This window comes from Parabacteroides sp. KHUB-03 (genome assembly GCF_056640975.1).
In genome coordinates this window covers 2,908,187-2,965,857 of record NZ_CM153257.1, presented here as the reverse complement: position 1 = coordinate 2,965,857, position 57,671 = coordinate 2,908,187, and the positions used below count along the sequence as shown (strand labels likewise).

Annotated in this window: 47 protein-coding genes, 2 tRNA genes and 1 pseudogene (2 of these 50 running past the window's edge); 34 read left to right on the top strand and 16 right to left on the bottom strand. The window is 40.4% G+C overall.

The window, feature by feature from the left end:
• Positions 1-479 carry the 5' portion of a thymidylate synthase gene (locus ACYIB7_RS12790; RefSeq protein WP_103982572.1) on the bottom strand. It extends 316 nt beyond the left edge of the window, so the window shows 479 of its 795 coding nt (coding positions 1-479); its start codon is at positions 477-479; its stop codon lies beyond the left edge, outside the window.
• 212 nt (positions 480-691) lie between these two features.
• Between ACYIB7_RS12790 and ACYIB7_RS12785 the strand changes: the two genes are divergently transcribed.
• Positions 692-1,822, top strand: coding sequence for an aldose epimerase family protein (locus tag ACYIB7_RS12785; protein WP_099464284.1), 1,131 nt, complete (start codon positions 692-694; stop codon positions 1,820-1,822).
• 526 nt (positions 1,823-2,348) lie between these two features.
• Complete coding sequence (locus ACYIB7_RS12780) at positions 2,349-2,699, top strand: hypothetical protein (protein WP_103982574.1); 351 nt, start codon at positions 2,349-2,351, stop codon at positions 2,697-2,699.
• Between the two features lie 16 nt (positions 2,700-2,715).
• Here ACYIB7_RS12780 and porE read toward each other — a convergent pair whose 3' ends face one another.
• Positions 2,716-4,692 carry a PorE family type IX secretion system protein gene (porE, locus tag ACYIB7_RS12775; RefSeq protein ID WP_103982575.1) on the bottom strand — a complete coding sequence of 659 codons (1,977 nt, stop codon included), beginning with the start codon at positions 4,690-4,692 and terminating at the stop codon, positions 2,716-2,718.
• Positions 4,693-4,757: 65 nt separating this feature from the next.
• Positions 4,758-5,981, bottom strand: coding sequence for an S-adenosylmethionine:tRNA ribosyltransferase-isomerase (locus tag ACYIB7_RS12770; RefSeq protein ID WP_103982576.1), 1,224 nt, complete (start codon positions 5,979-5,981; stop codon positions 4,758-4,760).
• 62 nt (positions 5,982-6,043) lie between these two features.
• Between ACYIB7_RS12770 and ACYIB7_RS12765 the strand changes: the two genes are divergently transcribed.
• Genes ACYIB7_RS12765 through ACYIB7_RS12755 form a run of 3 tightly spaced genes read left to right on the top strand, consistent with a single transcriptional unit; the run spans position 6,044 to position 9,753 of the window.
• Positions 6,044-7,102, top strand: coding sequence for a DUF2027 domain-containing protein (locus ACYIB7_RS12765; RefSeq protein WP_480337331.1), 1,059 nt, complete (start codon positions 6,044-6,046; stop codon positions 7,100-7,102).
• Entirely contained in the window at positions 7,102-7,578 is a 477-nt protein-coding gene (locus ACYIB7_RS12760) for a CYTH domain-containing protein (RefSeq protein ID WP_103982578.1), read from the top strand. Before ACYIB7_RS12765 ends, ACYIB7_RS12760 begins: the two co-directional genes overlap by 1 nt.
• A 15-nt stretch (positions 7,579-7,593) precedes the next feature.
• Positions 7,594-9,753: a S46 family peptidase gene (locus ACYIB7_RS12755; protein ID WP_480337329.1), complete on the top strand. Its 2,160-nt coding sequence runs from the start codon at positions 7,594-7,596 to the stop codon at positions 9,751-9,753.
• Between the two features lie 1,402 nt (positions 9,754-11,155).
• Here the strand turns inward: ACYIB7_RS12755 and ACYIB7_RS12750 are convergent.
• The 3 genes from ACYIB7_RS12750 to hemW form a co-directional block, all read right to left on the bottom strand.
• On the bottom strand, positions 11,156-11,323 hold the full coding sequence (locus ACYIB7_RS12750; RefSeq protein WP_199163412.1) for a hypothetical protein: 168 nt from the start codon (positions 11,321-11,323) through the stop codon (positions 11,156-11,158).
• On the bottom strand, positions 11,316-11,891 hold the full coding sequence (locus ACYIB7_RS12745; RefSeq protein WP_099464275.1) for an ATPase: 576 nt from the start codon (positions 11,889-11,891) through the stop codon (positions 11,316-11,318). Before ACYIB7_RS12745 ends, ACYIB7_RS12750 begins: the two co-directional genes overlap by 8 nt.
• A 141-nt stretch (positions 11,892-12,032) precedes the next feature.
• Entirely contained in the window at positions 12,033-13,160 is a 1,128-nt protein-coding gene (gene hemW / locus ACYIB7_RS12740) for a radical SAM family heme chaperone HemW (RefSeq protein ID WP_103982580.1), read from the bottom strand.
• Positions 13,161-13,389: 229 nt separating this feature from the next.
• On the opposite strand from hemW, the gene ACYIB7_RS12735 reads away from it, so the two are divergent.
• The 3 genes from ACYIB7_RS12735 (at position 13,390) to ACYIB7_RS12725 (ending at position 17,644) form a co-directional block, all read left to right on the top strand.
• Positions 13,390-15,546, top strand: a complete 2,157-nt coding sequence (locus ACYIB7_RS12735) for an elongation factor G (RefSeq protein WP_099464273.1) — start codon at positions 13,390-13,392, stop codon at positions 15,544-15,546.
• A 143-nt stretch (positions 15,547-15,689) separates the two neighbouring features.
• Positions 15,690-16,490 carry a UDP-2,3-diacylglucosamine diphosphatase gene (locus tag ACYIB7_RS12730; RefSeq protein ID WP_099464272.1) on the top strand — a complete coding sequence of 267 codons (801 nt, stop codon included), beginning with the start codon at positions 15,690-15,692 and terminating at the stop codon, positions 16,488-16,490.
• Complete coding sequence (locus ACYIB7_RS12725; RefSeq protein WP_480337326.1) at positions 16,487-17,644, top strand: glycosyltransferase family protein; 1,158 nt, start codon at positions 16,487-16,489, stop codon at positions 17,642-17,644. Before ACYIB7_RS12730 ends, ACYIB7_RS12725 begins: the two co-directional genes overlap by 4 nt.
• A gap of 3 nt (positions 17,645-17,647) precedes the next feature.
• Here the strand turns inward: ACYIB7_RS12725 and ACYIB7_RS12720 are convergent, their stop codons facing one another.
• Positions 17,648-18,928 carry an O-acetylhomoserine aminocarboxypropyltransferase/cysteine synthase family protein gene (locus ACYIB7_RS12720; RefSeq protein ID WP_480337324.1) on the bottom strand — a complete coding sequence of 427 codons (1,281 nt, stop codon included), beginning with the start codon at positions 18,926-18,928 and terminating at the stop codon, positions 17,648-17,650.
• Positions 18,929-18,995: 67 nt separating this feature from the next.
• Entirely contained in the window at positions 18,996-20,324 is a 1,329-nt protein-coding gene (locus tag ACYIB7_RS12715; protein ID WP_480337323.1) for an MATE family efflux transporter, read from the bottom strand.
• Between the two features lie 82 nt (positions 20,325-20,406).
• Between ACYIB7_RS12715 and ACYIB7_RS12710 the strand changes: the two genes are divergently transcribed.
• Positions 20,407-21,291 (top strand): TIM barrel protein, encoded by an 885-nt coding sequence (locus ACYIB7_RS12710; RefSeq protein ID WP_099464268.1) that lies wholly within the window; start codon positions 20,407-20,409, stop codon positions 21,289-21,291.
• A gap of 90 nt (positions 21,292-21,381) precedes the next feature.
• Here the strand turns inward: ACYIB7_RS12710 and ACYIB7_RS12705 are convergent, their stop codons facing one another.
• The gene (locus tag ACYIB7_RS12705; protein ID WP_099464267.1) at positions 21,382-23,571 is read right to left on the bottom strand and encodes a glutamine synthetase III family protein; all 2,190 of its coding nucleotides are present in this window, start codon (positions 23,569-23,571) and stop codon (positions 21,382-21,384) included.
• Positions 23,572-23,853: 282 nt separating this feature from the next.
• Here ACYIB7_RS12705 and ACYIB7_RS12700 point away from each other — a divergent pair, with 282 nt between their 5' ends.
• Positions 23,854-24,402, top strand: coding sequence for an eCIS core domain-containing protein (locus ACYIB7_RS12700; protein ID WP_480337320.1), 549 nt, complete (start codon positions 23,854-23,856; stop codon positions 24,400-24,402).
• Positions 24,403-24,532: 130 nt separating this feature from the next.
• Here ACYIB7_RS12700 and ACYIB7_RS12695 read toward each other — a convergent pair whose 3' ends face one another.
• Positions 24,533-26,737, bottom strand: a complete 2,205-nt coding sequence (locus ACYIB7_RS12695; protein WP_103982585.1) for a sodium-translocating pyrophosphatase — start codon at positions 26,735-26,737, stop codon at positions 24,533-24,535.
• Between the two features lie 166 nt (positions 26,738-26,903).
• On the opposite strand from ACYIB7_RS12695, the gene ACYIB7_RS12690 reads away from it, so the two are divergent.
• The 3 genes from ACYIB7_RS12690 to ACYIB7_RS12680 all read left to right on the top strand — a co-directional run bounded on the left by ACYIB7_RS12690 (position 26,904) and on the right by ACYIB7_RS12680 (position 30,505).
• Positions 26,904-27,743, top strand: coding sequence for a patatin-like phospholipase family protein (locus ACYIB7_RS12690; protein ID WP_099464849.1), 840 nt, complete (start codon positions 26,904-26,906; stop codon positions 27,741-27,743).
• A 54-nt stretch (positions 27,744-27,797) separates the two neighbouring features.
• Positions 27,798-29,498 carry an alpha-amylase family glycosyl hydrolase gene (locus ACYIB7_RS12685; protein WP_103982651.1) on the top strand — a complete coding sequence of 567 codons (1,701 nt, stop codon included), beginning with the start codon at positions 27,798-27,800 and terminating at the stop codon, positions 29,496-29,498.
• A 62-nt stretch (positions 29,499-29,560) separates the two neighbouring features.
• Positions 29,561-30,505 (top strand): ribose-phosphate pyrophosphokinase, encoded by a 945-nt coding sequence (locus ACYIB7_RS12680; protein ID WP_103982586.1) that lies wholly within the window; start codon positions 29,561-29,563, stop codon positions 30,503-30,505.
• Positions 30,506-30,600: 95 nt separating this feature from the next.
• Here ACYIB7_RS12680 and ACYIB7_RS12675 read toward each other — a convergent pair.
• The 3 genes and pseudogenes from ACYIB7_RS12675 to mnmA all read right to left on the bottom strand — a co-directional run.
• Positions 30,601-30,810, bottom strand: a pseudogene (locus ACYIB7_RS12675) (winged helix-turn-helix domain-containing protein); the annotation flags it as partial.
• Positions 30,803-31,270 carry a hypothetical protein gene (locus ACYIB7_RS12670; RefSeq protein WP_480337317.1) on the bottom strand — a complete coding sequence of 156 codons (468 nt, stop codon included), beginning with the start codon at positions 31,268-31,270 and terminating at the stop codon, positions 30,803-30,805. The gene ACYIB7_RS12670 and the pseudogene ACYIB7_RS12675, both read right to left, overlap by 8 nt.
• A 74-nt stretch (positions 31,271-31,344) precedes the next feature.
• The gene (mnmA, locus tag ACYIB7_RS12665; protein ID WP_480337315.1) at positions 31,345-32,421 is read right to left on the bottom strand and encodes a tRNA 2-thiouridine(34) synthase MnmA; all 1,077 of its coding nucleotides are present in this window, start codon (positions 32,419-32,421) and stop codon (positions 31,345-31,347) included.
• Between the two features lie 290 nt (positions 32,422-32,711).
• Between mnmA and ACYIB7_RS12660 the strand changes: the two genes are divergently transcribed.
• From ACYIB7_RS12660 to ACYIB7_RS12600, 13 genes are all read left to right on the top strand, one after another.
• Positions 32,712-34,763 (top strand): dipeptidyl-peptidase 3 family protein, encoded by a 2,052-nt coding sequence (locus ACYIB7_RS12660; RefSeq protein ID WP_480337314.1) that lies wholly within the window; start codon positions 32,712-32,714, stop codon positions 34,761-34,763.
• 29 nt (positions 34,764-34,792) lie between these two features.
• Complete coding sequence (locus ACYIB7_RS12655; RefSeq protein WP_103982589.1) at positions 34,793-35,479, top strand: DNA alkylation repair protein; 687 nt, start codon at positions 34,793-34,795, stop codon at positions 35,477-35,479.
• Positions 35,480-35,534: 55 nt separating this feature from the next.
• Positions 35,535-36,002, top strand: coding sequence for a Fur family transcriptional regulator (locus ACYIB7_RS12650; RefSeq protein ID WP_099464256.1), 468 nt, complete (start codon positions 35,535-35,537; stop codon positions 36,000-36,002).
• Positions 36,003-36,031: 29 nt separating this feature from the next.
• Positions 36,032-37,303 carry an adenylosuccinate synthase gene (locus ACYIB7_RS12645; protein ID WP_103982590.1) on the top strand — a complete coding sequence of 424 codons (1,272 nt, stop codon included), beginning with the start codon at positions 36,032-36,034 and terminating at the stop codon, positions 37,301-37,303.
• Positions 37,304-37,424: 121 nt separating this feature from the next.
• Complete coding sequence (locus ACYIB7_RS12640) at positions 37,425-38,111, top strand: zinc metallopeptidase (RefSeq protein ID WP_099464254.1); 687 nt, start codon at positions 37,425-37,427, stop codon at positions 38,109-38,111.
• 315 nt (positions 38,112-38,426) lie between these two features.
• Entirely contained in the window at positions 38,427-39,785 is a 1,359-nt protein-coding gene (hisS, locus tag ACYIB7_RS12635) for a histidine--tRNA ligase (protein ID WP_480338479.1), read from the top strand.
• Between the two features lie 14 nt (positions 39,786-39,799).
• Entirely contained in the window at positions 39,800-40,513 is a 714-nt protein-coding gene (locus ACYIB7_RS12630) for a glycoside hydrolase (RefSeq protein WP_480337311.1), read from the top strand.
• A gap of 413 nt (positions 40,514-40,926) precedes the next feature.
• Positions 40,927-41,196 carry a co-chaperone GroES gene (locus ACYIB7_RS12625; RefSeq protein ID WP_103982591.1) on the top strand — a complete coding sequence of 90 codons (270 nt, stop codon included), beginning with the start codon at positions 40,927-40,929 and terminating at the stop codon, positions 41,194-41,196.
• A 42-nt stretch (positions 41,197-41,238) separates the two neighbouring features.
• Complete coding sequence (gene groL, locus ACYIB7_RS12620; protein WP_103982592.1) at positions 41,239-42,879, top strand: chaperonin GroEL; 1,641 nt, start codon at positions 41,239-41,241, stop codon at positions 42,877-42,879.
• A 208-nt stretch (positions 42,880-43,087) separates the two neighbouring features.
• Positions 43,088-43,174: transfer RNA gene (locus tag ACYIB7_RS12615), tRNA-Leu, on the top strand.
• 112 nt (positions 43,175-43,286) lie between these two features.
• Positions 43,287-43,838, top strand: a complete 552-nt coding sequence (locus ACYIB7_RS12610; protein WP_480337310.1) for an RNA polymerase sigma factor — start codon at positions 43,287-43,289, stop codon at positions 43,836-43,838.
• A gap of 49 nt (positions 43,839-43,887) precedes the next feature.
• Positions 43,888-44,283: a hypothetical protein gene (locus ACYIB7_RS12605; protein WP_103982594.1), complete on the top strand. Its 396-nt coding sequence runs from the start codon at positions 43,888-43,890 to the stop codon at positions 44,281-44,283.
• Between the two features lie 43 nt (positions 44,284-44,326).
• Complete coding sequence (locus ACYIB7_RS12600; RefSeq protein WP_099464249.1) at positions 44,327-44,794, top strand: hypothetical protein; 468 nt, start codon at positions 44,327-44,329, stop codon at positions 44,792-44,794.
• 94 nt (positions 44,795-44,888) lie between these two features.
• On the opposite strand, the gene mazG is transcribed toward ACYIB7_RS12600, so the two are convergent.
• The 3 genes from mazG to ACYIB7_RS12585 form a co-directional block, all read right to left on the bottom strand.
• Positions 44,889-45,674, bottom strand: coding sequence for a nucleoside triphosphate pyrophosphohydrolase (gene mazG / locus ACYIB7_RS12595; RefSeq protein WP_103982595.1), 786 nt, complete (start codon positions 45,672-45,674; stop codon positions 44,889-44,891).
• A gap of 109 nt (positions 45,675-45,783) precedes the next feature.
• A complete protein-coding gene (locus ACYIB7_RS12590) occupies positions 45,784-47,856 on the bottom strand; it encodes a protein-disulfide reductase DsbD family protein (protein WP_103982596.1) in 2,073 nt (690 codons plus the stop codon).
• A gap of 16 nt (positions 47,857-47,872) precedes the next feature.
• Entirely contained in the window at positions 47,873-48,790 is a 918-nt protein-coding gene (locus tag ACYIB7_RS12585; protein ID WP_480337307.1) for an RluA family pseudouridine synthase, read from the bottom strand.
• 559 nt (positions 48,791-49,349) lie between these two features.
• Here ACYIB7_RS12585 and ACYIB7_RS12580 point away from each other — a divergent pair.
• From ACYIB7_RS12580 to ACYIB7_RS12545, 8 genes are all read left to right on the top strand, one after another.
• A complete protein-coding gene (locus tag ACYIB7_RS12580; RefSeq protein WP_480337305.1) occupies positions 49,350-50,003 on the top strand; it encodes a hypothetical protein in 654 nt (217 codons plus the stop codon).
• Entirely contained in the window at positions 49,987-52,608 is a 2,622-nt protein-coding gene (locus ACYIB7_RS12575) for a valine--tRNA ligase (RefSeq protein ID WP_480337304.1), read from the top strand. Before ACYIB7_RS12580 ends, ACYIB7_RS12575 begins: the two co-directional genes overlap by 17 nt.
• Positions 52,609-52,638: 30 nt before the next feature.
• Positions 52,639-54,642 carry a sensor histidine kinase gene (locus ACYIB7_RS12570; protein WP_200817940.1) on the top strand — a complete coding sequence of 668 codons (2,004 nt, stop codon included), beginning with the start codon at positions 52,639-52,641 and terminating at the stop codon, positions 54,640-54,642.
• 100 nt (positions 54,643-54,742) lie between these two features.
• The gene (locus ACYIB7_RS12565) at positions 54,743-55,594 is read left to right on the top strand and encodes a sugar phosphate isomerase/epimerase family protein (RefSeq protein WP_103982602.1); all 852 of its coding nucleotides are present in this window, start codon (positions 54,743-54,745) and stop codon (positions 55,592-55,594) included.
• Between the two features lie 74 nt (positions 55,595-55,668).
• On the top strand, positions 55,669-56,640 hold the full coding sequence (locus tag ACYIB7_RS12560; protein WP_234999282.1) for a DUF6340 family protein: 972 nt from the start codon (positions 55,669-55,671) through the stop codon (positions 56,638-56,640).
• Between the two features lie 66 nt (positions 56,641-56,706).
• Entirely contained in the window at positions 56,707-57,168 is a 462-nt protein-coding gene (locus ACYIB7_RS12555) for a hypothetical protein (RefSeq protein WP_099464241.1), read from the top strand.
• Between the two features lie 39 nt (positions 57,169-57,207).
• Positions 57,208-57,280 (top strand) — tRNA-Thr (locus ACYIB7_RS12550).
• A 143-nt stretch (positions 57,281-57,423) separates the two neighbouring features.
• Positions 57,424-57,671: the 5' end (the start) of a tyrosine-type recombinase/integrase gene (locus ACYIB7_RS12545; RefSeq protein ID WP_480337302.1), read on the top strand. It continues 958 nt past the right edge of the window; only the first 248 of its 1,206 coding nucleotides appear in the window; the start codon lies at positions 57,424-57,426; its stop codon lies off the right edge, out of view.

The window sequence follows — 57,671 nt, the reverse complement described above, 5'->3', positions numbered from 1 at the left end:
CTTAATTTTCCGTTAGCCACATAAAACTGGAAAAAAGCATGGCATGGAGGCAGATTCATATTATCCAGGTCGGCTACGTTCCATGCACTTACAATAATCCGGCGGGAATCCGGATTGTGTTTGATTGTTTCAACAGCCTCCGTTATTTGATCGATAGCCCCTCCTTTGTAATCTGGCCATGAACGCCATTGATAACCGTAGATATGTCCCAGGTCTCCATCTTTATCCGCCCATTCGTTCCAGATGCGTACACCGTGTTCTTGCAAATATTTTACATTGGTATCGCCTTTTAGAAACCATAGCAATTCATATATGATGGATTTCAAATGCAACTTTTTCGTTGTAAGTAACGGAAAACCTTCTTCCAGATTGAAACGCATCTGATGACCGAACACGCTGATTGTTCCGGTTCCGGTGCGGTCTTCTTTTCTTGTCCCTTCGGCTAGAACTCGTTCTAGCAATGCCAAATATTGTTTCATCCTTACTGTTTATAGTGATTGGCAAAGTTACAAAATGTATTGTATAAAACAAGATAATTCTATGCACACATGAAAACTGTTTGTGCATAAAACTGAGATGATAAATATCGGGAGTTGCAACTATGAATTTCTGTGTGCCTGTAGCAGTTAGTTTTAGATATAAAGTCTATCTTTGCCAAATAAATAGAAGAACACTTTTAATTCCTATTCAAATGAAAAGACTATGTATGGCTGTTATGGCAATGTGCATGTTGTTGTCGTGCGGCGAAAAGAAGGAAGAGGCTACTCTTTCTGGGTTAATGAAATCCGATTTCGTATCGGAAGTAGATGGCAAACCGACCGCATTGTATGTTCTAAAGAATAAGAACGGAGCCGAAGCGTGTGTAACGAATTATGGCGGACGTTTGGTTTCTGTAATGGTTCCCGACAAAAACGGTAAGATGACAGATGTTGTATTGGGTTATGGCAATATAGCAGATTATGTAGCTTCCAGTGGCAATTTCGGAGCATTGATCGGACGTTATGGCAACCGTATTGCCCAGGGTAAGTTTACGTTGGACGGCACTGAATATGAATTGCCCCATAACGATAATGGCCATTGTTTGCATGGTGGTGATAAAGGTTTTCATGCCGTAATGTGGGATGCTAAGCAAATTAATGATCAGTCGGTAGAGTTATCCCGTGTTTTTCCGGATGGTGATGCCGGTTTCCCGGGTAATCTGGATGTAAAAGTCATTTATACATTGACAGATGATAATGCAGTTGATATTAAATATGAAGCAACTACCGATAAACCTACTGTGGTGAACCTTACAAATCACAGTTATTTCAATTTGTCCGGTGTACCCGGTTCTGATATCCTGGATGAAGAAATCATGATTAATGCAGACAACTATACTCCGGTAGATAGTTTATTAATTCCGGTTTCTGAGATAGCCCCGGTTGAAAACACTCCTCTCGACCTTCGTCAGCCAGTGGCTATCGGTGCTCATATTGATGAATCGTTCGATCAATTGGTAAAAGGACGTGGTTATGATTTAAACTGGGTTTTGAATACGAATGGAGATATAAATGTATTGGCAGCTAAGGCTTATAGCCCAACCAGCGGCATTGCTTTGGAAGTTTATACCAACGAGCCCGGAATCCAGTTTTATACTGGCAATTTTATGGATGGCAAGGATAAAGGCAAACAGGGTACCGTATATCCTCACCGCGGAGCTTTTTGCCTGGAAACGCAGCATTATCCGGATAGTCCTAATCAACCTTCATTCCCAAGTGTTGTTCTTCGCCCGGGCGAAAAATATACGAGCCACTGCATCTATAAATTTGTAGTAAATAAATAAAAGGAAAAAGGATGCTTTTTGACTAAAAAAAACATCCCGGTCATTTTCTGAAACCATCCCGATGATTTGTACAAATCATCGGGATGGTTTTGTTTTTAACCTTGCCTTTTAGGGGAGAGATGGACACGGTTTTAATGACGTTATTTGTTCCATGAATCTCTTCCTTGATATTTCTTATGAATAAATATGTTTCGTTATTTTTTGCTATATTTGCCCCATCATATAAAGGTCGAGGCTTTGATTTCCCTCCCTTTGTACGTAGAGTACGATAAAGCGTTTAAGATATTATCTTTGAAACTGGAAATCGCCAACTTTCAATTTTGGACGAAGGTAATAGCAATAAGCGCTCACCCCTTGTTATATACATTTATCATGTATGATAATATAGGGCGTGGGGCTTTTGTTTATTATTTGTCCGAAAGGTGTTTGGCGATGCCTCAGTTTCGAATAATAGATTAACAGTTCCCACGCTTTTTAATTTATTTATTTGCCAAACAAGGGAGAACTGTGAGGCATCTACCATATTATGAAGTTAACGAATGAACAACGGATGGCAATATGCCGTATCTTATTGGATGTCGTGAATGAAGTGGGAGAAGATGTTTCTCTTATCCGGTCTCGCCACTATCCGGCTTTACAGGAAAAAGCCCAATTGACGGACGGAGATTTTTATGCTGCTTCGCAAGTGACTGTATTGGCAAGTATAACACTTGTCAAAGATATTCATTACAAACTGAAGATGCTGATGGGACTTACCGTATTCGAACTTTATTCTCAATGCAAACAAGTGACGCTCCAGCAACGTGTAACGTTTGGCATTCTGATGAATGCGATTGACTGGCCCATTTCTTTTTCAGAAATCAGCACGCTGTCATGATGGGGGTACCCCCATATTAGAACAAATTATAATTTGTTCTTAATACCTTAAACTCGGTTCTTCGGTTTATCTGGTCTGCAGTTTCCTGTTGTTCGGGGGGAAGGTTTAAGATAAACTCTTCTGTTAACACATCTCCTTCTGTTAGAAAATCGTATAATTTGGCCATCTTTTTGTTGATAACTTTGGGTACACTTTTCCCATATCCTTTTGCTTCCAGGCGATCTTTAGAAATTCCTCCGGCTATCAGATAGTCTACCACAGATTGGGCGCGGCGTTGTGCCAGGCGTTCGTTGTACTGCTCCGATCCTTTACGGTCTGTATGTGCTCCGAGTTCGATAGTTACATTCGGATTGTCGTTTAGCATCTTAATCATTTCATCCAATGCTTTCTTTGATTCGGGACGCAGGGTTGCTTTGTCGAAGTCGTAAAAAATATTTTCTATGACGACGGGCTTGCTGATGGGGGAAAGGAAGAAATCCACGATATAAGTCTCATTTTTTTCTTCCGGGCTTGTTTTTAATTCATAATTCTGATTTAAATATCCGCGTGCACTGGCCATCATAACATAACGTATATCACGCTCCAGTTCAACCCTGTATGTGCCGTCTTTTTTGGCCGGTACTTTTACATTAAGGCCATCCTTTCCTACAATGCGGATTGTTGCATTTTCTATAGGATATTCGTCTACATCGTTTACAATGCCTTCAATAAAGATTGTGATGGTAGGTAGTTCAAATGAATAAATATGGTCGTAACCACGTGCATCGTTACGGTTTGAACTAAAAAAACCTTTTTCTGCTTTACCGGCGAAAGTGATGCCAAAATCATCTCCCATGGAATTGATAGGACTACCTGCGTTTACTACATTCCATTTACCGGTGCTGTCCAGTGTTGCTTTGAAAATGTCTAACCCTCCCATACCGGGGTGTCCGTTAGATGAGAAATAAAGAGTCACAGAATCCCGGACATAAGGAAACATTTCATCTCCGGGAGTATTTATTTCCGGACCTAAGTTTTCCATTGGTCCGAAGTCGTTCCCTATAATACGCGCACGAAACAAATCCTTTCCTCCAAAGCCTCCGACAGCATCGGAAACAAAATATAGATATTTTCCGTCCGGAGAAACAGCCGGGTGCCCAAGAGCCGTAACCGAATCTTTTACGATAGTAGCGCGTGTGCCTTTACCCCATTTGGCACTGCTACGGGCTGATACATAAATCTCAGAAGTGCGTGGCCCTTCCGGATCTTGCGAACAATAAGTATAGTACATTGTGTTTCCGTCGGGCGAGAAGGAAGGGGTTCCTTCGTCAAATTCGGTATTTACCTCATCTTCCAGTTCTATGGGTGTTAGCCATGCTCCTTTTTCATCCTGTTTGACCAGAAACAGGTTGTTGTTGTTTTGGCCGGTTATTGCGCTTATTTTAGCGTCTTTATCTTTTGTGCGTGAAGAGGCAAAATATAATTGATCATATTTGTCTCCTGCCAGCATCGGGCTGAACTCTCCTCTCCTGGAGTTAAATTTCTCCATTCGTTTTACTACATAGCGGGTCGGATTATTGCGCCAGTCGGGAGCCATTTCGCATCCCTTTACGCCATTTAATGCAAGGATATTATCGGATGACGTTGCCAGAAAATCATTGTAATACTTGATGGCGTCTGCATATTTACCGCTTTTTTGAAGCATTTGTCCCATACGTAAATTAACCGTACTGTCCGGGTAATCATATCGGAGCGCATTCATATAGGCACTGGTTGCTCTCGGTGTATTGTTGATCAGACGGTTGCATTCGGCCATGCGATAAGCAATATAACCGCGCAAATCTCTTTTTTTAGGAGGGGTTTTTGTATATATTTTACGATATAGCCCGGCAGCTTCAAAGTATTCCCCAATGCGTTGTTTTTCTTCTGCATCACTTAATTTGACCGATTTGCAGGAATAAAGGAACGAAGCTGCCAGCAGCAAAAGTAGATAAGTTGCGAAATATCGTTTCATCTTATTAGTTGTATATCCATACAAATATAACGAATAGCAGATAATGTTATTGCATCCCTTTTTCCTTATCTTATAAGTAGTGAGCTGTCTCCGTAACTTAAGAAACGAAATTCATGCGTCAGCGCATAATCGTAGATCGCTTTCCAGTTTCCTTGCACAAAGGCTGATATAAGCAAAAGTAGGGTGCTTTTGGGTTGATGGAAATTTGTTACGATCCCTCTTACAATCTTAAATTCATATCCCGGAGCAATAATTATCTGAGTAGCCGTAACAAGTTTGTCTGTATGATGGCTGTCGAGATAGTCCAGTATGTTTTGCAGGGCTTCTGTTGGTGTCAGGCGATTGTTCCCTTCTTTATAAGGCATCCACTGCCTGACAACAAGATCGTCGGAACTGGCATCCGGATTGTTTGCTAATGCGACGCCTATATAGTAAAGGCTTTCTAATGTCCTGACAGAAGTGGTTCCAACGGCAATGATTTTACCCAGATTGCTTTTTACCCGTTCAATGGAGCTACGGCGTACGGATATAAACTCCGTATGCATTTCATGTCCTTCTATCGTATCGCTTTTGACAGGTTTGAAAGTACCGGCACCTACATGTAACGTTACTTCTTCCCTTCCGATATTATGGGCATCTATATCTGCCAATACTTCCGGAGTGAAATGCAATCCTGCGGTTGGGGCAGCGACTGATCCTTTTATTTTAGAGTAAACCGTTTGATAGGTTTGTAAGTCACTTTTTTCAGTTTCCCGGTGGAGATAAGGAGGAATAGGCAATATTCCGGCGGCATCTAATAAGTCTGCAAATGTGTAAGATGGATTATCCCAGGTAAACTCGATATGATGGCTATCGCCACATGTATGTTTTTTTTCTGCATTTAAAGTCACCGGAGTATCGTTGATAAGAATGGTTTTGCTTAATAGCCCTTCTTTCCATTTTTTCAGGTTCCCTACCAGGCATGTCCAGCTGCAACGTTCCGTTTGCTGGAATACCAATGCATAATCGTGTGGTTCTATAGGCTCCAGGCAAAAGACCTCTATTTGGGCACCGGTCTCTTTTTTAAAGAGTAACCGGGCTTGTATTACCCGTGTATTGTTGAATACCATCAAAGAGCCTGCCGGTAAATATTCTGTGATGTGCTTGAATATACTTTCGCTTATTTTACCGTTACGGTAAAGAAGAAGTTTAGACTCGTCACGTTGTGGTAACGGAAATTTTGCGATTCGTTCGTCGGGCAGCGAATAATTATAATCTTCGATGCGTATCTGCTGAGTTTTTGTTGCCATTGCTTTAATATCTGCGCAAAATTAGTGAACTTTGTCCACATAATAAACAATAGATAAAAGATATGAGCATTAAAATAGGAGACAAAGTAAGATTCCTTAATAGTACGGGAGGCGGTATTGTCCGTAGCTTTAAAGGAAAAGACCAGGTTCTGGTAGAAGATGAAGATGGTTTTGAAGTTCCTGCGTTTATACGCGAAGTTGTTGTCGTGGGCGAAGGGGATATGCAGGTTCATAGCTCTAATAAACCGCAGGTACAAGCACCTGTAGAAACCCATGTATCAAAACCCGAACCGAAAGTTGAAGACGTGCAGGAGGAAACCATTGAAGGTGAAAGGCTGAATATTTATCTGGCTTATTTACCTTTAGATCCCAAATCCATCCAGCAGACCGGCTATGAGGCCTATTTTGTAAACGATAGTAATTACTATCTGTTTTTTAATTATATGAATAGGTTGAATAATAGCTGGATCAGCCGTTATAACGGACTGGTGGAACCAAATACGAAAATATTTATAGAGGAATTCGGGAAACAGGAATTAAACGACCTGGAGCGTGTTTGTGTTCAACTTATTGCGTTTAAAAAGGATAAGCCCTATTCTTTAAAAAACACAGTATCTGTAGAATTACGTTTGGATACGGTTAAATTCTATAAACTGCATTGTTTTATGGAAAATGACTATTTTGAAGATGATGCCCTTTTATATCCGATAGTACGTGGTGATTTACCCGAAAAGGAACTCCTTGTTTCTGCAACTGATCTGCAGGAGGCTATGCAGCAGAAAGCAAGGGATGACAGACGCATTCCGCAAAACATTGTAAAGAAAAAGGATGTAAACAGTGCCGTGTTGGAAATTGATTTACATATTAATAAGTTACTGGACAATACGAATGGGCTGAGTAATGCAGATATGTTGAATTATCAGCTGGACAAGTTTCATGAAGTACTGGCTCAATATGCTAATCATAAAGGACAGAAGATCGTCTTTATACATGGTAAAGGAGACGGAGTTCTCCGTAAAGCTTTAGAAAAAGAGTTAAAGACAAGATATAAACAGCATTATTACCAGGATGCGTCTTTCCGCGAATATGGTTTTGGCGCCACAATGGTAACTATAAAATAATGGCGACAGAGATAGAACGAAAATTCCTTGTTTCCGGTGATTTTAGCAAGGAAGTGTATAGTAGCCAACGTATTGTACAAGGATATATTTGTTCTCAACCTGGACGTACGGTGCGGATACGTATTCGGGGAGAAGAAGGTTATCTCACTATAAAGGGGCCTTCTGACGAAAAAGGGTTGAGCCGTTATGAGTTTGAACAACAAATCTCCCTTACAGATGCAGAGCAGTTGCTCTGTTTATGCGAACCGGGAGCAATAGATAAAATTCGTCATTTGGTACATGTGGGCAAGCATGTATGGGAGGTAGATGTCTTTTATGGAGCAAATGAAGGTCTAATCGTTGCCGAAGTAGAATTGGTTTCGGAAGATGAATCTTTTGAGAAGCCCGCTTGGTTAGGAGAAGAAGTAACAGGAGATCGTCGTTATTATAATTCTATGCTAACTAAAAATCCTTATACACAGTGGGATAATGACTAAACAACAATAAACACCATGATCAGGAAATTTATTTTTTTTATTGCAACAGCTGTACTATCGTTGCCGGCAATGGCAGATGAGGGAATGTGGTTGTTGCCATTATTGCAACAACAGAAGCTCCCGGAGATGAAAGCACTGGGCTTGAAGTTGGAAGATTATGATATTTATAGTCCTGATTCGGCTTCGTTGAAGGATGCTGTCGTTATATTCGGCGGCGGATGTACCGGCGAAGTTGTTTCACCTGATGGGCTTATCCTTACAAACCATCATTGCGGCTATGGAAGTATCCAGCAGCATAGTACATTGGAGCATGATTATCTGACGGATGGATTCTGGGCTGCAACCCGTGATCAGGAATTGTCAAATCCCGGACTTACCGTTACTTTTATTGATCAAATAGATGATGTGACGGAATATGTCAGGGCTGAATTGGAGAAAGATACAGATAACAGACAGAACTTTCTTTCTTCCAGGTATTTGAATGGGCTGGCAAAAAAGAAAGCAGGAGAAAAATTTTTGCAGGATAATCCGGGGGCAGAGGTAGAGATCAAAGCTTTTTACGGAGGCAACAAGTATTATATGTTTACGAAAAAGGTTTATTCGGATGTTCGTTTGGTCGGAGCTCCGCCATCTTCGATAGGAAAGTTTGGCGCTGATACAGATAACTGGATGTGGCCGCGGCATACAGGCGATTTTTCTGTGTTTCGTGTGTATGCCGATGCTGATGGCAATCCTGCCCCTTATTCGGAAACAAATGTCCCGCTTCGTCCCAAACGATGGTTTAAAATCTCTTTGAAAGGGGTAGCGGAAAATGACTATGCTATGATAATGGGCTTTCCCGGGCGTACCAATAAGTATTATACATCCTGGGAAGTGGCTGAAAGGCGGGATATAGATAATGCCGTTCGAATTAATATTCGTGAACTTCGTCAGCAGGCCATGCTGGAAGAAATGCTGAAAGACCCCCAGGTGCGTATACAATATGCCAGTAAGTATGCCGGTTCGACAAACGCCTATAAAAATGCTATTGGCTGTAATTGGGCTATCAATAATCGCAATTTTGAGCAAGTGAAACAAAAAGAGCAGGATCGTTTGATTGCTTGGTCCGGTAAAATGTCGGAACCTTCATATCCTGAAGCATTGGAGACATTGGCACAAATTGTATCAGACCGGAAAGATATGCGTTTCCGTAACTGGATGCTTGACGAAGCTTTGGTGCGTGGTATCGAGTTTGCGAATATAACTACCGATATCCAATCTATGTGTGATGCTCTGGGTGGAAAAGACCGCGCAGAACAACAAAATCAATTATTATTGCTGGAAAGAGCTTATTTGCGTTTTGCCGATAAAAACTATTCTCCGAAAGTAGATAAAAAGATAGCGAAGATAATGTTGAAGGAATATTGCCGTTTGGTACCAAAACAATCACAGCCGGAGTATTTTGCCATTATAGATAAAAAATTTAAAGGAGATGTTGATAAGTTTGTAGATTATATTTTTAAAGAATCTATATTCGGTAGTGAGGCCAACTTCAATAATTTTAAAGCCCGTCCCTCGGTTAAGGCTCTTCAGGAAGATCCGATGATCTTATTTGCAAAATCGGTGCAGGCGGAAAAGAAGATTCTGACTGAGGCATTGAAGGGTTTTGACGATAGTTATAATTTGGCGCATAAAGAATATGTAAAGGGGCTGTTGGCTATGCATGGAGATTTTGCTGATTTTCCGGATGCTAACTCAACTTTGCGCCTTACTTATGGCCAAGTGAAAGGATATAGCCCGCGTGATTGCGATTATTATGGTTGCCAGACTACGCTGGATGGAGTAATGGAAAAGGAAGATTCTACTAATTGGGAATTTGTTGTTCCTGCCCGTTTGAAAGAATTATATCAGGCCAAAGACTTTGGGTGTTATGCTATGCCGGATGGCAGAATGCCTGTTGCTTTCAGTGCTACGACCCATACTACAGGAGGTAATTCGGGTAGTCCGGTATTGAATGCAAATGGAGAGATGATCGGTATTAATTTTGACCGTAACTGGGAAGGTGTAGGTGGCGATATCCAATATTTACCCGATTATCAGCGTAGTATTATTGTCGATATCCGTTATGTCCTTTTTATAATAGACAAATATGCAAATGCCGGTTATCTGTTGAAAGAAATGGATATTGTAAAGTGATATAGTCTTTGGACATATCACTCACTTTGTCACCTTCTGTCACCATCTTCGGGGCTTATCCCCAAATTGTAAAAGATCTGATGTCTGGTATAAATTGCTGATAAATATATTATTATTCTATTATTGCGAGGTTATGCTTGCTGCATTTTAGTGCTTCCCGCGAACATTTTTGCTTACTTTTTCTTCTGACAGAAAAGTAGACAAAAGATACAAGGTTGTTTTTGTCACTTTTGGCTTGACCCAAAAGTAACCAAAAGGTCAAGGCTACACCGTCCGGGCTACTTCGGCAAAAGACTTCGCTGAACCAGCGGAACTCGCTTCGCTCAGACAGCCGCTGGTTTCGTCGCTGCGTCTTTTACCTGCGTTTAACGCCCAGCCGCTGATGCCGCTAACAAGAAAGCTAAGCTAAGCGCAGCTTTCTTTTGGGATGGCCGATACGGTCTGTTCTTTTATGGCTTTAGCCTGGTTTCAATTGCCGTCTGCTTCAGCTGACGGACTAAAGAGGGATTTATCTGTATTGGCTTCAGCCAAATTTCTTCTTGGAAAGTTCTTTTTGATTATCTCATTCTTATTGGGCTGAAGCCCTTGAAAGATGAAGGCTTTACTATCCGTCGGTTAAAACCGACGGCAATTGAACTTAGGCTAAAGCCATATTAAAGAAGCGCCCTTATTAACTAAATCTAATGCTATTATAAACTAAATCTAATTCTATCATTAACAACAACCGGATGATAATGCCATTGTTTTAGGGAAGCTTTGTATGTTTTGTGAAGAAGTTAAGTAAGAAAGAGTAACTGTTTTTTTTATGGCTTTAGCCTGGTTTCAATTGCCGTCTGCTTCAGCTGACGGACTAAAGAGGGATTTATCTGTATTGGCTTCAGCCAAATTTCTTCTTGGAAAGTTCTTTTTGATTATCTCATTCTTATTGGGCTGAAGTCCTTGAAAGAAGAAGACTCTACTATCCGTCGGTTAAAACCGACGGCAATTGAACTTAGGCTAAAGCCATATTAAATAAGCAATAAACAGCTTATTCAAGCATCAGGGAAAGTGTTCGCGGAAGTGTTAAAATGAAATCCGTATTGACTGTTTTAAAGGTTTAAAAACCGCGTTAGTATCATGTAATATTATCTATAATAGCAGATTGTATGATTGTATAGAATGTTTGTAGATAATTTTTCAGATTTTGAAATACCCCCCCCCGAGGACAGTGGCAGAAGGTGACAAAGTGAACCCTTAAACGACCTTTTATTGGGGCCCATATATGACAATATTGGGGTAAGCAACTAAATTGAACAGGGTAGGCAACCTGTAAAAAAGAATAGGCAATTGAAAGGGGCTGCCTAACGAGTTTCATTCGTTAAACAGCCCCTTTGGTAATTCTATTTAGAATGGAATTTATAGTTTAGATAAACTTTTCGATGTCTGCTGCTTTTACTCGGAATACGTGTCCGTTACGGGAAAAAACAAGTTCGCCATCTTCTTTCTTTTTTTCAGTTACTAAACGCTGGAAAGCAATATTTGCACCTCTAACTATATTTTCCTCGAATTCTCTTACTTCTTGCTCACTCATGATGTTCAAGTTTTGTGTAAATACTCGGTTTATATATCTCCTTTTTATCATTCTTAAAGCCTTTGGCAATAACTTCCATAGGCGACATTGAATTGTCTGTTATCATCCAGTAGTCACTGATAGGTATGTAAAGTTCGAATAGATTGTGGATACCCGCTTCGTAACGGCGACGAATCGTGCTTTCCGGAATATTGTGTCCTCCGGCCGCAACCCGCATCTTTACACGCTCAACTGCTAAATCCGGGGTATTAAGCCAGAAGTATAACAATGTAACGTAGTAACCCATCTTTTGTGCTTCCCGTATCAGGTTTGCAACCGAACGGGTAGCCAGTGTAGTTTCCATTGCAAAAGTCTCACCGGCTCCGATGAGTTCCTTTATACGTTTATACATAATACGGCTTGCTTCAACGGCTACGGCGATGTTGTCTGCATTGAAAGGGGAAAGCCCCTTGGCTATCTCGTCCGAGTTGACAAACTCTTTACATTTCAACATTTCTGGCAGAATTGTAAAAGAAGCTGTTGTCTTCCCTGCGCCGTTGCATCCTGATATAATGTATAAATATGGCACTACTTGCTGTATTTTGACGGGACAAATATATGTAATAGTTTTTAATGTTGGTTGATTTTCTTCTCAAAAATAACAAAAATGTGCAACAAATGTCCTTTTAACATGCCTGTTCGTTGTCTAAACCAGCGTTTTTGTGTAAAATTAAACCCAAAGGAGGTCACTCATTATTCCGTCAGAAATGAAAATTCCCCGGCGGGAAAAAGTTAAAGTTTCGTTTTCCTGAATCAGTAAGCCCTGTTTTTTATGGATTGCAGCTTGTTGTTCACAATAAGTTCTGAGTTTGTTTCCGAATTGCTCCTGAATTTTGTGAAGGTTGATGCCCCACATGGTTCGGAGTCCGGTTATGATATAGTCGTTGTAGCGGGTGTATAGATCCAGTTTTTCTTTTTCAATGGAAGGAATACCGGTATTGATGCTTTTGATATATGCGGGTAGGGATGAAATACCCCATTCTCGTTCTGTTCCATTGTAGGAATGGGCGGACGGGCCAAGGCCTAAATACTTTTTTCCTGTCCAGTATGAACTATTATGTTGGGATATGAATCCGGGCTTGGCAAAGTTGGAAATTTCATAATGCTGATAACCGGCTTCGGTCAGTTTATCTATCAGTGACGAAAACAGGCTGACGCTTAAATCTTCCGCTATAGGTTGTATTTTTCCGGCTTCTTTTAATTTGTATAGCGCAGTTCCTTCTTCATATATAAGATGATAGGATGAGAGATGGGGTACGTTTAATTCTATTGCCTCGTCCAGATTATGTATCCAATCGGCCAAAGTCTGGTTAGGAAGACCGTAGATAAGATCAATGCTGATATTGTATATGCCGTTGTCTTTACAAAGATTGACTGCTTCAATAGCTTGCTTGCGGTTGTGCCTGCGATTAAGAAAATGAAGGTCTGTTTCCTTAAAACTCTGCACTCCCATACTAACCCTGTTAAATGGAAAGTTGCAGAGCATGGCTACATATTCGGGAGTCATATCGTCCGGGTTTGCCTCTAGTGTAACTTCCTGGCAGTTTGAGCAGTTGAATGAGCGATAGATTGCGTCAAATATTCTTTCAAAATCAAAAGCTTCTAACTGGGAGGGTGTACCACCTCCGAAATAAATAGTATTCAAAGGTTCGTTGGCTAAATATTCTTTTCTGAGGTCTATTTCCCTGATGATGGCGGCTACATACGATTCTTTGTATTTCATCTTCGTATTGGAAAAAAAATCGCAGTACAAGCATCGCTTGGCACAAAATGGAACGTGTATATAAAGCCCTGCCATATTGTTTGGTTTGATTGTTTAACGTAGCAAACTTAAATAAAAATAGCCATTGCTTTGGTTTATGACGCGACTTTTTGAGACTTTTAAAGTCTAGCCTGCTTAATAACATAGTTCTCAAACAGGGGTGTATGCGTTGCTTTTCTCCTTAACAATCTCTAATTTGCGGCCTCATGACGCGATATTCATGAAAAAGAAACTTTATTGTTAAACTCATTAAATACCTGAAATCATGAAAGTATACCAAACAAACGAAATTAAGAACATTTCTATCTTGGGAAGTTCGGGCTCTGGGAAAACCACTCTCGCTGAAGCTATGCTTTACGAGGGTGGAGTTATAAAACGTCGTGGCACAGTGGACGGTGGTAATACGGTGTGCGACTATTTCCCGGTTGAGAAGGAGTATGGTTACTCAGTGTTCTCAACCGTTTTCAGTGTTGAATGGCAGGATCGTAAACTGAATTTTATAGATTGTCCCGGTTCGGATGACTTTATAGGCGGTGCGGTTTCGGCTTTGAACGTGACAGATACGGCGTTGATGGTATTGAATGCCCAATATGGAGTTGAGGTGGGAACTATTAATCAGTTCCGGTATACAGAACAATTTCATAAACCGGTTATCTTTGTGGTAAACCAGTTGGATAATGATAAAGCGGATTTTGACGGGACTGTTGCCCAACTGCAAGACCGTTGGGGAGGGAAAGTGGTTTTAATCCAGTATCCGGTGAATGTAGGTGCTGCTTTTAATGCAGTCGTTGATGTGTTGAAGATGAAGATGTATCGTTGGAAACCGGAAGGAGGAGTTCCTGAAGTATTGGAAATACCGGAGGATGAAATGGAAAAAGCCATGGATTTGCACAAAACACTGGTTGAAGCTGCAGCCGAACATGATGACATGCTGATGGAAAAATTCTTTGAAGAAGGAACTTTGAGCGAAGATGATATGCGTGCAGGCATTCGTGCAGGTTTGGTAAGACGCGATATGTTTCCTGTATTTTGCGTGTGCGCAGGTCGTGATATGTGCGTGCGCCGTACCTTGGAATTCTTAGGGAACGTGGTTCCTTGTACAGATAAAATGCCTCGCCTGATAACAACAGAAGGCGTGGAAGTTACTCCGGATTCAAATGGCCCTACCAGTTTGTTTTTCTTTAAAACTACAGTAGAACCTCATATCGGTCAGGTTTCTTATTTTAAAGTGATATCAGGTAAAGTAAAGGAAGGTGATGATTTAATGAATGCCGACCGTGGTTCGAAAGAACGTATTGCCCAGCTATTCTCTGTTGCGGGTCAGAACCGTAACGAGGTAACGGAAATGGTTGCCGGAGATATTGGTGCAACTGTGAAGTTGAAAGACGTTCGCCGTGGTAATACGTTGAATGGAAAGGGATGCGATTATCGTTTTGACTTTATAAAATATCCTGACCCTAAATACCGTCGTGCTGTTAAACCTGTGAATGAAGCGGATGCAGAAAAGATGATGGAGATATTGATTCGTATGCGTGAGGAAGATCCGACATGGGTAATAGAACAATCAAAGGAATTGAAGCAAACTATTGTTTCCGGCCAGGGTGAATTCCATCTTCGTACATTAAAATGGAGAATCGAAAACAATGATAAAGTAGCAATCGAATATATTGAACCCAAAATACCATATCGTGAAACGATTACTAAAGCCGCACGTGCGGATTATCGTCACAAGAAACAATCCGGTGGTGCAGGTCAGTTTGGCGAAGTTCATTTGATTATAGAACCGTATTACGAAGGTATGCCGGCTCCGGATATGTATCGTTTTGGCGGACAGGAATACAAAATCAGTGTGCGCGATACGCAGATAATTGATCTCGATTGGGGTGGTAAGCTTGTGTTTGTAAATAGTATTGTTGGCGGAGCTATTGATGCCCGTTTCTTACCGGCTATTCTGAAAGGTATTATGGGACGTATGGAACAAGGTCCATTAACCGGTTCGTATGCCCGTGATGTACGTATAATTGTTTATGATGGAAAGATGCACCCGGTAGATAGTAATGAAATATCTTTCATGCTTGCAGGCCGTAATGCTTTCAGCACTGCATTTAAGGAAGCCGGGCCAAAGATTTTGGAGCCGGTTTATGATGTGGAGGTTTCTGTTCCAGCCGACTATTTGGGAGATGTAATGAGTGATCTGCAAGGACGTCGTGCTATCATTATGGGTATGAATAGTGAAAAGGGATTTGAGAAATTATCGGCAAAAGTTCCTTTGAAAGAAATGTCTTCTTATTCTACTTCTTTGAGTTCTATAACTGGTGGCCGTGCTTCATTTACAATGAAATTTGCTAATTATGAGCTTGTTCCGTCTGATGTACAAGATAAATTATTGAAGGCTTATGAAGCTACTCAGTCGGAAGAGTGATTTATAAATAATAATTAATACATTTGAATTGGAGGGCTGTTCCTGTGAGGGAATAGCCCTTTGTCATTTTATCTTCATTGTCTTGTTTTATAGTTGTAATATAGATATCGTTCATTTGTTCTGTATTAAATTAGAGAAACAACATGGAATTAAGAACATATTACCCGACAATAGTCTTATCCGATATTCATTTAGGTTCCGAGCATTCACGAACGGAAGAAGTAACCAACTTCCTGAAACATGTAGATTGCAAACATCTTATTTTAAATGGTGATATTATTGACGGCTGGCAACTTAAAAAAACTGGTAAACGGTGGAAGCAAAAACATACGGACTTCTTTAAAGTATTAATGAAAATGATGGAGAAGAGAGGAACACAGATTATTTATGTTCGTGGAAACCATGATGACTTTCTGGATAACTTAATACCTTTTCAAATATCGAATGTCTCTATTGTAAAAGATTATTTGTTGGAAAGCCACGGCAAACGCTATCTGGTAACGCATGGTGACATTTTTGATACAGTTACTTCCAATATGCGTTGGCTGGCAATGCTGGGAGATGCCGGATATACATTTCTCCTGTGGGTGAATAAGATATATAACCGTTATCGTGAAAAAAAAGGTAAAACTTATTATTCTTTATCTCAAAAAGTAAAACATAAAGTTAAAAGCGCTGTTTCATATATATCGAAGTTTGAAAGTGAACTGGTAAGATTGGCCGAGGCCAAAAGACTGGATGGCATTATATGTGGCCACATCCATCAGGCTGCCAATGTGTATTATGGGAATATTCATTATCTGAACTCGGGTGATTGGGTCGAAAGTATGACTGCCCTTGTAGAAAATGAAGATGGAGAATGGAATGTTATCTCTTACAGTAATCTGGAAAACAATACGGAAAAAGATATACAAAAAGAACATTATTATTCAGCTGTTATATGAAGATACTTTTTATTGTGCAGGGTGAGGGTAGAGGACATTTAACCCAGGCATTGTCTTTAAAACAGAAACTCGTTGCCGAAGGACATGAAGTAGTAGGCGTGCTTGTTGGTAAGAGTCCCGCACGCAGGTTGCCTTTGTTCTTTACGGAGAAAATAGCAACGCCTGTTTTTTCTTTTGAAAGTCCTAACTTTTTGCCGACAGCTAAAAATAAACAAGCTAATTTATTGAAGAGTGTTGTTTATAATTTGGCCCGCCTGCATAAATATGTAGCAAGTATATTATATATAAACCGGATTATAAAGGAGACAAAAGCGGATGTGGTTGTGAATTTTTATGAGTTGCTGACCGGATTGACCTATTTATTCTTCCGCCCCCGGGCAAAAATGATATGCATCGCCCATCAATACCTTTTTCTACACCCGGACTTTAGTTTCCCTAGGTTAAACTCTTTGTCTCTGGCTTCTCTCAAATTCTTTACCCTGATGACAGCAATTGGTTCGGTGAAGAAACTGGCTTTATCTTTTAGGAAGATGCGTGAAGTTCCATCAAAGAGGATAATTGTGGTACCTCCTTTGCTAAGGCAAGAGGTGCTTGAAGCAACACCCCGTAATGGCAATTATTTACATGGTTATCTTTTAAATAGCGGTTTTAGTGAAGAAATTGGGACTTGGCATAAAAAGCATCCGCAGGTAAGTATGCATTTCTTTTGGGATAAAAAGAACGTTTCTGCGGAATTGCAGGTGGATACGAATCTGACATTCCACCAATTAAATGACACACTTTTTATTGAATATATGGCTGGAGCAAAGGCATATGCAACAACAGCCGGTTTTGAATCTGTTTGCGAGGCGATGTATTTGAATAAGCCTGTCCTTATGGTTCCTACTCATATAGAACAAGCTTGCAACGCTTTCGACGCCTCTTTGGAGGGAGCTGGTATCATAAGTAACCAATTCGATTTGGATACCTTACTCGATTTATCAGAAACACACAAACCTAATACCCGCTTCTCTCATTGGGTAAAACAAGCCGACTGGCTCATTTTGCGTGAATTCCGCTCCGACTTACTGGTAGATGAAGAGCCGGTCCCAACTTTTTTCCAGCGCTTTATAACAAACTGGACTTGTCGGTTGGGACGGTTTCTTCCTATTTAATCTTTACTTATCCAATGCCTGTTCTATATCTGCAATGATATCATCTGCATTTTCGATACCTACGGAGAAACGGATCAGATCGGGTGCAACTCCTGCTTCTATCAATTGTTCGTCGGTAAGTTGACGGTGTGTATGGCTGGCAGGATGAAGAACACAGGTACGGGCATCTGCTACGTGGGTTACGATAGCTGCCAGTTGCAGGCTGTCCATAAACTTGATTGCTACATCGCGTCCGCCTTTTAATCCGAATGACAAAACTCCGCAAGAACCGTTTGGCAAATATTTCTTGGCTAATGTATGATGTTTGTTGTCTTCCAGGTCCGGATAGTTAACCCAGGCTACTTTGTCGCATTTTTGTAACCATTTGGCTACAGCCAAAGCATTTTTACAATGTTGAGGTACACGTAAATGCAGTGTCTCAAGTCCTAAATTCAACAAGAATGCATTCTGTGGAGCTTGTATGGCTCCCAGGTCGCGCATCAACTGGCTGGTAGCTTTGGTGATAAAAGCCCCTTTACCGAAGGCTTTACTATAAGTAAGTCCGTGATATGACGGATCGGGTTGGCAAAGGCCTGGGAATTTATCGGCATGCGCATCCCAGTCAAAGTTGCCACTGTCAACAATGCAGCCTCCTACAGCAGTTGCGTGGCCGTCCATATATTTTGTTGTGGAATGAGTAACAATGTCTGCCCCCCATTCAAACGGACGGCAGTTAATAGGTGTTGCAAACGTATTGTCAACGATCAGAGGAACGCCGTGCTTATGGGCTATACGGGCAAATTTCTCTATATCCAATACCATTACTCCGGGATTGGAAAGTGTCTCTCCAAACATTAGTTTTGTATTTGGACGGAACGCTTTGCTTATTTCTTCCTCGCTGGCATCCTGGTCAACGAATGTACATTCAATTCCTAACTTCTTAAGCGTAACAGCCAACAGGTTATATGTTCCGCCATAAATGCTGGTTGCGCTTACAATATGATCGCCTGCCTCGCAGATATTGAAGAAGGCATAAAAACTGGCTGCCTGTCCGGATGAAGTAAGCATAGCAGCAACGCCTCCTTCAAGGGCGGCAATTTTGGCGGCTACGGCTTCGTTTGTCGGATTTTGCAAGCGGGTATAGAAGAATCCGCTCTCTTCCAGGTCGAAAAGTTTCGCCATCTGTTCGCTGGTTTCATACTTGAATGTCGTACTCTGATAAATAGGTAGTACTCGTGGTTCTCCTTTTTGGGGTTGCCAGCCGGCCTGTACACACAGGGTTTCCGGTTTCAATTTGTTTGCCATATTGATTCTGTTTTTTACTTGAGTTGCAAATGTAAGGATTATTACTTTTCTGTCAGGAGAAAAGTAATTACAATATTCTTTTTTGTAAAATACGGAACCAGATAAAAGCAACAATCCCCTTAAGCATACTTGAAATACTGATGGCCCACCATACGCCTGCTACACCGAATCCTATCGCTGTGAGCCCGATGGCTATCGGAACACGAAGCGTGTTAAACGTGATACTGATAATCGCAGGAGGCATAGTGCGTCCTGTTCCATAAAATATTCCCTGGGTTGTGATTTCAAGCATCATAAATATCATGGAATAGCCGTCTATGCGGAGGAAGATCCCACCTGCTTCATAGGCTGCTTGTTCCGGTACGATCAATGAAAATATTTCACTTCCGTAGAAAACAAATAGAAAAGTACAAAGAATACCGAGCGTTGTTGTCATCTTCATTGTCGTGTAGTAAGCACTCATAACCCTCTCTTTACATTTGGCAGCATAATTTTGTGCTACGAATGCGCTGAGCGACATGCTGAATCCCTGAGATGTATTCCAGGCAATTGCTTCTAATTGTCCGCCGGCTGTAAGCGTCATTAACCCGATATGTCCTCCGTAAGTAGAGGCTGTACGTGCCATGAATAGGTTAATAATAGCGAAGAATGTATTAAGTGCCGCAACAGGAAGTCCTAGTTGGAAGATACGTTTTGCATATTTGCTCTTCAATTTGGTGAAGAAAGGGAATCCGCCAAGCAGTTTACCTCTCTTTTTTAATTGATAGATAAAGAGGACAACTACAATTCCTTCTGATAGCCATGTAGCCCATGCCGCGCCAACTGTTCCCCATCCTAATCCGAAGATAAATAAGGGGTCCAGAATCATATTCATCACAAGTCCTGTCCCACTTATATAAAATGGAACTTTGCTTAGTCCGGCTGCATAATAGATGCCTGTGAAAGCATACGTAAGGAATATAAATGGAAATGCTGTAGAAATGATCTGCAGATATTCCACGGCTTTTGTGGCAATCGGTGTTTCCAGTTTATAAATGTCGACAATAGGATTTGCAAAAACGAATAGCAATAGCCCCCAACAGATGGAAAGTATCAGGGCAATGGTCAGGTTATGAGATGCATAAAGTCTGGCATCTTTCTGGTTCTGGGCTCCGATGCTTTGCCCTACGCTGACTTCTGCTCCTATTTTATTTAATAAGGCGATCGAATTGGTCATCCAGGTAAGAATACCCACTGCTCCAACGGCAGCTACCGATTCGCTTCCCAGTCGTCCAACCCAGGCCATATCTGTTATGCTGTATGCCATTTGGATGAAGGAGGTTCCCATTATGGGGATTGCCAGATTGAATAATTGGCGGGTGATAGGGCCTTTTGTTAGATTTTTTGTACCGTGCATGACTGACCGTCTGAATTTTGTGCGAAAGTAAAAATATTTTTTTATCTTTAGCGCTGCTAATCTTAAAGAAAATAATAAAGATATGATTACAAGAAGAAATTTTTTAAAAGCAGGAGCTGCTGTTGCTGCTTTAAGTGTGGTACCTGATGGATTCGCTTCTGTGTTGGCGAATAAAGAAAAAGCAATAGGTTTGCAATTATACAGTGTGCGCGAGGATTTGGAGAAAAACTTCGATGCAACGATGAAAGCTGTAGTGAACATTGGTTACAAACGATTGGAAGCAGCCGGCTATAAAGAAGGTAAGTTTTATGGCAAAACTCCTGCTGAAATGAAGAAATACCTGAATGATTTGGGAGCTAAAATGGTTGGTTCGCATACCGGAAGTGGCCTGATTGCCAATGGTAATGCCGAAGGTTGGGATTTCTGGAAGAAGAATATGGATGCTACTTCCGAATTGGGTTGCAAGTGGATTATACAAGCCGGTTATCCTGCCGGAGATATTAAGAGCATTTCGGATGTAAGACGTTTGGCAGACCAGTTTAATAAGTGTGGCGAAATGGCAAAAGCTAACGGTCTGCGCTTTGCTTTCCATAACCATGTGGACGAATTTCATAAGCTGGACGGAGAGATTCCTTTCGACGTCATGATCGAGAATACTGACAAAGATTTGGTTGCTTTCCAGATGGATACGGCACAAGTGGTATTCGGAGGCTATAAATGCCATGATTATGTAAACCGTTATCCGGGACGTTTCTCTAACTGGCACCTGAAAGATGCCAATCCGAATGGAAAAGGTAGTACGGAAATGGGAAAAGGCATGGTAGATTTCAAAGCTTTGTTTGCCGTGGCGGATAAAGCCGGATTGGAAGATTACTTCATAGAACAGGAAACTTATAATATGACACCGCTACAAGCAGTGAAATATGATTACGACTTCTTGATGAAAGCACCATACGTGAAATTTTAGTAGCCTAAAGCTATGAAATAGAGTTAACAAAAGAAGAGGGGCTGTCTGAACAATCAGACAGCCCCTCTCTTATATTCCGTAGGGTCGTGTTTACCGGATAAATAACAGTTCGCGGTATTTCGGTAGCGGCCACATCTGGTTGTCCACCATCAGTTCCAACTCATCTATATGGTCGCGTATAGCATCCAGATAAGGAGCCACTGTATCGTGATAAGCAACAGCACGTGTGCGAAGGTCGCCGATGCGGTTTGCCATCTTGCGGGCTTCGATCATTTCGTCTGTCATTTTTGTAACGCAACCTACATGCTGAGATATTTTACGTACCAAACGACGCGGCTCTGCAGCCAACTCCTCATATTCTTCCGCACTGAATGTCTCTTTTAGTTTGGTGATATTGCTGAGTAATAAAGACTGGTAATGCAGTACTACCGGAATGATATGGTTCATTGACAGATCACCCAATACGCGCGCTTCTATCTGTACTTTTTTGATATAGACTTCCCATTTTACTTCGTTGCGTGCTTCCAGCTCCTTCTCACTCAGTACGCCGGTAGCTGTAAACATTTTTATTACTTCCGGTTTTAGATAAGCATCGTATTGTAACGGAACGCTGTTTTCGCAATCCAGCCCGCGGCGTGCAGCTTCCGCTTTCCATTCGTCGCAGTAACCGTTACCGTCGAAACGGATCGGTTTGGATTCTTTTATATACTCTTTCAGTACTTCAAAGATGGCAGCTTCCTTGCTTTTTCCGGCAGCGCGAAGTGCTTCCACATCTTTCTTGAATTGGCGTAGCTGATAGGCTACGGCAGAATTTAATGCCAGCATGGCCGAACCGCAGTTGGCTGATGAACCCAATGCACGGAACTCAAAACGGTTCCCGGTGAAAGCAAAAGGCGACGTACGGTTACGGTCGGTATTATCTAATAACAGTTCGGGTATTTGCCCGAATCCCAGATGTAAGCGTTTCTTATCGTCTACTTCTATGGCATCTTCAATGGAACTGTTTTCGAACTTGTCCAATATCTCTGAAATCTGTGTTCCCAGGAAAGAGGAAATGATTGCAGGAGGCGCTTCGTTTGCTCCCAAACGATGTGCATTCGTAGCCGATGCAATACTGGCTTTCAGTAATGCATTGTATTTATATACAGCCATCAGAGTGTTGACTACGAAAGTAATGAAGCGCAAATTGTCTTCGCGGTCTTTGCCCGGTGAGAATAAGTTGATGCCTGTATCTGTACCCATCGACCAATTGCAGTGTTTGCCCGAACCGTTCACACCGTTGAATGGCTTTTCGTGCAACAATACACGGAAATTGTGATGCCGTGCAACGCGTTTCATAACCGACATGAGTAACTGGTTATGGTCGTTTGCCAGATTACATTCTTCATAAATAGGTGCTAATTCGAACTGGTTCGGAGCAACCTCATTATGGCGGGTTTTTACCGGAATACCCAGTTTATAACATTCGATTTCCAACTCTTTCATGAACTCTTGTACACGAGAAGGAATGGCGCCGAAATAATGATCGTCCAACTGCTGGTTTTTGGCACTTTCGTGTCCCAGTAAAGTACGTTCTGTCAATGATAAGTCCGGGCGTGCAGAATATAAATCTTCATCAACCAGGAAATATTCCTGTTCCCAGCCAAGGAAGGTGATTACTTTATTTACGTCTTCATCAAAATAGTTGCAAACTTCTTTTGCCGCTTTTCCTAAAGCCTCAACCGAGCGGATCAACGGAGTTTTATAGTCTAACGCTTCGCCTGTGTAGGCAATGAAGACGGTAGGGATACATAAAGTGTCGTCTACGATGAATGCCGGAGACGAAGGATCCCAGGCCGAATATCCGCGGGCTTCGAAGGTGTTTCTTAAACCTCCGTTTGGAAAGCTGGATGCATCCGGTTCCTGTTGTACAAGCAGTTTTCCGCTGAATTCTTCAATCATGCCGCCATTGCCGTCATGTTCAACAAAAGCGTCATGCTTTTCGGCAGTTCCGTCTGTAAGTGGTTGAAACCAGTGCGTGTAGTGGGTAACGCCTTTTTCCAGGGCCCACATACGCATACCGGCAGCTACGTGGTTAGCAAATTGCCGGTCGATAGGAGCACCATTGTCAATGGCGTGGGTTAAGGCTTTGTAAGTTTCTTGCGAAAGATACTTTTGCATAGCCTTACGGTTAAAAACATTCTCACCGAAATATTCGGATACTTTACGATTGGGAGTGATTACTTCGACGGCTTTACGGTTGGAAGCCTTCTCTACTGCATTAAAGCGTGAGATTGACATACGGATTGTTTTTATGTTATACCGGCGGCAAAGATACAAGCAAATCTTCATTTTGGCTTACAGATCGTTGTTAAAATATATATTCCTGCGGATGAGAGTTTGAATTTTATCAGGAAGCTCTTTTTCTATTGTTCGCAAACCGGATTCCCTGTTTCACAAATTATAATAGTTATCTTTTTACGTAGCCTTTAGTTTTGTTTCCGTAGGCTTACAGAGATAACAAAATAACAGGCGGGTTCCGAAAAGCCTTTAACAGAGTAGGAGGGTAAACAGATAATAATTATGGCAGGATATGTAAAGGAATTGCCTCAGGACTTAAAGAGTGCAATCGAGACTCTCTCTGGCTTTACGTTAGATGATGTAAGAGTGCATTATGACTCTCCCAGGCCGGCAAACATTAATGCGCTTGCTTATGCACAAGGAACAAATATTTATTTAGGTCCGGGACAGGAGCACCTTTTATCTCATGAAGCCTGGCATGTAGTTCAGCAAATGCAAGGACGTGTGCAGCCTACGACCGTAGTAGGCGGAATGCCTGTGAATGACAATGCAGAGCTTGAACATGAAGCCGACGTGATGGGGGAAAGAGCTATGAAGGTAGCTAATGGAGAGGTAGCGGCTTCTCCGGTGCCGGAGGCTTCTCGTAAAGAGTTAAAGGATGTAGCACAGCTCGCAAAAGTTACGTTGCCGAAAGGTGTATTTACTTCGGATTTGAAACCTCGGAATTCAAAAAATGGAGTGGAAATGACATTGAAATTCCAGCCCAATATTGCGGAGGATCATGTTGTAGGATTGATACAAATGATCCTGGGACAGGACATACCGAACTAAAGTTGAGTTGATAACTGTCAGCCAAGCGGTTGACAGTTATCAACTCAACTTTTTTAGGCGGGAAAATACTACCGTATTCTATAAACAGAATAGCATTTGCCATAGACATAAACCCATTTAGGGCTATTAATCAGAATATACTCCAGGCCACAGTCAGGCCGGCCATTACAATTGCAACCATACTCATAAGTTTAATGAGTATGTTGAGACTTGGACCGGATGTGTCTTTGAACGGATCGCCAACAGTGTCTCCAACGACAGTTGCTTTGTGGGCTTCGCTTCCTTTGCCCCCATGATTACCTTCTTCAATATGTTTCTTTGCATTATCCCAGGCACCGCCGGCATTAGCCATAAATACAGCCAGTACGAATCCGGTACTTAATCCGCCAATAAGTAGGCCTACAACACCCGAAACACCGAATATAAAACCTGTCAATACCGGAGCAATAATTGCCAGCATGGAGGGAAGAACCATTTCGTGTTGAGCACCTTTTGTTGCTATTTCTACACAGCGGGCGTAATCTGGTTCAGCCTCGCCGGTAAGGATACCTTTTATTTCGCGGAACTGGCGGCGAACTTCTTCTACCATGTGGCCTGCTGCACGTCCTACAGCATTCATGGTAAGCCCACAAAACATGAAGGCCATCATAGAACCGATAAACATGCCGGATAATACTTTTGGATTCATCAATGTAATATCATAATAAAACATGAAGTCGGAGAAAGAAGCTTTGGATATTTCGATAGTACGTCCATCGGCAAAAGAAAGAACTGTTTCGCCAAGCCGTAATAGTCCTATTTTTATCTCTTCAATATAAGAAGCCAGCAATGCCAGTCCTGTTAATGCTGCCGAACCAATGGCAAAACCTTTGCCTGTAGCGGCCGTAGTATTTCCCAGAGAATCCAATGCGTCGGTACGCTTGCGTACTTCTTTCCCTAGTCCTGACATTTCTGCATTTCCTCCGGCATTGTCTGCTATCGGTCCGTAGGCATCTGTCGCTAATGTGATACCTAAGGTAGAAAGCATGCCCACAGCAGCTATGCCGATTCCGTATAATCCCATAGTTACGTTGTTGAAATCAAACCCGGAAGCAAATAAAAAAGAACATATAATGCCTGTGACGACAGCCAATACAGGAATGGCTGTTGAAAGCATACCTAATCCCAGACCGGAGATGATCACAGTGGCAGGGCCGGTTAATCCGGCTAGAGATACGTTTCGGGTAGGTTTGTATGACTGGGAGGTATAGTATTCCGTTGCTTGTCCGATAACTATGCCTACTAATAAACCGATTATAACGGAACATCCTATCCAGAACCAATTCTGCATACCTAACAGGTATAATATACCGAATGTGGAAATAGCAATCAGTACCGAACTGAGTGTTGTTCCTATGGCCAATGCTTTTAACAATGCTTTTATTGAAGCATCTTCTTTGGTTTGTACGGCAAATATACCGATGATTGATAAAACGATGCCTACGGCAGCAATTAACATGGGTGCAATAACAGCTTTGTATTGCATCTCTGTATCGCCTGATGCAACAAAAGCCGCTGCGCCTAATGCTGCAGTGGCAAGGATAGAACCGCAGTAGGATTCGTATAAATCGGCTCCCATGCCTGCAACATCGCCAACATTATCACCAACATTGTCTGCAATAGTAGCCGGATTGCGTGGATCGTCTTCTGGAATTCCTGCTTCAACCTTACCAACAAGATCAGCTCCTACATCTGCGGCTTTGGTGTAAATGCCACCACCTACGCGGGCGAACAGAGCTTGTGTTGAGGCACCCATTCCGAATGTCAGCATTGTTGTTGTAATGATTGTAAGTTTGTGTGTCGGGGCTAATGCTTCTTCCGGAATAAAGGCGTTCAGTAATATATACCAGAATGAAATATCGAGCAATCCGAGTCCTACCACAACTAATCCCATAACGGCACCGCTTCGGAAAGCTATTTGTAACCCTTTATTTAATGATGTACGTGCTGCATTGGCTGTCCGTGCAGAAGCATAAGTCGCTGTTTTCATTCCGAGGAACCCGGCAAGCCCTGAGAAAAAGCCGCCTGTCAGAAATGCAATGGGCACCCATTCGTTCTGAACTTTCAAACCGTAAGCCATAATGGAAAACAAGACAACAAGGCCAAGAAAGACAAGAGCCACTACTTTGTATTGTTGTTTCAGATAAGACATGGCTCCCGTACGTACATGCAATGCAATTTTTGCCATTAATTCAGTACCCTCACTCTCTTTCATCATCTGTCTGAAGAAATACCAGGCAAACGCCAGCGCTATGAGAGACGCCAGCGGAATAATCCAGAAAATACTTGTAACCATAGCCGACAGATTTAAAGTTTATGTAATATAGTAGAAATATTGACGCTTTATCTTTATCCGTAAATGTAGCAAAAATATAACCGGTGGGAAACTTTTTCATGAATAATTATGTTTCATACTAAAAAAAACAGCATATTTGTTACCGATATAAAGAAGTGAAATGCAGATGACAGGAGAAACGGATCGTAAAGCTTATAAATTAGGTTTAGCTCTGAGTGGAGGAGGAGCAAAGGGTTTTGCGCATATCGGAGTTTTCAAAATGCTTGAAGAATGTGCATTGATGCCGGATATAATAGCCGGAACAAGTGTAGGAGCTTTGATGGGAACGTTGTTTGCAGACGGATATACGGCAGACGAAATCAAGGAACTTTTTACCGGACGCGAGTTTTCTGAATTCGCCCAGTTACAGTTGCCCAAAGCCGGATTGTTTGATAGTAAACGCTTCCGTTATTTTCTGAAAAGGCATTTGAGAACTAAAAATATAGAGGATTTGAGGATCCCGATTGTAATTATGGCAACCGATTTGGATAATGGCGAAAGTCATGAGTTCCGGAGCGGTCCTATTGTTGAAGCTGTTACGGCTTCATGCAGCATTCCTATTATATTCAGTCCGGTTGTGATAAATGGAGTGCATTATGTGGATGGCGGATTGTTCCATAATTTCCCTGTCTCGATAATACGTGATGTATGTGATAAAGTAATAGGCGTGAATGTAAGTCCGCTTGTTTCTCAAAAATATAAGCAGACGATATTTCATATCGCAGAACGGTCTTATCATTATATGTTCCGTGCCAATACACTGGAAGACCGGGAGATGTGCGATGTGTTGATAGAAGCGGAAGAGTTCGGGCTGTATAAAACTTTCGACCTTGAAAATGTAGAGACTATAACAAATATCGGTTATGCCGCTGCCGGACGCGCTTTCGAGAAAGTGTTACGGGAAAACAAATTTGAAACGTTGGTGAAAGCTATTACTACAAAAAAGAACAGAGCTTTACAGCCTTAATGATTTTTGTGCGGGGCTTTCCGGAAATAAAAAACTGAGTCGATGAATAACACGATGAAACAAATGGAAAAGATGGTTATTTATCAGGTGTTCCCTCGATGGTTCGGGAACTTGAATGCTTCCCTGGTAAAGTATGGAGATAAAACGAAGAATGGCGTAGGAAAGTTCTCTGCTTTTACGCCGAAAGCTTTAGCCAAAATTAAGGAGTTGGGGATAACTCATATTTGGTATACCGGAGTAATAGAGCATGCAACAAAAACAGACTATACAGCTTATGGGATACGTAAAGATCATAATGCCGTAGTGAAAGGCAAGGCCGGTTCCCCTTACGCAATCAAAGATTATTATGATGTAGATCCGGACTTGGCGGACAACGTACATGGGCGAATGAAGGAGTTTGAAGAACTGGTGAAGCGTACGCACAATGCCGGAATGAAAGTTATTATAGACTTTGTGCCGAACCATGTGGCACGTCAATATAATTCGGATGTCCGGCTGCCGTTTGTGCAAGATTTGGGACAGCAAGATAATACAACAAAAGCATTTGATGCGAATAATAATTTTTATTATATGCCGGGGCAGTCGCTAACGCTGCATTTCGGAGCTCAGGAAGAAGACTACGAATATAGCGAATTCCCTGCTAAAGTTACAGGAAATAATTGTTTTAGTGCTTCTCCGGGAAAAAATGACTGGTATGAGACCGTGAAACTGAATTATGGTGTAGATTATATGAATGGCGGAACCTGCCATTTTGATCCTCGTCCCGGTACATGGGATAAAATGTTAGACATTTTACTGTTTTGGGCAGATAAAGGTGTTGACGGTTTCCGCTGCGATATGGCGGAGATGGTTCCGGTTGAGTTCTGGAATTGGGTTATTCCTGAGGTAAAGAAGATCTATAAGGATATAATATTCATTGCTGAAGTATATAATCCGGACGAGTATCGGAATTATATTTATACCGGACATTTTGATTATTTATACGATAAAGTAGGCTTGTATGATACAGTCCGTGCGGTTATGACGGGGCGGGCTCCTGCGAGTAATATTACATATTCCTGGCAAGCGTTGGAAGGTATCCGGCATAATATGTTGAATTTCTTGGAAAACCATGATGAACAACGTATCGCTTCGGATTTCTTTGCGGGCGATGCCCGTCCCGGAGTTCCCGGCATGATTGTTTCCGCAGCAATGAATGTGAATCCGGTAATGATATATAGCGGTCAGGAGGTTGGTGAACGTGGCATGGATCAGGAAGGGTTTAGCGGTCGTGACGGACGTACCACAATTTTTGATTATTGGAGTGTGGAGTCTTTGCGTAATTGGATCGATGACTGGAAGTTTGACGGAGGAAAACTAACTGATGATCAGAAACGGCTACGTGAAGTATATGGTAAATTATTGAATGTAGTGCACGATGAGCCTGTTATTGCAAATGGCGAGTTTTATGATTTGATGTATGCAAATAAATCGAATCCGTATTTTAATTCGCATCGTCAATATGTGTTTATGCGTAAGTATAAAAATGAAGTTTTATTGGTTGTAGTTAATTTTGACAAGGCGGAGCAAACTGTACGCGTGGAAATACCGGCTGATGCATTTAAAGCATTAGGTTTTGAAGATAACAAAGCAGCTGTATTGACAGACCTGCTGACAACAGAACATACCGTTAGTACACTCACTGATGCTTACCCTTATCAGGTAGTGCTTTCTGCTTATTCCGGCAAATTATTGAAATTTACTTATAATAATTGACAATTGTTTTATACCTTTGCGGCACATTAAAACAATTCACTTTAAGATAAATATTCGGAATAATGAGTGCACAAACTCCTTTCTTGGTGTTTTCGGGAACCAACTCCCGGTATCTTGCAGAGAAAATTTGCAACAGTCTAGGTTGTCCTCTGGGGCAGATGAACATTCAACACTTTGCCGATGGAGAATTCTCGGTTTCTTACGAAGAATCTATTCGTGGCAGGGATGTATTCTTGGTACAATCTACGTTTCCTAATTCGGACAATTTGATGGAACTGCTTTTAATGATTGATGCAGCCAAACGTGCTTCGGCTCATTCTATCATTGCGGTAATTCCTTATTTTGGCTGGGCACGCCAAGACAGAAAAGACCAACCCCGTGTGTCAATCGGTGCTAAGTTAATTGCTGATATGTTAAGTACGGCAGGTATTAACCGTTTGATTACGATGGATCTGCATGCTGATCAGATTCAGGGATTTTTCAATGTCCCGGTAGATCACTTGTATGCATCATCCGTATTCCTTGATTATATCAAGTCTTCTTTACCAATGGATAATTTGTGCATAGCTACGCCGGATGTCGGTGGTACAAAACGTGCCAGCAGTTATTCTAAATATTTGGGCTTGCCAATGGTGATTTGCCATAAATCCCGTTTACGTGCCAATGAAGTGGCAGAGATGCGTATTATTGGTGATGTGAAAGGATTGGATGTATTATTGGTTGATGACATGGTCGATACAGCTGGAACTATTACAAAGGCTGCTAACCTGATGATGGAAAATGGAGCTAAATCCGTACGTGCCATTGCCAGTCATGCCGTAATGTCGGATCCTGCTTCTACGCGTGTAGACCAGTCCGCGCTTACAGAGATGATCTTTACCGATTCTATACCTTATGCAAAAAAATGCGAGAAGGTGAAAGTGCTTTCTATTGCAGATATGTTTGCTGAGGCTATCCGTCGTGTATGTAAAGACGAATCTATCAGTTCATTGTATGTGATCAAATAAATTTTTCATATTAATAATACAAAAAAGCCTGTCAAAACAATTGACAGGCTTTTTTTATTTCTCTTTATCCAATGTACCCTTTCAACGCATTAACGTATGGTTCGGGCTTTCTTGCCGACAAAGCTCTTTTCTACCTGGATGTAGCCTGCTTCATTCAGTTTATCTATTTGTACACTTAAATTGCCGGCCGTAGCTTCTGTTTTCTCTTTCAGATAGACAAAATCCGCTTCTTCTACCGAGAGAAGAATGGACATGACAGCCAACCGTAATTGTGAATGAAGTAATGGATCTAATTCTTTAAACATAAGCCGTTAGTTGTTGATTACCTTTGCTTTGATTACTAATCCGAGCATTGTTGTTGTCATGGAAACGATAAGCGCTTCCACAAATAGAATTGGCATAGCTGCAAACATACTGACAATGGGGGATATACAGCAGCATAAACCTGCGACAATCCATGTTTTTTTTCTTTTGTTGACTGAATCTTTTGTTCACCTTCTTACCGCTCTTAAAACTCCAGGAGAGTGAGACTTTATTGGCATAATCTACAATCCATTTCAGGATGGAACCCTTATTGTCGAATTTGGATAAACTTGAAAAACTGGTTTTATTATCCGGATATAGTCTGACTGATGTCATTTCACTTCCATCTTTGGGTATGAAGGTAGCTGAGGCAGCTGCATTGACTGTCCATTTCCCGATCCGGGCATTTAATGAGCCAGAAAGAAGATAGCGACTGAAAGAGGTAGCAAATGTCGTTCCCATCAGTATAATCTTGCTTTCTCCTGGAATAGGTAGGAGAATATTGATGCGTGTATAGGGTTATTTTGAAAACTTGCCTATTTCTCTTCCTCTATAATCATACCGCTGCCAAGGCAAAGATGGTGTTCTTTGTCGTAAACCACACCATATTGACCGGGAGCTATTCCTTGAATTTTGTTGTCGGATTCTATGCGGTAAAGGTCGCCTATGCGGCGAATACGTCCGTGGGTAAATTCCGGCGTATGACGGATCTTGAACGTAATTTCCTTTTCGTCGGCAAAATCTCCCCATGGGTCTTCTGTAATGAAATCGAAGCCATTTAGGTTAATTACTTTGCCGTACTGCGTTTCCGGGTCATAACCGTTGGAAACATAGATAATGTTGCGTTTGATATCCTTCTTGATCACAAACCAAGGGCCACCGCTTAAGCCTAAACCTTTGCGTTGTCCGATGGTATGAAACCAATAACCATTATGTTTGCCTAAAATTTTTCCAGTCTCCAGTTCTACAATTTTGCCTACGCGTCGTCCTAAATAGCGCTCTATGAAATCGTTATAGTTAATCTTTCCTAAAAAGCAAATGCCTTGGCTATCCTTGCGTTTGGCACTGGGGAGTTTTTGCTCTTCTGCGATAGCACGTACCTCGCTTTTCATTAAATGGCCAATAGGGAACATCAGTTTCCTGATTTGTAAACGGGTGATTTGTCCGAGGAAATCGGTCTGGTCTTTTACCGGGTCTTTGGCTGTCGAAAGCCATACCTTGCCGTTTATTTCTGTTGTCGTGGCATAATGGCCGGTTGCTATCTTATCAAAGTCTTTACCCCATTTATCTTCAAAACATCCGAACTTGATGAATTTGTTGCACATCATGTCGGGATTTGGCGTAAGGCCGCGTTTAACGGAATCGATCGTATAGCTTACGACCCGTTCCCAATATTCTTCATGCAGAGAAACCACTTCAAATTTGCAGCCATATTTACGGGCAATATAAGAAGTGATCTCGATGTCTTCTTCTGCAGGACAGTCTATGTAGCCGTCTTTATCCTCCATTCCTATCCGGATATAGAAGATGGTGGGATTGTATCCCGCTTCCTTTAACATGTGAACAACTACAGAACTGTCTACTCCTCCTGATACTAATGCTGCTACTTCCATAAATTAAAATATAAAGTGCAAAGGTACTGTTATTTTTTTAGATAACAGAGAGTCAGGGTGGCGGCAATAAAATAAATCCTTTTGCCGTTGATTATAGGTGTTTCATCGGGGTGAAACAAAAGTTTTATGCTGAAGAAACAAAAGTTTCATCCTAATGAAACAATAAGGAGTTCTTTAAGCAAGGCTAAAAGTTTTGCTATTTGTTTTCGGAATGTGGTAAAGTGGTTATCTTTGCATGATAACCCGTTTTTAATATACATTATAGAAAGAACTTCAAGATATAATATAGTATGAAGAAAATAATAGTATCACTTATGACTGCAATGGCGATGACAGCCTGTATAGGCCAAAAGGCTGAGAAGGCCGAAGTAAATAACAATGATTTTGATTATGTTGCAGATCAATTTGCCGACCTGCAAATACTTCGTTATAGAGTACCCGGCTTTGAGTCTCTTTCACTGAAACAAAAGCAGCTTCTGTATCATTTGTCTGAAGCGGCATTGATGGGACGTGATATTTTGTATGACCAGAATAACCGTTACAACCTGGCTATCCGCCGTACACTGGAAGCCATTTATCAAAATTATGAAGGAGATAAACAAAATCCGCAGTTTAAAGCATTGGAAATTTACCTGAAACGAGTTTGGTTTGCTAATGGCATTCATCATCATTATGCTGAAGATAAATTTATTCCAGCCTTTACCCCAGAGTTCTTTGCAGATTGTGTCCGACAGGTTGATGTTGCAAAGCTTCCTGTTCGTGACGGACAGGGCGTGGAGCAGTTGATACAGGAGTTGTCTCCTGTATTGTTTGATCCTGCAGTAATGGCTAAACGAACGATTCAGAGTGGAGATGAAGATATTATATTAGCTTCGGCCAATAACTATTATGGTGGCGGTATTACCCAGCCGGAAGTTGAAGCTTATTATGGGAAAATGAAAGATCCGAAAGATCATACGCCTGTTTCGTATGGATTGAATAGTCGCTTGGTAAAAGAAGACGGAAAAATAGTTGAAAAGGTTTGGAAAGTCGGAGGATTATATTCTCAGGCAATAGAACAGATCGTGGCTGAACTGCAAAAGGCAGTGCCGTTTGCTGAGAATGATGCGCAGAAAGCTATTATAGAAAAGCTGATAGAATATTATAAGACCGGAGATTTGAAAACCTTTGATGCCTATTCTGTTTTATGGGTGGAAGATACGGACTCGGAGGTAGATTTTGTAAATGGTTTTATCGAAACATACGGTGATCCGCTGGGAATGAAAGCCAGCTGGGAATCGACTGTTAACTTTATAAACAACGAAGCCACTAAACGTACAAAATTAATTAGCGACAGTGCCCAATGGTTTGAAGATCATTCTCCTGTAGATACCAGGTTTAAAAAGGAAAAAGTAAAAGGCGTTAGCGCAAAAGTAATTACAGTAGCTATGTTAGGTGGCGATTGTTATCCGGCTACTCCGATTGGCATTAATCTTCCGAATGCAGATTGGATTCGCCGGGATCATGGTTCAAAGTCGGTGACAATAGAGAATATTACGGAGGCATACGATAAGGCTTCCCAGGGAAACGGCTTTAACGAAGAGTTTGTATGGAGCGAAACCGAGCGAAACGCTTTGAATAAATACGGTTTTATAACAGATAATTTACATACCGACTTGCATGAATGCCTGGGACATGGTTCAGGAAAACTGCTGCCAGGTACCGATCCGGATGCATTGAAGGCTTATAGTTCTACACTGGAAGAAACCCGTGCCGACTTGTTTGGTTTGTATTATCTGGGCGATCCTAAAATAGTAGAATTAGGACTTGTGCCGGATGCAGAGGCATATAAGGCTGAATATTATAAATATATAATGAATGGTTTGATGACTCAACTTGTCCGTATTGAAAAGGGAAAGAATGTAGAAGAAGCTCATATGCGTAACCGTCAGCTAATTGCCAAATGGGTATTTGAAAAAGGAAAAACCGACAATGTAATAGAACTGAAAAAGAGAGACGGAAAGACTTTTGTTGTTGTAAATGATTATGCTAAGCTGCGCAATCTGTTTGGAGAACTGTTGGCCGAAGTGCAGCGTATTAAAAGTGAAGGAGATTTTGTAGCCGGCAAGAAACTTGTGGAAGATTATGGTGTAAAAGTGGATTCGGAACTGCATGCCGAAGTGCTGGAACGTTATGCCAAACTTAATCTTGCTCCATATAAAGGATTTGTGAATCCGGTTATGAAAGAGGTGAAGAATGAAAAAGGTGAGGTGGTAGATATTGTTTTGGACTATACAGAAGGCTATGCCGATCAGATGCTTCGCTATAGTAAAGAATATTCGTTCTTGCCTTCTTATAATTAAAAGGCAATTGATAGTTGGCAGTTAGGGCTATGACAGAAGATAAGATAAAGGAAATACGCACGCATTTGCGTCTGGCAATGAATGGTGTTATTTCAACCAGTATGCGTGAAAAAGGAATTGTTTATAAATTAAACTTCGGTGTTCCGTATCCTGAAGTAAAGCAAATAGCAGCGTTGTATGAGAAAGATGCAGATTTGGCTGCTGCTTTATGGAAAGAAGATATCCGGGAGTTTAAGATGCTGGCTACGATGTTACAGCCTGTAGAGACCTTTACAATGGGGCAGGCTAAACAGTGGATGGCGGAGATTCCTTATTTGGAAATTGCGGAACAATGCAGCAGGAACTTGTTTAGTAAACTGTCCTTTGCCGGAGACTTGACTTTAGAGCTTATCAATAATAAAAAAGATAAATTTTCCCGGACTCTGGCTTTCCTGATCTGGAGTGAATTGTTTAAAAAAGGACAGAATGTTATGCTTCCCGTCAGTGCTGAGGTTCTGGTATCGGAGTTGATGCATACGGTAACTGATGAAGAGTCCGGTGCTTCATTAATGGAGCGGCAGGCGGCTATAAGTGCCATGAAATTTTATGGTCGTCAGTCAGAGGTACAGTCCATGCAGATATTAAGCGGGTTCGAACAGATTCACGTTTTTGAAAGCCGTCCGGACTTGCAGGAAATTTATAATGAATTAAAATTTGAATTTGAATATTACCTCTAAGGCTTTGCGTTTAAAATAAATGCGCTAACTTTGTCGTTCGCGTGGCTTGCAAAAAATGGAAGCGAAAGAATATACCGAAATGCAGACTTTGTTTACCGAGTATCTTACTGATAAGAAATTGCGGAAGACTGAGGAAAGATACACTATATTGAAATATATATGTGCTTTCCCCGGACATTTTGATATGTGCATGCTCCATCAGCAATTAGAAGATGGTAATTTTCATGTTAGCAAAGCTACGCTTTATAATACGCTGGAAGTATTGGTTGATGCCGGGCTGATTGTACGTCATCAGGTTAATACCAAGGTCGTACAGTATGAATTGAGATTGTTGGCAGATACGCACCTGCATCTGGTTTGTACGAAGTGCGGGGCAATACGTGAAGTGCGTAATAATATATTGAAGGCGGATCTGGATAGTTTGAAAATATCCCGGTTTACGCCGGAATATTACAGTTTATATATTTATGGCATATGCAGTAAATGCAAGTATAAGTATAAAATGCAGAAATTGAGTAAATAGAATATTAACAGCCTATTATATATAGAAAAATGAAAGTAGATGTTTTATTAGGATTGCAATGGGGTGACGAAGGCAAAGGTAAAGTTGTTGATGTCCTGACTCCGAATTACGATGTGGTAACTCGTTTTCAGGGTGGTCCCAATGCAGGGCATACTTTAGAGTTTAACGGTGAAAAGTATGTGCTACGTTCTATCCCGTCCGGTATCTTTCAGGGAGGAAAAGTAAATGTTATCGGTAACGGTGTGGTTCTGGATCCGCTATTGTTTAAACAAGAAGCAGAAGCTTTGGCTGCCAGTGGGCATGATTTGACAAAGCAACTGTATATTTCAAAGAAAGCCCATCTTATTCTTCCTACGCATCGTATTCTGGATGCTGCCTACGAAGCTGCCAAAGGTTCTGGAAAGATCGGAACCACAGGTAAAGGCATCGGTCCTACTTATACCGATAAGGTTAGCCGTAACGGTGTCCGTGTAGGTGACTTGCTATATAATTTCGAAGAAAAGTATGCTGCCGCAAAAGGCCGCCACGAGTCTATTCTGCGCTCATTGAACTATGAATATGATATAAAAGAATTGGAAGCTCAATGGTTTGAAGCGTTGGAATACCTGAAACAGTTTAAGTTGATAGATAGCGAACATGTAATCAATAACTTCTTGAAAGAAGGCAAGTCTGTTTTGGCAGAAGGTGCTCAGGGTACAATGTTGGATATAGATTTTGGTTCATATCCGTTCGTAACTTCTTCCAATACGATCTGTGCCGGATGTTGTACGGGTTTGGGTGTTTCTCCCCGTAATATAGGCGACGTATACGGTATTTTCAAAGCTTATTGCACGCGTGTAGGCAGCGGACCTTTCCCTACGGAGTTGTTTGATAATACAGGCGATATGATTTGTGAATTGGGTCATGAGTTTGGTTCTGTTACCGGACGTAAACGTCGTTGTGGCTGGATTGATCTGGTAGCTTTGAAGTATGCTGTAATGATAAACGGTGTTAGCCAGCTTATCATGATGAAGAGCGATGTGTTGGATACTTTCGATACAATTAAGGCTTGTGTGGCATATAAGATCAACGGAGAGGAAGTGACCGAATTCCCTTATGAAATAGAAGGAACCGTAGAACCTGTATATGTTGAATTGCCAGGTTGGAAGACTGATATGACAAAAATGCAGAGCGAGGATGAATTCCCCGAAGAATTTAATGCTTATTTGTCATTCCTGGAAGAAGAGTTGGGGGTTCCTGTTAAAATCGTTTCTGTTGGCCCGGATCGTGAACAGACGATTGTCAGATATACAGAAGATTAATTAAAAATAAGATACAAAATGGCAGAAGACCACATCCCGTAAGGGCTGTCTACTGCCATTTTTATGTTTGGCAGACTTTTTGCCGTAGGTTTTATAAACAAACTAAATTAGAAAGAAATTTATGAGCATGTATTGGATTATATTTATAGGCTTTGCTTTATTAAGTTGGTTGGTATCTTCTCGTCTTAAAAATAAGTTTGAGAAGTATTCAAAGATACCTATGCCGAATGGTATGACCGGAAAGGATATTGCAGAAAAGATGTTGCACGACAATGGAATCTATGATGTAAAGGTAATTTCAACACCGGGACATTTGACTGATCATTACAATCCTGCCAACCATACAGTAAACTTGAGTGAATCTGTTTATTATAGTAATAGTATTGCCGCCGCTGCCGTGGCTGCTCACGAATGCGGACATGCGGTGCAGCATGCTACAGCTTATGCTCCGTTGAAGATGCGTTCGGCATTAGTGCCGGTGGTAAGCTTTGCCTCGAACATAATGACATGGGTATTGTTGGGTGGTATGTTATTGATCCACCAGTTTCCTCAGTTGTTGTTGTTTGGTATAATCTTATTTGCTTCAACCACCATATTCAGTTTTATTACCTTGCCCGTGGAGATAAATGCCAGTCAGCGTGCTTTGGCATGGTTAAATCAGGCAGGTATAACGAATGCATATACACATGATAAAGCGGAAGATGCTTTGCGCTCGGCTGCTTATACGTATGTGGTTGCCGCTTTAGGTTCGTTGGCTACATTATTATATTATATAATGATATTCCTGGGAGCGAGAAGTAGAGACTGATGAGGGAAGTAGGTAAAATAAAAGCCTGAGGTTTGATGCCTCAGGCTTTTTTATTTAGAAGAATGTTTATTGTCTTTTTTCTCTAGCCATTCATCATATTTCATCCACGCAAAGAAGCCAAAGGCTATTAATAGCACACCTTCCATTGGTATGAAATGACCCAACTGAAAGGTGAAATATCTCTCATGAATGATGATATATGCTTTCACAAATATAAGAATTAAAACCTTGCTGTCAACTAACTTGCCGGATAAACTTTCCTATTTCTACAAAAGCATTACCTTTGTGGCCGGAATAATAAATAACAAGTTAGTCATGCAAAAACCATCTATCCCAAAAGGTACACGCGACTTTTCGCCCGAAGAAATGGCGAAACGTAATTATATATTTAATACAATCCGTGAAGTTTATCATCTGTACGGATTTCAACAAATAGAAACTCCGGCAATGGAAAACCTTTCTACATTGATGGGAAAGTATGGAGAAGAAGGTGATAAGCTGCTTTTCAAGATATTGAATTCAGGTGATTGTTTTGCAGGTATTACAGATGAAGAATTGTTAGAACGCAATGCTGTTAAATTTGGAGTGAAAGCTTGTGAGAAAGGTCTGCGCTATGACCTTACTGTTCCTTTTGCCCGTTTTGTGGTTCAGCATCGTAATGAGATAAGTTTTCCGTTTAAACGGTATCAGATACAGCCTGTATGGCGTGCCGATCGTCCGCAGAAAGGACGTTACCGTGAGTTTTACCAATGCGATGGAGACGTTGTTGGTTCAGACTCTTTGGTAAACGAAGTGGAATTGGTGCAGATCATGGATGAAGTATTCCGTCGTTTTGGCATCCGCGTTTGTATAAAGATGAACAACCGTAAGATTCTTTCCGGTATTGCCGAAATTATAGGTGAATCGGATAAGATTGTTGATATTACGGTTGCTATCGACAAACTCGATAAGATCGGTTTGGACAATGTAAACGAAGAACTTCGCAATAAAGAACTTTCGGAGGAAGCAATCCGGCGTTTGCAACCCATCATCATGCTGAATGGAACGAACGAAGAGAAAGTTAGCAAACTGCGTGATATTCTTGCAAATTCTGAAATCGGTTTAAAAGGAGTAGATGAACTTGCCTTTATCCTGGATCGGCTAAAACATACATCTTTGCACGCAGAATTGGAACTTGACTTAACATTAGCACGCGGTTTGAACTATTATACCGGCGCAATATTCGAAGTGAAAGCGCTTGATGTGCAAATTGGTAGCATCACCGGAGGCGGACGCTATGACAATTTGACCGGGGTATTTGGTATGGAAGGTGTATCGGGTGTTGGAATATCATTTGGAGCTGATCGTATTTTTGATGTATTGAACCAGCTGGATCTGTATCCTGCCGATTCTTTACAGACTACTCAATTATTGTTTGTCAACTTTGGAGAAAAGGAAGAAGCTTACTTGTTCCCTCTTGTTGCTAAAGTTCGTGCAGCAGGTATCCGTACGGAACTTTATCCCGAATCTGCCAAAATGAAAAAGCAAATGGGATATGCCGATACCAAAAAGATACCTTTTGTTGCTATTGTTGGCGAAACAGAGATGGCAGAGAATAAGATTAACTTGAAAAATATGATTACCGGCGAGCAAACGCTGGTGACTATAGACGAGCTGATCTCCCAATTTAAATAATACCGGATGATTTTATGAAGTCTTTATATCTATATTCATTTGCAGGAGCATTATTTTCCTTATTTGCGTCTTGTACTTTCCAGCCTAGGGCAGAATGGGTAACTACTACGGATTCTATTCCATGGGTAAAGCAACCGGATATTCTGTCTGCATCGTTGGACACGATACCTAATATAGATGTAACCGTTTGTGTGGATGAACCCCAGCAACAGATTGACGGCTTTGGCGCTTGCTTTAACGAATTGGGCTGGCTATCATTGAATAAACTTTCACCTAACGAACGGGAAGATATTATGCAAGAACTGTTCTTTCCGGATGAAGGCGCCAATTTTACTATATGCCGTATGCCGGTGGGAGCCAACGATTTCTCTCGCGACTGGTATTCGTATAATGAAACAGATGGCGATTTTGCTATGGGACAATTCACTGTAGCCAACGATTTGCAGACGCTCATCCCTTTTATCCGCAATGCGCAGAAGTACCAGCCGGAATTACGTCTGTGGGCTTCTCCCTGGTGTCCCCCATCGTGGATGAAATACAATAAACATTATGCTTCGGCTTATACCGGAGAAAATTATGACGAGAAGTACCGCAATGGTTTGCCGCTTGATAAAGTAGGGCGCGAAGGTACGGATATGTTCATACAAGATTCTTTGTATTTACGGGCTTATGCCCTTTATCAGCCCGTACTTCAGGCTCATTCTATTTCTACCCTTCTTATAGATTAATAGGAAACATATCAATATTAAAATGTCAGTATGGAAGATTTTATCTTTTTCATATTGACATTTTATGCTTTTGGGCTGCTGGAAATTAAATTCGTCCTTGGTGAAAAATGATTTTTACCAGGCTGGAAATTGATTTTTATCCGGGTCAAAAGAATAAAACTTCACGATAAAAAAGATAAATATTCAGCTCTTTAAAATTAATACGGCAGGTGTTTTGTGGCAAATAATAAACAAATGAGACAAAATAGAAAGTCAACCTGTCAGTCGTGTCTGCAATTGAATGTCGTATCTTGTGAAAAATTGTCAGTCTTTTTTCTACCAACCGTTTTGGCACAGAATTGGTATATATATAGGCGTGTGTGACAAACACACAAATTACAGTAATATTATTAACAATTAAAATAGAAAAGAAGATGAACATTAAACCATTAGCAGACAGAGTGCTGATTAAGCCCGCTGCAGCAGAAGAAAAGACACTTGGCGGAATCATTATTCCCGATTCAGCAAAAGAAAAACCTTTAAAGGGTGAAGTTGTTGCCGTAGGTAACGGAACAAAGGATGAAGAAATGGTTGTGAAGGATGGCGATACTGTCCTGTACGGTAAATATGCCGGAACGGAAATCGAACTGGATGGTGAGAAATACCTTATCATGCGTCAATCTGACATTTTAGCTATTATCTAATTTTCATTATTCTGAAATATAACATTAAAGACTATAAATATCATGGCAAAAGAGATTAAATACGATATGGATGCCCGCGACCTTTTGAAGAAAGGTGTAGATGAGTTGGCCAATGCTGTAAAAGTAACATTAGGCCCGAAAGGACGTAACGTAATTATTGAAAAGAAATTTGGTGCTCCTCATATTACTAAAGACGGTGTAACGGTTGCTAAAGAAATCGAACTGTCTAATCCATTTGAAAATATGGGTGCGCAGTTGGTTAAAGAAGTTGCTTCTAAAACTAACGATAATGCCGGTGATGGTACAACTACTGCTACAGTATTGGCTCAATCTATCATTGGTGTAGGTTTGAAAAACGTTACCGCAGGTGCTAATCCTATGGATTTGAAACGTGGTATTGACAAGGCTGTTGGAAAAGTTGTTGAAAGTATTGCTGCTCAGGCAGAAGAAGTTGGCGACAAATTCGAAAAGATCGAACACGTAGCTAAGATATCTGCTAATGGCGATGAAAACATCGGTAAGCTGATTGCAGAAGCTATGCAACGCGTAAAGAAAGAAGGCGTTATCACAGTAGAAGAAGCCAAAGGAACCGAAACTACAGTAGACGTAGTAGAAGGTATGCAGTTTGACCGCGGTTATATCTCTCCTTACTTCGTAACCAATACTGAAAAGATGGAATGCGATATGGAGAATCCATATATTTTGATCTATGACAAGAAGATTTCTGTATTGAAAGACCTGCTTCCTATTCTGGAACCGGCTGTACAGAGCGGACGTCCTTTGTTGATTATTGCAGAAGACATTGACAGCGAAGCTTTGGCTACATTGGTAGTTAACCGTCTGCGTGGCTCTTTGAAGATTTGTGCTGTTAAGGCTCCGGGCTTTGGCGACCGTCGTAAGGCTATGTTGGAAGATATCGCTGTATTGACTGGCGGTACTGTAATTTCTGAAGAAAAGGGCTTGAAGCTGGAAGGTGCTACATTAGATATGCTGGGTACAGCAGAAAAGGTTACTGTAGACAAAGATACAACTACAATTGTAAACGGAGCAGGTGATAAAGCTGCTATCCAGGCTCGTATCGGCCAGATTAAGACTCAGATTGAAAATACGACATCCGATTACGACAAAGAAAAACTTCAGGAACGTTTGGCTAAAATGGCTGGTGGTGTTGCTGTATTATATGTAGGTGCTCCTTCTGAAGTAGAAATGAAAGAAAAGAAAGACCGTGTTGACGATGCTTTGCATGCAACTCGTGCTGCAATTGAAGAAGGAACAGTTCCTGGTGGTGGTGTAGCTTACATCCGCGCTATCGAAGTTCTGGAAGGCATGAAGGGCGAAAACGAAGACGAAACTACAGGTATTGAAATTGTTAAAAGAGCAATTGAAGAACCGCTTCGCCAGATTGTAGAAAATGCAGGTAAAGAAGGTGCCGTTGTTGTACAGAAAGTAAAAGAAGGCAAGGGCGACTATGGTTACAATGCCCGTCTTGACAAATATGAAAACTTGTGTGCAGCCGGTGTAATCGACCCAGCTAAGGTAACTCGTGTAGCTTTGGAAAATGCAGCATCTATTGCAGGTATGTTCCTTACAACTGAATGTGTTATCGCTGATAAAAAAGAAGATACTCCAGCTATGCCTCCAATGAATCCGGGTATGGGTGGCGGAATGGGCGGTATGATGTAATCAACAAATCCCATTAATATAAAAGCAACGGCTGTTTCTTATTAAAGAAGCAGCCGTTGTTGCATTAATATATGTAATTAAAGTATAGGGGATGATTATAGCTCGACTTTTTAAAATAGGGATAAAAACAAAGAAGTAATTTTGATATATAGAAAAAACAATTACCTTTGCAGCGCATTCGGAAGAGTACGAAACAAAGTATGAGATTGCCCAGGTGGCGGAATTGGTAGACGCGCTCGTTTCAGGTGCGAGTGGTTTTGCGATCGTGCAGGTTCGAGTCCTGTTCTGGGCACCAGATAAAAGCGGACAGATTATTATTTGTCCGCTTTTATTTTGTGGTTGCGCTGCAAATCTGCATAATTGTAGTTTCTTCATTATTTCTTATATTTACAACCAAAATAGGAGAGATGCAACAATATACGGAAGATGAAATAGTAGAACAACTACGTGATCCGGCCAAACAAAGGGATGCCTTTACGTTGGTGGTGGACATCTATGGTGAAAAGTTATATTGGCAGATACGTAAAATGGTGTTAAACCATGATGATGCCAATGACTTGCTGCAAAACACCTTTCTAAAAGCATGGACAAATATTGATTATTTCAGGGGAGAAGCCAAATTATCCACCTGGCTTTACAAGATAGCTATAAATGAATGCATCACTTTTCTTAATAAACAGCGGGCTATTAATAACGTGTCGGTGGACGACACAGATGTTTTTCTACTGGAACGTTTAAAGGGTGACGAATACTTTGATGGCGATGCTACCCAGATGAAATTACAGGAGGCTATTCTTTCTTTGCCTGAGAAACAGAGGTTGGTATTTAATATGAAATATTTTGACGATATGAAGTATGAAGATATGTCGGATGTTTTAGGTACCTCGGTAGGTGCGCTTAAAGCCTCGTATCATCATGCCGTAAAAAAAGTAGAAGAGTTTTTAACGAAAGATATTTAAACCTTTTTGTCGAATTATCGTCAAAGGAGTATTAAAAGAAAAGAGAAGTATGAAAACTGAACAAAATAATCTGGAACAATTGAAAGGTAAGAATCCTTTTTCTGTGCCGCAAGGATATATGGAAGGGATTACTTCTCAAATAATGAACCAACTACCGGACAAACCGGACACAAGAGAAAAGCAAGTCTCTATGTTTGACCGCATACGCCCCTGGTTGTATATGGCTGCGGTTTTTGCTGGTTTGGGCTTATTCTTTAAAGCGATAGTGGGAATACAGCAAAAGGAAGAAAATGTTTCAAATCCTTTAATTGTGAAAACTGCGGTTCCCTCAGAATCATTGGTAGCTATACAAGCAGAAGAAGATCAAGAATACCTGGAGTATCTGGAAGAACGGTATACTGATTATTTATTTGATCAAGAAATGGCGGATTCTGAAATAAATTGAAGATTTTGTCATCTAAATAAATTTTTTTTGAAAAAATACTTGTATGAATAAAATATTTTTTATTACATTTGTAGCGATTTCAGTTCTAAGCTCTATAAATGCTTTCGGGCAAGAGAAGAGACAAAGACATTTTGATAGGGAGGCGTTTCAAGCAAAAAGAAATGCATTTATAACGGCAGAGGTTGGCCTTACTCCAGAAGAAGCTGCATTGTTTATTCCGCTTTGTGATGAGTTCCGCCAAAAAACATTTGAAGCCAGTCGTTCTTGCAGAAAATTGAGTAAGCAGTTACGTTCTAAAGATACTCCTACGGATGTTGAGTACACTGAAGCAATAGATGCTTGTTTAGAAGCACATGCCAAAGAAGTGGAACTGGAAAAAGAGTATTTTAATAAATTTAAAAAAATACTCTCTCCTGAAAAACTTTATAAATATAAAGAGGCGGAAAACCGATTTATGAGAAGTTTTATAAGAGAATCGGGAGAAAAGAAGGTAGAGAAACAGAAAAAATAAAATATTATCATTATTTGTGTTTTTTGTTTAGATTTAGTTTTGGCGTTTAAGTTAAGGGAGGGGTGGCGACGTGATGTCGGTTCCCCTTTTGTTTTTATAGACCTTTCGCTTTTGCTTCATTCCAGAGTTTGTCCATATCTTCCAGAGTCATTTCTTTCAGAGATAACCCTTGTTTAATAGTATGTTCTTCAAGGTAATTGAAACGGCGTATGAATTTCTGGTTTGTACGTTCTAATGCATTGTCCGGATTAATTTTGTATAAGCGGGCCGCATTAATCAGGCTGAAGAATAAATCTCCGAACTCAGCTTCCATATTATCAGTTTCCATGTGATCGATTTCGGTTTTAAGTTCATTGAACTCTTCCCTGACTTTATCCCAAACCTGGTCTCGCTGTTCCCAATCAAAGCCTACATTACGGGCTTTGTCTTGAATGCGGTGAGCTTTTACTATAGAAGGCAGAGATGCGGGAACTCCTTCCAGTACGGTTTTGTTGCCTCCCTTTTCTTTGAGCTTGAGTTGTTCCCAGTTTTGTTCTACTTTTTGGGATGTATCGGCAGAAGTATCGCCAAATACATGGGGATGGCGGAATATCAGTTTGTTACAAAGACTATCGCATACATCTTTAATATCAAATTCTTGTTTCTCATCACCGATTTTTGCATAAAAGACAACATGTAGAAGTAAATCACCTAATTCTTTTTTGATGTTTTCATTGTCGTTTTGCATGATGGCATCACAAAGCTCGTACGTTTCTTCAATCGTATTTGTACGTAAACTCTCATTTGTCTGTTTGCGATCCCAAGGGCATTTTTCCCGTAATTCATCCAGAATATCGAGCAATCTGCCAAAGGCTTCCATTTTTTCTTGTTTGCTGCTCATTGTGTAATGTTTGTTTGTATTTACCGGAATGAGTAATGCAAAAGGACGCAGACTTTGCAGAATAATGATCTGCTTAATCAGCGTCCTTTATGTAATTCCGGTAAAACCGTTATTTATTTTGTTTTTCTTTGTATTGTTTTAGTCCGTTTTGCAGGAACTGGATGTATTTTGCAACGTCTTCATCGAATGCATAAGACGGTCCTAATGGCATTCCTTCATTATTTAATAATACATAGAATGGCTGTGCATTAGCTCCGAATTTGCTTCGTTGCAGATAACTCCATTTATCTCCGTAAGTTTTTAGTTTACGTACTTTGCCATGTTCTTCTATTTCAATAGGAGCGGGCAACTTTGTTTTATCGTCGACAAATAATGTAATTAATACATAATCTTTTTCCAGTAACTGTTTAACTTTGGGATCAGTCCAGACAGAAGCTTCCATTTTACGGCAGTTTACACAACCATAACCGGAGAAATCGATCATAACAGGTTTATTCACCTTCTTGGCATAAGCCATACCTGATTCGTAATCGTCGAAAGCAGCATGTACTTCATTATCATACAGGTTAAAATCCTGTGTATATAATGGAGGAGCAAAGGCGCTGATTGCTTTTAGTGGGGCTCCCCAAAGTCCTGGTATCATATATACGGCAAATGAAAAAGAAATAATTGCCATAAATAAGCGTGGTACAGATACATATTTTACATCACTGTCATGGCTAAACTTGATTTTGCCTAACAGGTAGCTTCCTAATAAGAAGAATATAATAATCCAGAGTACGATAAATACTTCACGATCCAGTAAGCGCCATCCATAAGCTAAATCCGCAACGGAAAGGAACTTTAAAGCTAACGCTAGTTCGAGGAAGCCTAATACAACCTTAACTGAGTTTAGCCAACCGCCCGATTTTGGCATACTCTGCAACATATTCGGGAAGATTGCAAAGAAGCTGAATGGTATTGATAATGCTAATGCGAAACCGAACATTCCGATTGCCGGGCCAACTGCTGTGCCCATTGAAGCTGCCTGAACAAGTAAGGTTCCGATGATAGGACCCGTACAAGAGAAAGACACCAATACTAAAGTAAACGACATGAAAAAGATACTTAAAATACCGGTAGTAGAATCTGCTTTATTATCCAGCTTGTTTGTCCATGAAGCAGGTAATACCATTTCGAATGCTCCGAAGAAGGAGATTGCGAAAACTACCAGCAACAGGAAGAATATAATATTAAAGATTGCATTTGTTGATAAGTCATTCAACGCGCTGGCTCCGAAGATACCGGTAATAAGCAATCCCATTATCAGGTAAATAACAATGATGGAAATACCGTAAGTGATGGCATCACGAATTGCTTTTTTACGATCTTTTGTGCGTTTCAGGAAGAAACTGACAGTCATCGGTATCATTGGCCATACGCAAGGCGTAAGCAATGCGATTAAACCACCAAGGAATCCGGCGAAGAAAATAAATAACCAAGATGTGTCTGCGGCTGAAACTGTTGAATCTCCATATCCTTTTAACTCGCTGATAACCGGAGTCCATAAAGCTGCATCATCTGTCAATGCATTGCTTATTTTTGCAGGAGACGGAGTTTTATCTGTTAAATCAGGAGTAGTAAGTTCTTCTGCCTCCTGGACTACTTTTTCCGTATCAGGTTGAAGGGCGGTTACATCATCTTTGTCTGTAGTCGGATTTATGTTTGCTGCAGAAGCGTCCATCTGAATATTCTTTTTGTCAAAAGAAAAATCGACGTGATCCGGAGGTAAACATGTTTCATCATTACAAGCCATAAATTCGATCTGTCCTTCTACTTTGAATTTGGCAGGATCGGTCACCTTTATTTTTTGAGTAAAAGAGACAGTTCCCGGGTACCAACGCAGATTCATAGCAAACAGCTCGTCATAAACCGTGGTTGGTTTGACGGAGGAGACCGGTTTACCGATTAGTTCGGCTCCCTTCAGAGTCTCAAAGGTGAATGACGTAGATACTGGTCCTCCTTCTGGCAGATCCATATCATAGAGATGCCAGCCTCTGTCAGAAGTAGCGGTGAACACAATTTCTTTTTCCGGAGAAGCTGAATCCTCCAGTTTAACTTTCCATTTTACAGGCGTGAGTATCTGAGCCTGTATAGTTAGCGTTATCAGTGCTAATGCTAAAATACTAACGAGTCTTTTCATGTTTTTATAATTGTTTCTAAGTCTGTTTAGCTAAAGAGTTGAAAGCGTCTGGTATGCGCGTTTCAAAACACATTTCTTCTTCCGTTTCGGGATGAATAAAATAAAGTTTCCGGGCGTGCAGCATCAAACGTCCGGTGGGGTCGGTTTCCGCTCCGTATTTATAATCTCCTGTAATAGGATGACCGATAGATTGCATTTGTGCGCGTATCTGGTTTTTGCGGCCTGTTTCCAGTTCCAGTTCCAGCAGAGAGTATGAACCATTACTTCTTAATACTTTGTATCTGGTAATTGCTTCTTTCCCATCTCCGGCTGATGTAACATATACCTGCATTTGTGCATTTTCTACGAGGTTTGAAACGATAAGGTCGGTATCTTTTTCCGGACTACCTTCTACGACGGCTACATAACTGCGTTGTGTAATCATTTCATTCCAGTTGGATTGCAACACTTCTTGTATGCCACGACTTTTGGCGAACATCATTAAACCGGATGTTTCCCTATCCAAACGGTGCAACACAAATATTTTGTTTCTTGGGTCAGACTTCTTTACATAGTCGCTTAATATATGGTATGCAGTACGCTCTTTTATACGATTGTTCGAAACAGAGAGCAAGCCTTCCCTTTTATTAACGACAATCAAATAGTCGTCTTCCCAAATAATATTTAATAATGGATTATTAAATGCAACTTTACCGCGCTCATAGCTGATTCCGACTACATCATTTGGCTCCAACTGTGTGTCGAATTGGCTGGTTACTTTCCCATTAACCGAAATTTGTCCTTTGCTTAGTAATGCTTTTACGGAGCTTTTACTTTGCTCATTCAGCTGTTGAAACAAAAAAGAGAGCAAGGTGTTTTGTTCTTTTACTGTAACCTTGCGTCCTCTTGGAGCTCTTGGCTGATTTGCGCCTTTGTAATTTGAGCGTCTTCTCATATTCGTTATGTATATAGTTTACAAAGATACTGGCATTTAGGGAATGCTGCAATAGATATTGATATAAACCGGAGAATAAATACTGTAATTTAAAAACAAAAATCCTTTACTCTGTCTCTCGGATTTACTTTTGCTTCTGATAAAATAAAAACAGGGAAGCCGAAAACTGAATAGGGTAGGTGTTATTAGATAATAATCCGTTGGCTTTTATCGGGCAGTATATGTAAAAAATACATATTCTTTCTTTTCTCGTTTCATCGGGACGATTTTTATAAAAGATCGGGATGATTTTACAAAAAGATCGGGATGATTTGAATCAAGGATGGTATGCTATTAAAAGAGTAATTAATAATTTGGAAATCTTTTGGATAGAATATACAATAAATAGGTGTTTAATGTCATTTTAACGTACGCGCGTACATTAAGAATATATTGATAATAACAGACAGTATATAATTGTAATGGACTGATTATAAGGATGTAGATTTTAGCAGGATGTAAACGATTGAACAATAGGGCTTTTAATTTAAACACTAGTATTAATATTAAATTTAGAATTATGAAGGAGAGATTTTCTACTCTTTTAGCCATCGCACTGATGGCCGGTGGATTATCAGTAAATGCGCAGAGCGTGGATGCTTATACTCCTGATGGAGTACATGCAACTGGTATTCGACCAACTAAAAATTATTATCACATTAAAGCTGTTGGTACAGATACTTATCTGACTGCAACTCGCGATGCTGCGGGTAGTGATAGTATTGCTACTATGTATCATCCTCAAAACGGTGCATTTAGTTGCTCTGCAGCTTTGGATTCTGCAATATGGCAGATTGATTTAACTGTAGGTGTTGACTCTGTATTTTCTTTTACCAACAAAGTAACGGGTGCTAAGTTAAGCGTAGCTAAAGAAGGTACAGCTGTTGTAAAAGATGGCATCTCTTCTTGGGCTTGGAAAACAACTGCAGGTGGTTATATCACTAATGGCAGTTCTTTAAGAGTTGATACTTTAGCTACTCCAGTAGCTGGTATTCCTGCTCATACAGTTGTTGTTGTTACTAAAGACGGTAAGTTTGGTGACGGAGCTGTTTCGGGTGTAAAATGGATGATTGTTAAAGCTGATAAAAAAGTTGGTACTAACTGTCTTATTTTTTTGTATTTTTGCAAACAAATTAGAATAAGAAAGAATATAAAATATGGAAATTGCAAGTAAGTATAACCCTGCAGAGGTTGAAGGGAAGTGGTATCAATATTGGTTGGATAATGGTTATTTCAAGTCTAAACCGGACGGTCGCGAGCCGTATACAATTGTTATCCCGCCTCCTAATGTCACGGGTGTATTGCATATGGGACACATGCTTAATAATACCATTCAGGATATTTTAGTTCGTCGCGCCCGTATGATGGGGAAAAATGCTTGCTGGGTTCCGGGTACCGACCATGCTTCTATTGCTACAGAAGCAAAAGTGGTTAATAAATTAGCTCAGGAAGGTATTAAAAAAACAGATCTGACACGTGATGAATTTTTGAAGCATGCCTGGGAATGGAAAGAAGAGCATGGTGGTATTATTCTGAAACAGTTACGTAAGCTGGGTGCTTCATGCGACTGGGATCGTACAGCTTTTACAATGGACGAAAAACGTTCCGAAAGTGTTTTGAAAGTGTTTGTAGACTTATATGCTAAGGGGCTTATTTATCGTGGTGTACGTATGGTAAACTGGGACCCGAAAGCACTTACTGCTTTGTCGGATGAAGAGGTTATTTATAAGGAAGAGCACAGCCGTTTGTTTTATTTACGGTATAAAATAGAAGGAGAAGACGGATATGCCGTTGTTGCAACAACTCGCCCCGAAACGATTATGGGTGATACGGCTATGTGTATTAATCCGAACGACCCTAAAAACCAGCATTTGAGAGGAAAGAAAGTTATTGTACCATTGGTAAACCGGGTGATTCCGGTTATCGAAGATGATTATGTGGATATCGAATTTGGTACAGGTTGTTTAAAAGTAACTCCTGCTCATGATGTAAATGACTATATGTTAGGTGAAAAATATAATTTGCCTTCTATCGATATTTTTAATGATAACGGTACAATCAGCGAAGCTGCCGGTTTGTATGTCGGTATGGATCGTTTTGATGTACGTGAACAGATTGCAAAAGACCTTGAAAAAGCCAATTTACTTGAAAAAGTTGAGGCTTATGAAAATAAAGTCGGTTATTCGGAACGTACAAGTGTTGCTATAGAACCGAAATTGTCAATGCAATGGTTCTTAAAGATGGAACATCTGGCACAAATAGCGTTGGAACCGGTAATGAAGGATGATATTAAATTTTATCCTCCTAAGTTCAAGAATACATACCGTTATTGGATGGAAAACATCAAAGACTGGTGTATCAGCCGTCAGCTTTGGTGGGGACACCGTATTCCTGCTTACTTCTTGCCGGAGGGTGGTTTTGTTGTTGCAGAAACTGCCGATAAAGCATTGGAACTGGCGAAAGAAAAAACCGGAAATCATAATTTGACTATAGCAGATCTGCGTCAGGATGAAGATTGCCTTGATACTTGGTTCTCGTCGTGGTTATGGCCTATCTCATTGTTCGATGGAATTAATAATCCGGATAATGAAGAAATCAATTATTATTATCCGACAAGCGATTTGGTGACAGGGCCGGATATTATCTTCTTTTGGGTGGCACGTATGATTATGGCAGGTTATGAATATCGTAATGCCATGCCATTTAAGAATGTTTATTTTACTGGTATTGTTAGAGACAAACAAGGACGCAAAATGTCTAAATCATTAGGAAACTCCCCCGACCCTTTAATGTTGATAGAACAGTACGGGGCTGACGGTGTACGTATGGGGCTAATGATGGCTGCCCCTGCCGGAAATGATATTCCTTTTGATGATGCATTGTGCGAACAAGGACGTAACTTTAATAATAAAATATGGAATGCCTTCCGCTTGGTAAAAGGTTGGACGGTAGATGAAACAATAGAACAGCCGGAAGCTTCCGCTATTGCTGTAAAGTGGTTTAAGATGCAGCTCGACAAGACTATTGCAGAAGTAGACGATTCATTCAATAAGTATCGCCTGAGCGAAGCAATGATGGCTGTATATAAATTATTCTGGGATGAGTTTTCTTCCTGGTATTTGGAGATGATTAAGCCGGGTTATCAACAACCTGTTGATAAGTCTACCTACTTATCAACACTCGGTTTCTTTGATTCTCTGTTACGCTTGCTTCATCCGTTTATGCCATTCATTACTGAGGAGTTATGGCAGGCGCTCGAACCTCGAAAAGAGCATGAAAGTATAATGGTTGCGCAGATGCCGGAAGTGGCATCTGTTGATAACTCTTATTTAGATGCATTTGAAATTGTAAAAGAAATTGTGGGTGGTGTTCGTACTATACGTTTGCAAAAGAGCATACCGAATAAAGATACTCTTGAACTACAGGTTTTAGGAGAACACCAGGATACATTTAATCCGGTTATTGCCAAGATGTGTAATTTATCTGCTATAGCAAATGTGGATGAGAAAACAGCAGGCGCAGTATCTTTCCTGGTACGCACAACCGAATATGCTGTCCCGTTGGGAAGTATGATTAATGTAGACGAAGAACTTGCAAAACTTAAGGATGAGTTGAAATATCAGCAAGGATTCCTTGCCTCGGTTATGAAGAAACTTGCTAATGAAAGTTTTGTAAACAAGGCTCCGGCTAAGGTGATTGACATGGAGAAAAAGAAGCAGGCCGATGCGGAAAGTAAAATTAAATCTATTGAAGAGAGCATTGCTGCTTTGCAGAAATAGATGTAACTATCTGCTACAACAAACTCTGTAATGAAGTATGTAGTAACTTTAATTCTTATTTTGATTACGATGCAGATGCCTATATCAGCACAATCAGGTGCTGATATAGACAGTCTGATTATTGAACTGAAAAAACTACCGGACAGTTGTAAATTGAAAAAGATTTATGATCTGGCCAATGAGAGTTTTCGTAATGACTCTTATGAAATTTATTCCAGCTTATTATTAAAGGAAGCTGAAAAGCAACGTAATAACTACTATATAGGAAGTGCCTTGTTCTTGCAGGCAATGTACTATTATGCGAAGAATGCCGATAGTATGCGTATTATTATGGAGAGAGCTGAACCGGTTTTGCTCCGTGATAATCGTTTGGAAGAGATATGCCGTATGCAGGGATGGAACATTTACAGCTATACTCGTGGCGGCCAAAAAGAAAAAGTGATTCCGGCTGTTAAGGCCTTGAAAGATTTTGCAAAGAGACATAATTTCCCTGACGGCGAAGACATGGCCAATCAGGCATTAGCCGATTATTATCTGAGAGAGGGACTGACGGAAGAGGGAGAAGCCCTTTATGAAGAAGTCCTTTTGGCTATGGAGAAGAAAGCGGCTCCTTTAATAAAACGTATTACCATTATACGTCATTTGCTGAACAGCTCGATAAGTAATAAAAAGAAAATTTATTATCTTGATAAACTTGATAATTACATAAACGAATGTAAAGAAAAAGGAGTGGAGTATCTGGATGCTGAAAATCCTTTATATACAGTTCAGTATTTATATCATCGTTCATATGCTATTATTGCAATAGAATTAAAAGAACCGGATATCGCTTTATTGCATTTGACGGAAGCCGAAAAAATTGTAAATAGAGAAAAACTCCATCGTGAAGATAGGGTTATTTTACAAATAAAATCATTGTATTATGAATTAATTGGTAAATATGATCTGGCTATAAAATTGAATGATGAGTTAATGTCATATTATGAACGGCGGAATCTGACTGATTTTGTAATGAAGATGATGTTTAAAAATGCTGATCTCTATAATTTAAAAGGAAAAACCTATGATGCGGCAAAAATTTATCGTTCATTGATTTTGAAAAAGGATTCTGTTCAGAAAGTTACTTTTTATAATGATCTGGCTAAGTTAAAAACACAACATGATATGGATAAATTGGAGTTGAAGACAAAGCAGATGGAGCTTGAAACTTCAAAAATCCATTCTCAGATGTTAATAATGGGAGGAGGATTGATATTTCTTGTTGTGATATGTTGTTTATTGGTTTTTATAGCTTATTCTCGTCATAAGTATGGATTGCAGTTGAAGGCTGCTAAAGAGAAGGCAGAGGAAGCGGATTGTCTGAAGTCTGCTTTTCTGGCAAACATGAATCACGAAATACGTACGCCTCTGAATGCAATTGTGGGTTTTTCTCAGGTCCTGATAGATGAAGAAAACCGTGAAGTCCGTGAGAAGCTGGCTGAAATTATACAAAACAATAATGAACTACTACAACGGTTAATAGCAGACGTTCTTGATGTTTCTAAAATTGAATCAAATTCGATGACTTTCATGTATGCAGAACAAGATTTACCTTCATTGATGGAAGAAATATACAGCGTTATTTTATTGCGTATGCCAGAACATGTTGAACTAAAGTTAGAAGAATGTCTTCCGGCTATTATGGAAACAGATCGTAACCGGTTAACCCAAATCTTAACCAATCTTCTGACGAATGCAATAAAACATACCCGGCAAGGATTTATCCGTTTTGGTTATACCCTGATTGACTCGAATGTCCGCTTCTTTGTTCAAGATACAGGCGAAGGTATTCCGGAGGAACAACAAAAACGTATTTTCTCACGTTTCGTCCAATTAAATGATTGGAGTAAAGGGGTTGGCTTAGGACTTGCTATTTGTAAAGGATTGATAGAAAAGATGGGAGGAAGTATAGACGTAATCTCAAGAATAGGGGAAGGATCTGTATTCTATGTGGTATTACCATTGAGAAATTCCGACTCTGATAATGATTCATAAATGCAACAAAACATCCGGAAAAAAGTTATATTTGTTTCAAATATAAAATAAGTGGAGATTAAGTCTTAGTGTAAAATCGCTTTTATGTAAAGTTTAAACCATGAAATATTCAAGACGGACATTTTTTAAACAGGGAGCAGCAAGTATACTGTTATGTGGAACAGCATCTGTGGCAAATGCCCGAACTCCGGGTTATAATATTCGGAGAGAGTCTAAAGCTGTAAATCCTTTTCAGTTAGGTATGGCTGGCTATACTTTTGTCAATTTTGATTTGGACACAACTTTAAAGGTGTTAGAGCGGTTAGATGTGCATTACCTTTGTATTAAAGATTTTCATTTGCCATTGGATAGTACGAATGAAGAAATACAGGCTTTTCATCGTAAGTGTGCTGCTCATAAAGTAACAGGATATGCCGTTGGACCCATTTATATGAAAAGCGAAGATGAAATTGATCGTGCTTTTGAATATGCTGAACGGGTAGGAGTAAAAACAATTGTAGGAGTTCCCGATTATGATTTATTGCCCTATGTCGACAAGAAGGTAAAAGAATATGACCTGAATTATGCCATTCATTTGCATGGGCCTGACATAAAAACATATCCTGATGCTACTGATGTTTGGGAACATACGAAAGAATTGGATTCACGTATCGGCATGTGTCTGGATGTTGGGCATGACTTACGCAATGGTTGTGACCCGGTAGCAGATCTTAAAAAATATCATACCCGGGTGTTCGACATGCATATAAAAGATGTGACAGAAGCATCTAAAGCCGGAGTTGGTATAGAGATAGGCCGGGGGAAAATTGATTTTCCAGCGTTGGTACGAATGATGCGCGAAGTCAACTATACAGGGATGTGCAGTTTGGAATATGAAAAGGATATGAAAGATCCGTTTCTTGGTATAGCGGAATCTATTGGATATTTTAAGGCAGTATGTGATTTATCATGATATATAGAAAAATGAGAAATATATTTTATTTACTGATTGTTTTCTTTTGTTATGCCTGTAGCCCAATAAGCTATATGGATATACAGACATATAACCCTTCGGAAGTTACTTTCCCCGAAAGTGTGACGAAAGTCTTGATTGTGAATAATGCACTGCCACAACCGGCAGACGTTGGGTATGAATATACTTTGATGGGAACAAAGCAAGATACTTGCAGGGCTTTGGCAGACAGTGCTTTATTTGATGCCTGCCGTTCGTTGGGAAAGTCTATTGTTGAGGCTGATTATTTTGACGATGTACTTCTTTACCATTATGCCACACGTAATGATAGTATATATTATTCCGATGTTAAATTGCTTCCCGAACAAATTGTCTCCCTGTGTGAAGAAACCGGGACAGGAGCTGTTATTTCCTTTGATCGCTTGTTGTTTAATATGGAAAAAGATGTTTTTGCCTTTCCCGAAGGATATCTGATGGGGAATATTAAAGTTGAAATTGGCGGAGTTGTACGTTGTTATTTGCCGGGGCGTTCCAATCCGTTGGCTACGGTATTTATAAATGATAGTATTTTCTGGAATGAAAGCGCTGATAACTTGTCGATACTAAAATATGTATTACCTGATGCTAATACAGCTTTGCGAACGGCAGGACAATATATAGGTGCAAAAGTATATATAAACTTTGTGCCTCACTGGGTTAATGAATCCCGTTGGTATTATAACGGAATGGGGTCGCGTTGGAAGGAAGCGGCTGCTTATACTTCCGGGCAAAAGTGGAATTATGCTGTTGAACGTTGGAACTCGATCTATAAGAATGCAAAGGATTGGAAAGGGCAGGCGAAATCTGCTTCTAATTTAGCCTTGTGCTATGAGATGGAAGGAAAGCTGGAAGTTGCACAGGAATGGGCTACCAAATCGTATGATTTATTTAAAAAAAACGTAGGCGATGATAATTCAAACACTAAGTTGTTGAAAATATATGTTGGGGCATTGCAGGATCGTATACGTTCGGACAAAAAACTAAATATGCAATTTGGGGAAGATTAACCGGATATTATCCGAATTATTATTACTTTTGGCAAGGCATTCGAATAAGAAGAATAAATAAAGATTATGAATTCAAATAATGCAAAGATACAATCTGTCATAGAGTCTGCGTTTTCAACTGCGATTAATAAGCTTGCAAAAGATGAGTCGGGGAGTTTTATCAGTGACTTGTATGTGCAGGCAGATGCAGAAAGCGGAGAGTTGCAGATATATGATGATGAAGAACATCTGATAGAGAAAATTGTAATTTTCGATTGGGTGAATAATACGGAAGAGGAGGATGTATTCAATAAGCGGGTAGCTGCATCTGTGAAAGCGGTATTGACTATTTTGTCCACAAAGGATATGTTTAATCATCCCCGTTTTATGAAACCATTGTCTATCAGTTTAACGGATGAAGATTTTGTTGTGATAGAAGAGCTTCTGTTCCTTGACGATGAAACACTCCGTTTAGACGATCCTCTGTTGAAAGATTTAGATGCAGATCTGGACGATTTTTTAGCAAAACTTCTTTCAGATGTCGATTAGACTTTTTACCTTTGTGCCCGAAATAAAAACAAGAACATTGCCGAAATAGCTCAGTTGGTAGAGCAACGCATTCGTAATGCGTAGGTCGCCGGTTCAAGTCCGGCTTTCGGCTCATGATTTAATGATTTGTAAATAAGAGGAATAGAAGACTTACCTCCTTGAATAAACTCCATCAATCTTTAAAAAAAAACGTAAAATTGCTAGTGTACAAGCAAATTTGTTTGTCGCAAAGTTTGTCGTTTAATTTTAAAGAATATGGCTACACTTCGATTCTCTGTCTTGTCTGCAAGACGAACATCAAAACAAACTTATGTTATTTATTTAACTCTTACTCATAAGAGAAAAGTTCGGTATATCGCTACTGAATATGAAATAGACGATTTGTACCAATTTGAAAAAGGTAAAGTTGTATGTAGGAAGGATGCTAAGATTTTAAATCAACGCTTGGATTATTTGCTATCTGAATACAAAGACAAACTGAACTGTATCCAAGATATTAATGT

Excerpts from the sequence above, each read along its gene's own strand:
- ACYIB7_RS12720 (WP_480337324.1), bottom strand. The coding sequence starts at position 18,928 with ATGGCAAACAAATTGAAACCGGAAACCCTGTGTGTACAGGCCGGCTGG.
- ACYIB7_RS12755 (WP_480337329.1), top strand. The coding sequence starts at position 7,594 with ATGATCAGGAAATTTATTTTTTTTATTGCAACAGCTGTACTATCGTTG.
- ACYIB7_RS12680 (WP_103982586.1), top strand. The coding sequence starts at position 29,561 with ATGAGTGCACAAACTCCTTTCTTGGTGTTTTCGGGAACCAACTCCCGG.
- ACYIB7_RS12655 (WP_103982589.1), top strand. The coding sequence starts at position 34,793 with ATGACAGAAGATAAGATAAAGGAAATACGCACGCATTTGCGTCTGGCA.
- ACYIB7_RS12560 (WP_234999282.1), top strand. The coding sequence starts at position 55,669 with ATGGATATACAGACATATAACCCTTCGGAAGTTACTTTCCCCGAAAGT.
- ACYIB7_RS12765 (WP_480337331.1), top strand. The coding sequence starts at position 6,044 with ATGAGCATTAAAATAGGAGACAAAGTAAGATTCCTTAATAGTACGGGA.
- porE (WP_103982575.1), bottom strand. The coding sequence starts at position 4,692 with ATGAAACGATATTTCGCAACTTATCTACTTTTGCTGCTGGCAGCTTCG.
- ACYIB7_RS12760 (WP_103982578.1), top strand. The coding sequence starts at position 7,102 with ATGGCGACAGAGATAGAACGAAAATTCCTTGTTTCCGGTGATTTTAGC.
- ACYIB7_RS12715 (WP_480337323.1), bottom strand. The coding sequence starts at position 20,324 with ATGCACGGTACAAAAAATCTAACAAAAGGCCCTATCACCCGCCAATTA.
- ACYIB7_RS12580 (WP_480337305.1), top strand. The coding sequence starts at position 49,350 with ATGAAGGAGAGATTTTCTACTCTTTTAGCCATCGCACTGATGGCCGGT.
- groL (WP_103982592.1), top strand. The coding sequence starts at position 41,239 with ATGGCAAAAGAGATTAAATACGATATGGATGCCCGCGACCTTTTGAAG.
- ACYIB7_RS12645 (WP_103982590.1), top strand. The coding sequence starts at position 36,032 with ATGAAAGTAGATGTTTTATTAGGATTGCAATGGGGTGACGAAGGCAAA.
- hisS (WP_480338479.1), top strand. The coding sequence starts at position 38,427 with ATGCAAAAACCATCTATCCCAAAAGGTACACGCGACTTTTCGCCCGAA.
- ACYIB7_RS12660 (WP_480337314.1), top strand. The coding sequence starts at position 32,712 with ATGAAGAAAATAATAGTATCACTTATGACTGCAATGGCGATGACAGCC.
- ACYIB7_RS12570 (WP_200817940.1), top strand. The coding sequence starts at position 52,639 with ATGAAGTATGTAGTAACTTTAATTCTTATTTTGATTACGATGCAGATG.
- hemW (WP_103982580.1), bottom strand. The coding sequence starts at position 13,160 with ATGGCAGGGCTTTATATACACGTTCCATTTTGTGCCAAGCGATGCTTG.
- ACYIB7_RS12555 (WP_099464241.1), top strand. The coding sequence starts at position 56,707 with ATGAATTCAAATAATGCAAAGATACAATCTGTCATAGAGTCTGCGTTT.
- ACYIB7_RS12690 (WP_099464849.1), top strand. The coding sequence starts at position 26,904 with ATGACAGGAGAAACGGATCGTAAAGCTTATAAATTAGGTTTAGCTCTG.
- ACYIB7_RS12625 (WP_103982591.1), top strand. The coding sequence starts at position 40,927 with ATGAACATTAAACCATTAGCAGACAGAGTGCTGATTAAGCCCGCTGCA.
- ACYIB7_RS12770 (WP_103982576.1), bottom strand. The coding sequence starts at position 5,981 with ATGGCAACAAAAACTCAGCAGATACGCATCGAAGATTATAATTATTCG.
- ACYIB7_RS12605 (WP_103982594.1), top strand. The coding sequence starts at position 43,888 with ATGAAAACTGAACAAAATAATCTGGAACAATTGAAAGGTAAGAATCCT.
- ACYIB7_RS12630 (WP_480337311.1), top strand. The coding sequence starts at position 39,800 with ATGAAGTCTTTATATCTATATTCATTTGCAGGAGCATTATTTTCCTTA.
- ACYIB7_RS12585 (WP_480337307.1), bottom strand. The coding sequence starts at position 48,790 with ATGAGAAGACGCTCAAATTACAAAGGCGCAAATCAGCCAAGAGCTCCA.
- ACYIB7_RS12705 (WP_099464267.1), bottom strand. The coding sequence starts at position 23,571 with ATGTCAATCTCACGCTTTAATGCAGTAGAGAAGGCTTCCAACCGTAAA.
- ACYIB7_RS12685 (WP_103982651.1), top strand. The coding sequence starts at position 27,798 with ATGAAACAAATGGAAAAGATGGTTATTTATCAGGTGTTCCCTCGATGG.
- ACYIB7_RS12785 (WP_099464284.1), top strand. The coding sequence starts at position 692 with ATGAAAAGACTATGTATGGCTGTTATGGCAATGTGCATGTTGTTGTCG.
- ACYIB7_RS12575 (WP_480337304.1), top strand. The coding sequence starts at position 49,987 with ATGGAAATTGCAAGTAAGTATAACCCTGCAGAGGTTGAAGGGAAGTGG.
- ACYIB7_RS12750 (WP_199163412.1), bottom strand. The coding sequence starts at position 11,323 with ATGAGTGAGCAAGAAGTAAGAGAATTCGAGGAAAATATAGTTAGAGGT.
- ACYIB7_RS12735 (WP_099464273.1), top strand. The coding sequence starts at position 13,390 with ATGAAAGTATACCAAACAAACGAAATTAAGAACATTTCTATCTTGGGA.
- ACYIB7_RS12565 (WP_103982602.1), top strand. The coding sequence starts at position 54,743 with ATGAAATATTCAAGACGGACATTTTTTAAACAGGGAGCAGCAAGTATA.
- ACYIB7_RS12600 (WP_099464249.1), top strand. The coding sequence starts at position 44,327 with ATGAATAAAATATTTTTTATTACATTTGTAGCGATTTCAGTTCTAAGC.
- ACYIB7_RS12610 (WP_480337310.1), top strand. The coding sequence starts at position 43,287 with ATGCAACAATATACGGAAGATGAAATAGTAGAACAACTACGTGATCCG.
- mnmA (WP_480337315.1), bottom strand. The coding sequence starts at position 32,421 with ATGGAAGTAGCAGCATTAGTATCAGGAGGAGTAGACAGTTCTGTAGTT.
- ACYIB7_RS12695 (WP_103982585.1), bottom strand. The coding sequence starts at position 26,737 with ATGGTTACAAGTATTTTCTGGATTATTCCGCTGGCGTCTCTCATAGCG.
- ACYIB7_RS12710 (WP_099464268.1), top strand. The coding sequence starts at position 20,407 with ATGATTACAAGAAGAAATTTTTTAAAAGCAGGAGCTGCTGTTGCTGCT.
- ACYIB7_RS12650 (WP_099464256.1), top strand. The coding sequence starts at position 35,535 with ATGGAAGCGAAAGAATATACCGAAATGCAGACTTTGTTTACCGAGTAT.
- ACYIB7_RS12725 (WP_480337326.1), top strand. The coding sequence starts at position 16,487 with ATGAAGATACTTTTTATTGTGCAGGGTGAGGGTAGAGGACATTTAACC.
- ACYIB7_RS12670 (WP_480337317.1), bottom strand. The coding sequence starts at position 31,270 with ATGGGAACGACATTTGCTACCTCTTTCAGTCGCTATCTTCTTTCTGGC.
- mazG (WP_103982595.1), bottom strand. The coding sequence starts at position 45,674 with ATGAGCAGCAAACAAGAAAAAATGGAAGCCTTTGGCAGATTGCTCGAT.
- ACYIB7_RS12640 (WP_099464254.1), top strand. The coding sequence starts at position 37,425 with ATGAGCATGTATTGGATTATATTTATAGGCTTTGCTTTATTAAGTTGG.
- ACYIB7_RS12700 (WP_480337320.1), top strand. The coding sequence starts at position 23,854 with ATGGCAGGATATGTAAAGGAATTGCCTCAGGACTTAAAGAGTGCAATC.
- ACYIB7_RS12780 (WP_103982574.1), top strand. The coding sequence starts at position 2,349 with ATGAAGTTAACGAATGAACAACGGATGGCAATATGCCGTATCTTATTG.
- ACYIB7_RS12730 (WP_099464272.1), top strand. The coding sequence starts at position 15,690 with ATGGAATTAAGAACATATTACCCGACAATAGTCTTATCCGATATTCAT.
- ACYIB7_RS12590 (WP_103982596.1), bottom strand. The coding sequence starts at position 47,856 with ATGAAAAGACTCGTTAGTATTTTAGCATTAGCACTGATAACGCTAACT.